The organism is Delftia sp. DS1230, assembly GCF_040112715.1.
Lineage (GTDB): Bacteria > Pseudomonadota > Gammaproteobacteria > Burkholderiales > Burkholderiaceae_C > Comamonas > Comamonas tsuruhatensis.
The window spans coordinates 4,448,748-4,505,550 of sequence record NZ_CP157763.1; the positions used below are offsets into that span (position 1 = coordinate 4,448,748).

Annotated in this window: 49 protein-coding genes (2 of these 49 only partly in view); 21 read left to right on the forward strand and 28 right to left on the reverse strand. The window is 68.4% G+C overall.

Annotation, left to right across the window (positions count from 1 at the left end; all coding sequences use genetic code 11):
• The 5 genes in view from phnX to phnD are tightly spaced (at most 54 nt apart) and all read right to left on the reverse strand, a layout consistent with a single transcriptional unit that may run on beyond the window.
• Window positions 1-217, reverse strand: partial view of a phosphonoacetaldehyde hydrolase gene (phnX, locus tag AAN986_RS20085; RefSeq protein ID WP_047218615.1) — the 5' end (the start) only. The gene continues 629 nt to the left of window position 1, outside the view; only the first 217 of its 846 coding nucleotides appear in the window; its start codon is at window positions 215-217; its stop codon lies beyond the left edge, outside the window.
• Between the two features lie 54 nt (window positions 218-271).
• Window positions 272-1,360, reverse strand: a complete 1,089-nt coding sequence (gene psrA / locus AAN986_RS20090) for an iron-containing alcohol dehydrogenase PsrA (protein WP_016450191.1) — start codon at window positions 1,358-1,360, stop codon at window positions 272-274.
• Between the two features lie 47 nt (window positions 1,361-1,407).
• The gene (gene phnE / locus AAN986_RS20095) at window positions 1,408-2,253 is read right to left on the reverse strand and encodes a phosphonate ABC transporter, permease protein PhnE (RefSeq protein WP_017406123.1); all 846 of its coding nucleotides are present in this window, start codon (window positions 2,251-2,253) and stop codon (window positions 1,408-1,410) included.
• Complete coding sequence (gene phnC / locus AAN986_RS20100) at window positions 2,253-3,131, reverse strand: phosphonate ABC transporter ATP-binding protein (RefSeq protein ID WP_047218616.1); 879 nt, start codon at window positions 3,129-3,131, stop codon at window positions 2,253-2,255. The genes phnE and phnC overlap by 1 nt, the downstream gene beginning before the upstream one ends.
• A complete protein-coding gene (phnD, locus tag AAN986_RS20105) occupies window positions 3,128-4,006 on the reverse strand; it encodes a phosphonate ABC transporter substrate-binding protein (protein ID WP_043792232.1) in 879 nt (292 codons plus the stop codon). Before phnD ends, phnC begins: the two co-directional genes overlap by 4 nt.
• A 181-nt stretch (window positions 4,007-4,187) precedes the next feature.
• On the opposite strand from phnD, the gene AAN986_RS20110 reads away from it, so the two are divergent.
• Window positions 4,188-5,039 carry a LysR substrate-binding domain-containing protein gene (locus tag AAN986_RS20110; RefSeq protein WP_013803446.1) on the forward strand — a complete coding sequence of 284 codons (852 nt, stop codon included), beginning with the start codon at window positions 4,188-4,190 and terminating at the stop codon, window positions 5,037-5,039.
• Between the two features lie 16 nt (window positions 5,040-5,055).
• Here the strand turns inward: AAN986_RS20110 and AAN986_RS20115 are convergent, their stop codons facing one another.
• Window positions 5,056-6,198 (reverse strand): PA0069 family radical SAM protein, encoded by a 1,143-nt coding sequence (locus tag AAN986_RS20115; protein ID WP_047218617.1) that lies wholly within the window; start codon window positions 6,196-6,198, stop codon window positions 5,056-5,058.
• 294 nt (window positions 6,199-6,492) lie between these two features.
• Here AAN986_RS20115 and rnk point away from each other — a divergent pair, with 294 nt between their 5' ends.
• On the forward strand, window positions 6,493-6,897 hold the full coding sequence (rnk, locus tag AAN986_RS20120; protein ID WP_026062607.1) for a nucleoside diphosphate kinase regulator: 405 nt from the start codon (window positions 6,493-6,495) through the stop codon (window positions 6,895-6,897).
• Window positions 6,898-6,970: 73 nt separating this feature from the next.
• On the opposite strand, the gene AAN986_RS20125 is transcribed toward rnk, so the two are convergent.
• Complete coding sequence (locus AAN986_RS20125) at window positions 6,971-8,128, reverse strand: acyltransferase family protein (protein ID WP_047218618.1); 1,158 nt, start codon at window positions 8,126-8,128, stop codon at window positions 6,971-6,973.
• Window positions 8,129-8,296: 168 nt separating this feature from the next.
• Here AAN986_RS20125 and AAN986_RS20130 point away from each other — a divergent pair, with 168 nt between their 5' ends.
• On the forward strand, window positions 8,297-8,893 hold the full coding sequence (locus AAN986_RS20130; protein WP_026062606.1) for a GbsR/MarR family transcriptional regulator: 597 nt from the start codon (window positions 8,297-8,299) through the stop codon (window positions 8,891-8,893).
• A 199-nt stretch (window positions 8,894-9,092) separates the two neighbouring features.
• Here AAN986_RS20130 and cydX read toward each other — a convergent pair whose 3' ends face one another.
• From cydX to AAN986_RS20195, 13 genes are all read right to left on the reverse strand, one after another.
• Entirely contained in the window at window positions 9,093-9,218 is a 126-nt protein-coding gene (cydX, locus tag AAN986_RS20135; protein ID WP_012204319.1) for a cytochrome bd-I oxidase subunit CydX, read from the reverse strand.
• A 49-nt stretch (window positions 9,219-9,267) separates the two neighbouring features.
• Window positions 9,268-10,419 carry a cytochrome d ubiquinol oxidase subunit II gene (cydB, locus tag AAN986_RS20140; protein ID WP_016450182.1) on the reverse strand — a complete coding sequence of 384 codons (1,152 nt, stop codon included), beginning with the start codon at window positions 10,417-10,419 and terminating at the stop codon, window positions 9,268-9,270.
• A gap of 18 nt (window positions 10,420-10,437) precedes the next feature.
• Window positions 10,438-12,024 carry a cytochrome ubiquinol oxidase subunit I gene (locus tag AAN986_RS20145; protein WP_047218619.1) on the reverse strand — a complete coding sequence of 529 codons (1,587 nt, stop codon included), beginning with the start codon at window positions 12,022-12,024 and terminating at the stop codon, window positions 10,438-10,440.
• 41 nt (window positions 12,025-12,065) lie between these two features.
• On the reverse strand, window positions 12,066-13,751 hold the full coding sequence (locus AAN986_RS20150; protein WP_047218620.1) for an ATP-binding cassette domain-containing protein: 1,686 nt from the start codon (window positions 13,749-13,751) through the stop codon (window positions 12,066-12,068).
• On the reverse strand, window positions 13,748-15,388 hold the full coding sequence (gene cydD / locus AAN986_RS20155) for a thiol reductant ABC exporter subunit CydD (RefSeq protein ID WP_047218621.1): 1,641 nt from the start codon (window positions 15,386-15,388) through the stop codon (window positions 13,748-13,750). The genes AAN986_RS20150 and cydD overlap by 4 nt, the downstream gene beginning before the upstream one ends.
• 292 nt (window positions 15,389-15,680) lie before the next feature.
• Complete coding sequence (locus tag AAN986_RS20160; RefSeq protein ID WP_012204314.1) at window positions 15,681-16,640, reverse strand: nitronate monooxygenase family protein; 960 nt, start codon at window positions 16,638-16,640, stop codon at window positions 15,681-15,683.
• A 60-nt stretch (window positions 16,641-16,700) separates the two neighbouring features.
• A complete protein-coding gene (locus AAN986_RS20165) occupies window positions 16,701-18,491 on the reverse strand; it encodes an acyl-CoA dehydrogenase (protein WP_043792228.1) in 1,791 nt (596 codons plus the stop codon).
• A gap of 97 nt (window positions 18,492-18,588) precedes the next feature.
• Window positions 18,589-19,731, reverse strand: a complete 1,143-nt coding sequence (locus AAN986_RS20170) for an ABC transporter substrate-binding protein (RefSeq protein WP_016450177.1) — start codon at window positions 19,729-19,731, stop codon at window positions 18,589-18,591.
• 155 nt (window positions 19,732-19,886) lie between these two features.
• Window positions 19,887-20,819, reverse strand: coding sequence for an electron transfer flavoprotein subunit alpha/FixB family protein (locus tag AAN986_RS20175; RefSeq protein ID WP_198129397.1), 933 nt, complete (start codon window positions 20,817-20,819; stop codon window positions 19,887-19,889).
• 14 nt (window positions 20,820-20,833) lie between these two features.
• Window positions 20,834-21,583 (reverse strand): electron transfer flavoprotein subunit beta/FixA family protein, encoded by a 750-nt coding sequence (locus tag AAN986_RS20180; protein WP_012204310.1) that lies wholly within the window; start codon window positions 21,581-21,583, stop codon window positions 20,834-20,836.
• A 209-nt stretch (window positions 21,584-21,792) separates the two neighbouring features.
• The gene (locus tag AAN986_RS20185) at window positions 21,793-23,082 is read right to left on the reverse strand and encodes a mechanosensitive ion channel domain-containing protein (protein WP_047218702.1); all 1,290 of its coding nucleotides are present in this window, start codon (window positions 23,080-23,082) and stop codon (window positions 21,793-21,795) included.
• Between the two features lie 92 nt (window positions 23,083-23,174).
• On the reverse strand, window positions 23,175-23,984 hold the full coding sequence (locus AAN986_RS20190; RefSeq protein WP_047218703.1) for an enoyl-CoA hydratase: 810 nt from the start codon (window positions 23,982-23,984) through the stop codon (window positions 23,175-23,177).
• Between the two features lie 17 nt (window positions 23,985-24,001).
• Window positions 24,002-24,907, reverse strand: coding sequence for a histone deacetylase family protein (locus AAN986_RS20195; RefSeq protein WP_047218704.1), 906 nt, complete (start codon window positions 24,905-24,907; stop codon window positions 24,002-24,004).
• A gap of 90 nt (window positions 24,908-24,997) precedes the next feature.
• On the opposite strand from AAN986_RS20195, the gene AAN986_RS20200 reads away from it, so the two are divergent.
• The 4 genes from AAN986_RS20200 to mltB are packed head-to-tail and all read left to right on the forward strand — an operon-like array spanning window position 24,998 to window position 30,292.
• Window positions 24,998-25,918 carry an AAA family ATPase gene (locus tag AAN986_RS20200; protein WP_013803463.1) on the forward strand — a complete coding sequence of 307 codons (921 nt, stop codon included), beginning with the start codon at window positions 24,998-25,000 and terminating at the stop codon, window positions 25,916-25,918.
• Window positions 25,918-26,952, forward strand: a complete 1,035-nt coding sequence (locus tag AAN986_RS20205; RefSeq protein WP_047218705.1) for a DUF58 domain-containing protein — start codon at window positions 25,918-25,920, stop codon at window positions 26,950-26,952. Before AAN986_RS20200 ends, AAN986_RS20205 begins: the two co-directional genes overlap by 1 nt.
• Complete coding sequence (locus AAN986_RS20210; RefSeq protein ID WP_047218706.1) at window positions 26,949-29,117, forward strand: DUF3488 and transglutaminase-like domain-containing protein; 2,169 nt, start codon at window positions 26,949-26,951, stop codon at window positions 29,115-29,117. The genes AAN986_RS20205 and AAN986_RS20210 overlap by 4 nt, the downstream gene beginning before the upstream one ends.
• Window positions 29,114-30,292, forward strand: coding sequence for a lytic murein transglycosylase B (mltB, locus tag AAN986_RS20215; RefSeq protein WP_047218743.1), 1,179 nt, complete (start codon window positions 29,114-29,116; stop codon window positions 30,290-30,292). Before AAN986_RS20210 ends, mltB begins: the two co-directional genes overlap by 4 nt.
• A 27-nt stretch (window positions 30,293-30,319) precedes the next feature.
• Here mltB and AAN986_RS20220 read toward each other — a convergent pair whose 3' ends face one another.
• Window positions 30,320-31,630, reverse strand: a complete 1,311-nt coding sequence (locus AAN986_RS20220; RefSeq protein WP_047218707.1) for a branched-chain amino acid ABC transporter substrate-binding protein — start codon at window positions 31,628-31,630, stop codon at window positions 30,320-30,322.
• 98 nt (window positions 31,631-31,728) lie between these two features.
• Between AAN986_RS20220 and AAN986_RS20225 the strand changes: the two genes are divergently transcribed.
• Entirely contained in the window at window positions 31,729-32,109 is a 381-nt protein-coding gene (locus AAN986_RS20225; RefSeq protein ID WP_047218708.1) for an Hsp20 family protein, read from the forward strand.
• 151 nt (window positions 32,110-32,260) lie between these two features.
• Here AAN986_RS20225 and tsaD read toward each other — a convergent pair whose 3' ends face one another.
• Together tsaD and AAN986_RS20235 are read right to left on the reverse strand one after the other, a co-directional pair.
• Complete coding sequence (gene tsaD / locus AAN986_RS20230) at window positions 32,261-33,301, reverse strand: tRNA (adenosine(37)-N6)-threonylcarbamoyltransferase complex transferase subunit TsaD (RefSeq protein ID WP_349335447.1); 1,041 nt, start codon at window positions 33,299-33,301, stop codon at window positions 32,261-32,263.
• Window positions 33,302-33,391: 90 nt separating this feature from the next.
• Window positions 33,392-35,086 carry an EAL domain-containing protein gene (locus tag AAN986_RS20235; RefSeq protein ID WP_047218709.1) on the reverse strand — a complete coding sequence of 565 codons (1,695 nt, stop codon included), beginning with the start codon at window positions 35,084-35,086 and terminating at the stop codon, window positions 33,392-33,394.
• Between the two features lie 295 nt (window positions 35,087-35,381).
• On the opposite strand from AAN986_RS20235, the gene AAN986_RS20240 reads away from it, so the two are divergent.
• The 4 genes from AAN986_RS20240 (at window position 35,382) to AAN986_RS20255 (ending at window position 40,024) form a co-directional block, all read left to right on the forward strand.
• Complete coding sequence (locus AAN986_RS20240) at window positions 35,382-36,647, forward strand: nitrate regulatory protein (RefSeq protein ID WP_017407366.1); 1,266 nt, start codon at window positions 35,382-35,384, stop codon at window positions 36,645-36,647.
• Between the two features lie 317 nt (window positions 36,648-36,964).
• A complete protein-coding gene (locus AAN986_RS20245) occupies window positions 36,965-38,245 on the forward strand; it encodes a CmpA/NrtA family ABC transporter substrate-binding protein (protein WP_034367671.1) in 1,281 nt (426 codons plus the stop codon).
• A 40-nt stretch (window positions 38,246-38,285) separates the two neighbouring features.
• A complete protein-coding gene (gene ntrB, locus AAN986_RS20250; protein ID WP_034367678.1) occupies window positions 38,286-39,221 on the forward strand; it encodes a nitrate ABC transporter permease in 936 nt (311 codons plus the stop codon).
• Window positions 39,218-40,024 (forward strand): ABC transporter ATP-binding protein, encoded by an 807-nt coding sequence (locus AAN986_RS20255; protein ID WP_017407363.1) that lies wholly within the window; start codon window positions 39,218-39,220, stop codon window positions 40,022-40,024. The genes ntrB and AAN986_RS20255 overlap by 4 nt, the downstream gene beginning before the upstream one ends.
• A 60-nt stretch (window positions 40,025-40,084) precedes the next feature.
• Here the strand turns inward: AAN986_RS20255 and AAN986_RS20260 are convergent, their stop codons facing one another.
• The 3 genes from AAN986_RS20260 to AAN986_RS20270 form a co-directional block, all read right to left on the reverse strand.
• Window positions 40,085-40,525, reverse strand: coding sequence for a CBS domain-containing protein (locus tag AAN986_RS20260; RefSeq protein ID WP_016449718.1), 441 nt, complete (start codon window positions 40,523-40,525; stop codon window positions 40,085-40,087).
• A 122-nt stretch (window positions 40,526-40,647) separates the two neighbouring features.
• Window positions 40,648-41,292 carry a DUF937 domain-containing protein gene (locus tag AAN986_RS20265; RefSeq protein ID WP_047218710.1) on the reverse strand — a complete coding sequence of 215 codons (645 nt, stop codon included), beginning with the start codon at window positions 41,290-41,292 and terminating at the stop codon, window positions 40,648-40,650.
• 122 nt (window positions 41,293-41,414) lie between these two features.
• Window positions 41,415-43,103, reverse strand: a complete 1,689-nt coding sequence (locus AAN986_RS20270; protein WP_016449720.1) for a PAS domain-containing methyl-accepting chemotaxis protein — start codon at window positions 43,101-43,103, stop codon at window positions 41,415-41,417.
• A gap of 414 nt (window positions 43,104-43,517) precedes the next feature.
• Between AAN986_RS20270 and AAN986_RS20275 the strand changes: the two genes are divergently transcribed.
• From AAN986_RS20275 to AAN986_RS20295, 5 genes are all read left to right on the forward strand, one after another.
• Complete coding sequence (locus AAN986_RS20275) at window positions 43,518-44,771, forward strand: FAD-dependent oxidoreductase (protein WP_082138105.1); 1,254 nt, start codon at window positions 43,518-43,520, stop codon at window positions 44,769-44,771.
• Window positions 44,772-44,821: 50 nt separating this feature from the next.
• A complete protein-coding gene (locus tag AAN986_RS20280) occupies window positions 44,822-47,659 on the forward strand; it encodes a nitrate reductase (protein ID WP_047218745.1) in 2,838 nt (945 codons plus the stop codon).
• Window positions 47,660-47,757: 98 nt separating this feature from the next.
• Complete coding sequence (ybiB, locus tag AAN986_RS20285) at window positions 47,758-48,672, forward strand: DNA-binding protein YbiB (protein WP_047218711.1); 915 nt, start codon at window positions 47,758-47,760, stop codon at window positions 48,670-48,672.
• A gap of 26 nt (window positions 48,673-48,698) precedes the next feature.
• Window positions 48,699-49,511: a uroporphyrinogen-III C-methyltransferase gene (cobA, locus tag AAN986_RS20290; RefSeq protein ID WP_013803477.1), complete on the forward strand. Its 813-nt coding sequence runs from the start codon at window positions 48,699-48,701 to the stop codon at window positions 49,509-49,511.
• 149 nt (window positions 49,512-49,660) lie between these two features.
• Complete coding sequence (locus AAN986_RS20295; protein ID WP_241150388.1) at window positions 49,661-52,702, forward strand: transporter substrate-binding domain-containing protein; 3,042 nt, start codon at window positions 49,661-49,663, stop codon at window positions 52,700-52,702.
• On the opposite strand, the gene AAN986_RS20300 is transcribed toward AAN986_RS20295, so the two are convergent.
• Window positions 52,689-53,192 (reverse strand): acyl-CoA thioesterase, encoded by a 504-nt coding sequence (locus tag AAN986_RS20300; RefSeq protein ID WP_013803479.1) that lies wholly within the window; start codon window positions 53,190-53,192, stop codon window positions 52,689-52,691. The two genes, AAN986_RS20295 and AAN986_RS20300, sit on opposite strands and share 14 nt — an antisense overlap.
• Before the next feature lie 69 nt (window positions 53,193-53,261).
• Here AAN986_RS20300 and AAN986_RS20305 point away from each other — a divergent pair, with 69 nt between their 5' ends.
• The 3 genes from AAN986_RS20305 (at window position 53,262) to AAN986_RS20315 (ending at window position 55,504) form a co-directional block, all read left to right on the forward strand.
• Window positions 53,262-54,563: an NAD(P)/FAD-dependent oxidoreductase gene (locus AAN986_RS20305; RefSeq protein ID WP_047218712.1), complete on the forward strand. Its 1,302-nt coding sequence runs from the start codon at window positions 53,262-53,264 to the stop codon at window positions 54,561-54,563.
• A 165-nt stretch (window positions 54,564-54,728) separates the two neighbouring features.
• Window positions 54,729-54,941, forward strand: coding sequence for a 30S ribosomal protein S21 (gene rpsU, locus AAN986_RS20310; protein ID WP_003052999.1), 213 nt, complete (start codon window positions 54,729-54,731; stop codon window positions 54,939-54,941).
• 116 nt (window positions 54,942-55,057) lie between these two features.
• Window positions 55,058-55,504: a GatB/YqeY domain-containing protein gene (locus AAN986_RS20315; protein ID WP_016449728.1), complete on the forward strand. Its 447-nt coding sequence runs from the start codon at window positions 55,058-55,060 to the stop codon at window positions 55,502-55,504.
• 25 nt (window positions 55,505-55,529) lie between these two features.
• Here AAN986_RS20315 and AAN986_RS20320 read toward each other — a convergent pair whose 3' ends face one another.
• Complete coding sequence (locus AAN986_RS20320; RefSeq protein WP_170962064.1) at window positions 55,530-56,444, reverse strand: LysR substrate-binding domain-containing protein; 915 nt, start codon at window positions 56,442-56,444, stop codon at window positions 55,530-55,532.
• Between the two features lie 130 nt (window positions 56,445-56,574).
• Between AAN986_RS20320 and AAN986_RS20325 the strand changes: the two genes are divergently transcribed.
• Window positions 56,575-56,803, forward strand: partial view of a tartrate dehydrogenase gene (locus AAN986_RS20325; protein ID WP_047218713.1) — the start only. Its footprint extends 860 nt past the window's final position; only the first 229 of its 1,089 coding nucleotides appear in the window; the start codon lies at window positions 56,575-56,577; its stop codon lies off the right edge, out of view.

The following is a 56,803-nucleotide window of genomic DNA, read 5'->3' on the forward strand; positions in this document are numbered from 1 at the left end:
CCTGCAGCAGCTCGTGGATGTGCTGCCACTTGGACAGTCCCATGGGACCGCGCGCCTGGGCCAGGGTGATGGTGATGCCGAAGCTGGCAAAGGCCTCGACAAAGATCTGCGTGGGTGCCAGCGAGCCGAAATCGACCAGGGTGCCGGCCCAGTCGAAGATGACGGCCTGCAGCGGCGACAGATCGGCGGCGGCGGTGGAGACGGTGGTGTGGTTCATGGTGCTTTTTGACAAGGAAAGAGGTTCAAACAGAAGGGGGCGGCACGCGCCTGTTCATTCCAGCGTGCGGATGAAATTGCGCCCGCGCGGGCCGGATGCGGCCGACTGCAGCAGCTGCTGCCACTCATCCCCAGGCACGCCGTAGTGGGCGGGATCGGTGGCCACGCCCAGGCCTTCGAGGAAGTTGCGCAGGCGCTGCACGGCCAGCTCGCCCGTGGCGGCATCGAAGATGGACAGCAGGGCCGCATCGGCCTCATCGTCAGCGCCCAGGGCCATCTCCAGCACCAGCGGCAGGCTGAACGAGCAGGCAATGCCGTGGGCCACGCCATGGCGCAGCGTGATGTCGTAGGACAGCGAATGCGCCAGCGCCGTGCGGGTGTTGGAGAAGGCCAGGCCGGCCATCAGGGCGGCCTCGGCCATGCGGCTTCGCAGCGGCAGGCTGCCCAGGTCCTGCATCAGCGCGGGCAGCGTGGCCAGGGTGCGGCGCGCGGCGCCCACGGCCAAGGTGGTGGAGACGGGATTGCGGTGCCGGTTCCAGATGGACTCCAGCGCATGCGACAGCGCATCCAGCCCCGAGGCCAGCGTGGCGCCGGCCGGCAGGCTTTGCATGAGCTGCGCGTCGATGATGGCGGCCTCGGGCCAGGTCCAGTGCTGGTGCAGCGAGTGCTTGCGGCCAGCGGCCTGGTCCCAGATCGTGGCCCAGGGCGTGACCTCGCTGCCCGTGCCGGCCGTGGTGGGAATGGCGATCAGCGCCTTGTGGCCTGCGGCCGGCAGGGCCAGCCCCTGCTCCAGGGCCTGCAGCAGCTCGCCGAAACGCCGCGTGGGCGTGGCGCACATCAGCGCCTTGGCCGAGTCGATGGCGCTGCCGCCGCCCAGGGCCACGATGCACGGGACCTCGGCGTATTCGCGGTGCACGCGGTCATACAGCGGGGCCAGCCACTGCACATCGGGATTGGGCGCAATGCCGTCCACCACGCCGCACAGCTGGCTGCCCAGCCGTTGGCGCAGTTGCTGCACCAGGCCCAGGGATTCGGCCTCGGGAAACGTCACCAGCAGGCAGTCGCGCCCGGCCAGCAGCTCGGGCAGGCGGTCCAGGCGGCCGGGGCCGGCATGGATGGCAACGGGGTTGTGATAGGTCCACACAAATCGGTCCTTTGAATGAAACGGGGGCGCCGGGAAAAGCGCAGCCCTCAATGGCGGGTGCCCTGCTGGATGCGGCTGCGCAGCCAGTGGGAGACGAGATCGGCCGCGATCACCATCACGGTGATGACCACGATGCAGGTGGCCGTCTCCTGGTAGCGGAACAGCTTGAGGCTGCCGACCAGCTCGAACCCCAGCCCGCCCGCGCCCACCATGCCCAGCACCGTGGCCGAGCGCAGGTTGACCTCGAAGCGGTAGAGCACGACCGCGATCCAGGCCGTGATGGCCTGCGGTATCACACCGAAGACGATGAGCTGCAATTGCGTGGCGCCTGCGCTGCGCAGGGCCTGCAGCGGGCCGTCGTCGATCTCTTCGATGCTCTCGGCGAAGAACTTGCCCAGCATGCCCATGCCATGCAGGGCCAGGGCCAGCACGCCGGGAAACGGCCCCAGGCCCACGGCCGAGACAAAGACCAGCGCCAGGATCAGCTCGTTGATGCTGCGCACCACGTTCAGGAACTGACGCGTGATGCGCCGCAGCCAGTGCCAGCCATGCAGGTTGCTGGCGGCGATGAAGGACAGCGGCAGCGCCAGCACCACGGACAGCAGCGTGCCCCAAATGGCGATCTGCACCGTCTCCAGCGCGGGCGCCATCAGGCGCGGCAGCATGCTCCAGTCCGGCGGCACGGAGCGCGCCACGAAGTCTGCGATCTGGGGCATGCCTGCCGCCAGTTCGCCCCAGCTCATCTGCGCGCCGCCCGCGCTCCAGTGCAGCACCCACGCGATGGCCAGGGCCGCAGCCGCATAGCCTGTCCAGCCCAGGGCGCCGTGGGGGCGCGGCGCCGTCCATTGCCAGCGGTCGCGCGGCTCGGGACTCCAGGAATTGGCGCTGGTCATCACAGTCCTCCTGCGGGCGAGCTGGCCCGCATCCACGAGGCAGGCACCGGCGCCTGCGCATGCAGGCCGGCAGGCCCTATGGCCTGCGCGCCCGATGGTGTGTCCGGCTCTGCGCCCTGCCCTGCGCCCTGCCCTGCAGTGGGCTGCGCATGGTAGATGGCCTGCAGCGCGGCCTCGTCCAGCGCCTGCGGCGATCCGTCATAGACCATGCGGCCCTGGGCCAGGCCCAGCACGCGGTCGCCGAACTCCCGCGCGTAGTCCACCTGGTGCAGGTTGCAGACCACGGCAATGCCCAGCTCGCGCGTGGCATCACGCAGGTACTGCAGCACGCTGCGCGCGGTCTTGGGGTCCAGGCTGGCCACGGGCTCGTCGGCCAGGATGACCTGGGGCTGCTGGGCCAGCGCGCGGGCAATGCCCACGCGCTGCATCTGCCCGCCCGACAGCGCCTCGGTGCGCTCCAGCGCCTTGTGGGCCAGGCCCACGCGCTCCAGGCACTGGTCGGCCAGGCGGATATCGCTTTCGCGGAACAGCTGCAGCACCGAGGCCAGGGTGCCGGTCTGGCCCAGGCGCCCGGTCAGCACGTTCTTGCGCACCGACAGGCGCGGCACCAGGTTGTGGTGCTGGAAGACCATGGCCACGTGGCGAGCCAGCTCGCGCCGGCTGTGCCTGCCGCCGCCCAGCATCAGGTCCATGCCGCCCACCTCCAGCGTGCCGCTGTCGGCGCGGGCCAGGCCGTTCATGCAGCGCAGCAGCGTGGACTTGCCGGCCCCCGACAGGCCCAGCATGACGACGAACTCGCCGGGCTGCACATCCAGGTCGATGCCATGCAGCACATGGTTGCTGCCATAGCTCTTGCGCAATTGGCGGATGCGGATCATTTCATGCTCCCGAGGTCCAGCTTCAGGGCCTTGGCCGTCTGGCGCACCACGTCGTAGGCCTTGTCATCCGTGGCCGCGAAGCCGTCGAGCACGCCCTGGTCACCCCAGGGCAGGTCCTTGACCTCGGCCAGGGCCGCAGCCACCTTCTGCTTGGTGCCTGCGTCCAGGTTCTTGCGCCAGGTCATGGGCGACTCGGGGATGGGCTGGGAGCGCCAGACGATCTGGAAGTCCTCGCGCTTGACCAGGCCCTTGTTCACGGCGGAGTCGAAGATGCGGTCGGCCACGGCCGCCGCATCCACCTTGCCGTTGGCCACGGCCATGATGCTGGCGTCGTGCGAGCCCGAGAAGATCACGCGCGAAAAGCCCTTGTCCGCATCGAAGCCCTCGGCCATCAACCCCGCCTTGGGAAATAGGTGGCCCGACGCCGAGGTCGGGTCCACAAAGGCAAAGCTGCGGCCCTTGAGATCGGCCACGCTGGCCGGGCCCTTGTCCTTGCGGGAGATCACCATGCTGTGGTAAGCGCTCTTGCCCGTCTTCTTGGTCACGGCCACGGCAAAGGCCTCGGCGCCTGCCACCTGGTTGGCCAGCACGTACGAGAACGGGCCGAGGAAGGCGATGTCGATCTTGTTGGAGCGCAGCGCCTCGATCACGCCGTTGTAGTCATTGGCCACGAAGGGCCGCACCTTCATGCCGGTGCGGGTGGCCAGCTGGTCCATGACCTGCTGGCTGGCGCGGATCATGGCCTGCGCGTCCTCCGAGGGGATCAGGCCCACGCGCAGCTCGGCGCTCTGGGCAAAGGCGGCAGTGGTAGCGGTGGAGGCCAGGGCCAGCACGGCGCCGGCATGGCGCAGCCAGGTCTTGCGGTTCATCTTCATGGGAGCGTTCCTTTGCATCAGGTCAGGCACATCGGCGGATCGGTGGATCCGTGAATCGCCGGTCAAATCGCCAGGCGGGTGGGTATGGCTGAATGCTAGGAGCGACATATTTCTGCCATGTGAAAGTTTCAGAATCGGTTTTGACAGCATCCATAGACAAAACCTTGAGATACCGACTTTCGTGAGCAACGCCCGCTACCGCGCCTTCATCGCCGTCGCCCACCATGGCAGCCTCAGCGCCGCCGCCCGCGCACTGGGCGTGAGCCAGCCCACCATCTCCACCCAGATCGCCACGCTGGAGCGCCAAAGCCAGATCGAGCTGTTCCACCGCCGCGGCTACCGCATGACGCTCACGGGCGCAGGCGCCAGACTGCTGCCCATGGCGCAGAAAATCATGGCGCTGGAGGCCGAGGCCGAATTCTTCCTGCGCGACTCGGGGCAGTTGCACCAGGGCGAGCTCAAGATCGGCGCCGTGGGGCCCTTCCATGTGATCGAAATGGTGGCCGCCTACCGCGCACGGCACCCGGGCATGCAGCTGTCCATCCGCATGGGCAACTCGCAGCAGGTGCTGGCCGACCTGGAACGCTACGACACCGACGTGGCCGTGCTCGCCGGCCTCTACGACCGCCCTGAGCTGCTGGCACGCGAGTACGCGCGCCACGCCATCGTGCTGTTCGCCCATGTGGCCCATCCCTTCGCGCGGCGCAGCGAAATCGCGCTGTCCGAACTGCAGGGCCAGCCTTTGCTGCTGCGCGAGCACGGCTCGACCACGCGCACCGCGCTGGAATCGGTGCTGCAGGCCGCCGGGGTGCAGCCGCGCACCGAGCTGGAGATCGGCAGCCGCGAAGCCATACGCGAAGCCGTGGCGCGCGGCCTGGGACTGGGCGCCGTGTCCGAAGCCGAATTCATCCCCGACCCGCGCTTTCGCCCGCTGCGCATCGCGGGCGACCCGGCCAGCACCACCACCTATGTCTATTGCATGCGCGAGCGCAGCGACAGCCTGCTGGTGAGGTCGTTTCTGGAGGCGGTTTGAGCCTGCCGGTCCGCGCTCAGAACAGACTGCGCTGCGGCAGCAGCAGCGACGGATGGTAGAGGCTGCAATCGAGCCGCAGCGGCTCGCGGTTGAATCCGTACCGACGGCAGGCCAGGGCGAAGCGCTGGCGCAGCAGCTCGGCCCAGTGGCCAGTACCTTTCATGCGCTGGCCGAACTCGGCGTTGTACACGCGGCCGGCCTCGCGCTGCTCGCCCTGGATGCCGTGCAGGTCGCGCACGCGCTCCATCACGCGGCGGGCGCGGTCGGGGTAGTGCACCTGCAGCCATTGTTCGAACAGCGGCGCCACTTCCCAGGGCAGGCGCAGCACGGCATAGAAGGCGTGGCGCGCGCCTGCGCCGGCGGCCGCCTCCAGCACCTTCTCCAGGTCTTCGTTGATGAAGGGAATCTGCGGTGCCAGGCTCACGCCCACGGGCACGCCCGCCTCGGTCAACGCGCGGATGCTGCGCAACCGGCGGTACGGCGCGGCGGCGCGCGGCTCCAGGTGGCGGGCCAGGTCGGCATCCAGCGTGGTCAGCGTGATGTGCACCGAGGCCAGGCCCTGGCGCGCCAGCGGGGCCAGCAGGTCCAGGTCACGCTCCACCCCGCTGCCCTTGGTGACGATGGAAACCGGGTGGCGCGCCTCGGCCAGCACTTCGATCAGGCGGCGCGTCAGCCCCAGCTCGCGCTCCACGGGCTGGTAGCAGTCGGTGACCGAGCCCAGCATCACGGGCGCGGCCACATGGCTGGCGCGCGACAGCTCGGCGCGCAGCAGCTCGGGCAGGTTCTGCTTGGCGATGAGCCGGGTCTCGAAGTCCAGCCCCGGCGACCAGCCCAGGTAGCTGTGCGTGGGCCGGGCATAGCAATAGATGCAGCCATGCTCGCAGCCCCGGTAGGGATTGAGCCCCATGTGAAACGGCAGGTCGGGCGACTGGTGGCGGCTCAGCGCCGAGCGGGCCTGCTCCCAGCGCAGTTCGGTGCGCAGGGGCGCGGCTTCCTCGCCTTCGGCCGGCGCCTCAAGACTGCCCCAGCCGTCATCGAAGGCCTCGCGCGGATCGGTGGTGAAGCGGTGTGCCAGTTGGCTGGCTGCGCCCCGGCCCTTGATGGGGTGCAGGGGCACCCGGGCCGTGTCGTGATGAGGCGTGGGAGGACTGGAAAGCATGAAGCAACTGTATAAAAATACAGTCATACCAACAAGCACTCCCCGCATGCCTGCGGTTGCGAAGTGGGTTTTGCCGGCTTGGCAAGTGCCCGCGCCAATCCGCACCGCACCGTGCGGGTTCGCTTGGCAGAACGCGCACGGGCCTGCACAATGGCCTTATCGCACCAACTTGGTGCTTTTCTCTTTTCTGAAGATGCCTTGGCCCGGACAACCGCGTTGCCCGGGCTTTTGTCCGTTTGGGCGCCGCTGCCCTTCACTGCAGCCACGGCGCAAGCACACAAGGGAGCCAACACCATGGAGCGCAAGCCCCACATCATTCTTTCGTCCCTGGACCTGGAACGCATCGAGGCCCTGCTGGACAAGCAGCCCGCCTTTCCCGGCCGCGAGGCGCTCGAGGCCGAGCTGGACCGTGCCGACGTGCTCGAGCCCAAGGAAATGCCGCCCAACGTGGTGACCATGAATTCCACGGTGCGCTTCACGCTGCTGGAGTCGGGCAAGACCAATACGCTGACCCTGGTCTATCCCAAGGAGATGGATGGCAGCGCCGACAAGGTGTCGGTGTTCGCGCCCGTGGGCATTGCCCTGCTGGGCCTGAGCGTGGGCGACCAGTCCCGCATGCCCGGCCCCTCGGGCCAGGTCACCGTGCGCGTGGATGCCATCGAGTTCCAGCCGGAAAGCGCAGGCGAGCTGCACCGTTGAACGCCGACCGGCGTGAAGCGAAAAAGGCAGCCCACCGGCTGCCTTTGTTGTTTGTGGACTGACGCACCGCGCCTCAGCGCAGGCCCGCCACAAATGCCGCGATCAGGCCGGTGCCCACCAGGCCCGCCTGCCAGCGCAGCGCCATGTGCCAGCTGGGAACGTGGCGCTCCACGCGCTCGTACAGCAGATGACCGGCCGCAATCGACAGCACAAAGGCCGTGCACATGCCCAGCAGGGCGGCGGGAATGGAATGTGGCCAGAAATGGCTTTCCACGGCGTTGACCAGCAGGCAGACCGAGAAGTGCACGAGAAACACCGAGTACGAAATCTTGCCCAGCCGGCGCAGCGGCGCCCAGCCTTGTGCCTGGGCAAACGCGGGGCTGCGCATGGCCGCGGCCAGGGCCAGCGCCGTGGCACCGGCCAGTGCGATGCGGTCGCGCCACTCCAGTGCCAGCGCCGCCACGACCAGGGCCACGATCAGCAGGGACCAGCTCCAGGCCGTCGAGGACTTGTCCGCATGCGCGGCCCAGTAGGCCAGCATGCCCAGGCCGTAGGCGCCAAAGAAGTACGGCGCCCACACATCCCATTGCGCATCCAGATTGAAGCCCAGCAGCGAGGCCGCCACGCCGATCACCACCAGCGCCTGCGCCACGCTCAGCGTCCAGGGCCAGCAGCGCGACAGCGCCTGGCCACCGAAGCGGCGGCGCAGCAAGGCGCCGCCCCAGCGCGTGCCGGCCAGCAGCAGCGCCGTCAGCGCAAACAGCTGGAAGTCGATGGACACGTACCAGACGCCGGCGGACAGCGACTCCTCGCCCACGATGTTCTGCAGCAGCAGCGCATGCGCCACCAGCTGCCAGAGATCGGGCTCGCCCGACACCGAGGCATGGTCGAACCAGGGCCGCACGGCCGCCGAGACGACGATGGCCACGACCAGGGCCACGGCATAGGGCACGACCAGGCGCACGAAGCGGCGCCCGATGCGCGACCACGGATCGCAGTGCTGGCCGTGGCCTTGCGGCGCCATGCTGGCTGCCGCCAGGTAGCCGCCCAGCACCAGGAAGATCTGCACGGCCATGCGCGCATATTCATAGAGCCAGTCGATGAGGTCCGGCGCGGCCGGATGGGCGATATCGGACATGGGGCCGTAGAAGGCCAGGTGGTGCCAGACGATGGCGGCACAGGCCAGGCCCTTGGTGCAGTCGATCAGCGCACTGCGGCTAGCGTGGGACATGGGGCAATCTGCAATCTGCGAACGGGTCGGGAAGCGGGAGGCGCTGGGCCCGGGCCGCCTGGCCGCAAGCCCGCAAAGGCGCCATTGTGCGCCTTTTGACCGCGTCTTGCAGAAAGCTGACGCACCGCTTTCCAAGCCGCACAGGACATGCCGGCACGCGAGGGCACAATGCATGCCATGACGCAACCCAAACCTCTTCCGGCGTTGAACCGGCAGTTCGTCTCGCACTTCGGCGAGATGGGCAGCCGCTGGGGCATCAACCGCACGGTAGGCCAGATCTACGCTCTGCTGTTTCTTTCGCCCGAGCCGCTCAATGCCGACCAGATCGCCGAGACGCTGGAGTTCTCGCGCTCCAACGTGAGCATGGGGCTCAAGGAATTGCAGGCCTGGCGCCTGGTGCAATTGCGCCACCAGCCCGGCGACCGGCGCGAGTATTTCGAGGCGCCGCAGGATGTCTGGGAAATCTTCCGCCGCCTGGCCGAGGAACGCCGCCGCCGCGAGATCGAGCCCACCCAGTCCATGCTGCGCGCCGCCATGCTGGAGGAAGTCACCACCGAAGAGGAACGCTACGCCCAGCAGCGCATGCGCGACATGTACGAGCTGATCGACCGGCTCATGAACTGGTTCGACGACGTGCAGCGCCTGTCGCCCGAGACCGCCATGCAGCTCATGGGCATGGGCACGGCCGTGACGCGGCTGCTGGACCTGAAGGACCGCATCACGGGCGGCAAGGGCCGCGCCAAGGCGGACGACACCGACGATTGAACCTGGCAAGCCTGCGTACAAAAATGAGCTCCCGAGGGAGCTCATTGTGTTTACAGCAATGCTTCATTGGCGGTAAGCGCGTGCAAAAACTGGCGTAGCCCAAAGCGAGGGACACCGAGCAAGGGCCGCCCCCGCAGCGAGGGTGTCGTCCCCCTCCCGAAGAGAGAGGGGGAAGGCGCGAAGCGCCTCAGGGGGAGCTTTATTTCTCCCGGGCCAGGAGTTCGCGGCGCGTGGCCTCGTCGTCCATCAGTTCGTACCACATCGCGTTGAGCACCGCGAAGGCGGCCGCCAGCGGCAGGCCGAGCAACCAGGCGAAGTACCACATGGTGTTGTGTCCTTTCTTGACGTTGACTGTCGTTTCTTGATTCGGTGGATCAGTACGAGTGGCCGCGGCCCTCGATGATGGCCATCGGGTCGACCTTGCCGCGCAGCACGCTGTAGACCCAGCTGGTGTAGGCCACGATGAGGGGCACGAAGATCAGCGCGCACACCAGCATGATGAACAGCGTCACATGGCTGGACGAAGAGTCCCAGACCGTGAGGCTGTGCTGCGGGTTGAGCGACGAGGGCAGGATGAACGGGAACATGGACGCCCCCACGCTGGCGATGATGCCGGCAATGCCCAGGCCGCTGGACAGCAGGGCCAGCCACTCGCGGCGCAGCCACAGGCCCAGCGCCGCCAGCAGCGGCATCAGCAGGCCGATGGCCGGCACGGCCCAGAGCACGGGCCGGGCCTGGTAGTTGGCAAACCAGGCGCCCGCCTGCAGCGCAGCCGTCTTGAACAGCGGGTTGGACGGTCCGGTGGTGTTGACCTCGCTGGTGATGCGGTAGCCGTTGAGCGCGGCCAGCCACACGCCGGCCGCCGCGAACAGCACCGTGGTGGCGACGGCCGCCACCATGCCGAGGCGGCGCGCGCGCGCGGCCACATCGCCCTCGGTCTTGAACACCAGCCAGGACGCACCATGCATGAGCAGCATGCACAGCGAGACCAAGCCGGCCAGCAGCGCAAACGGGTTGAGCAGGCCGAAGAACGTGCCCTCGTAGTAGATGCGCATGTCGGGCGCCAGGCGGAAGGGCACGCCCTGCAGCACATTGCCCAGGGCCACGCCGAAGATCAGCGCGGGCACCACGCCGGCCATGCACAGCACGGCATCCCAGCGCGCGCGCCAGGCCGGCTCCTCGCGCTTGCTGCGGAACTTGAAGGCCACGGGCCGCAGGATCAGCGCCACCAGCGCCGCGAACATGGCCAGGTAAAAGCCCGAGAACGAGACCGCGTACAGCTGCGGCCAGGCCGCAAAGATGGCGCCGCCGCCCAGGATGAGCCAGACCTGGTTGCCTTCCCAGACCGGGCCCAGAGAGTTGATGACGACGCGGCGCTCCACGTCGGTCCTGGCCGCCAGCGGCAGCAGCGCGGCAGCGCCCAGGTCAAAGCCATCGGTGACGGCAAAGGCGATGAGCAGCACGCCCAGCAGGCCCCACCACAGCAGGCGCAGGACGTCGTAGCTGATCAGTTCGTGAAGAATCATGGTGACAATCTCCCTTGGTCATTGCCCGCGGGCGAGTTTTTGCATCAGAGGGAAGTAGGTGGTCAGGTGCGGTGCGCTTTCCTCCTGCGGTCCCTTGCGGATGGCCTTCACCATGAGCTTCATCTCGATGACGAAGAGCACGGAGTAGATGGCGATGAAGCCTGCAATCGTCAGCAGCAGCGTGCCCGCGCCCAGGTTGGAGACGGCCAGCGCCGTGGGCAGCACGCCTTCGATGATCCAGGGCTGGCGGCCCACCTCGGCCACGATCCAGCCGCACTCGGCCGCGATCCAGGGCAGGGGAATGGCGATCACGGCCAGCTTGAGCATCCACGGATGGGCGTCCAGCCTGCGCCGCACCGACAGCCAGAAGAACGCGGCCGTGAGCGCGATGAAGAACATGCCCAGCCCCACCATGATGCGGAAGGCCCAGAACAGCGGCCCCACGGCCGGCACGGTGTCCCAGGCGGCCTGGGCGATCTGCGCGTCCGTGGCCTGGCGCGGGTCGTCCACGTAGCGCTTGAGCAGCAGCGCGTAGCCCAGTTGCCCGCCCTTGTCCTCGAAGACGGCCTTGGCCTCGGCCGGCACCTGGCCCGTGGGGACGGCGGCGCGGATGGCCTCCAGCGCGCCATAGGCCTCGATGCCGTTGCGGATGTACTGCTCGGTGCGCTGGACCAGGTCGTTGATGCCGGGGATCTCGGTGGTCAGCGAGCGCGTGCCGATCAGGCCCATGACCCAGGGAATGTGAACGGCGTAGTGCGTCTCCCGTGCGGCCTTGTCGGGAAAGCCGAAGGCCGTGAAGGCGGCCGGTGCGGGCTCGGTGTCCCACATGGCCTCGATGGCGGCCAGCTTCATCTTCTGGTGCTCCGACGACAGGTAGCCGCTTTCATCGCCCAGCACCACCACCGACAGCGCGGCGGCCAGGCCGAACGAGGTGGCCACCGTCATGGAGCGGCGCGCCAGCTGGATGTGCCGGCCCTTGAGCAGATACCAGGCCGAAACGCCCAGCACGAAGATGGCCGCCGTCACGTAGCCTGCCGAGACCGTGTGCACGAACTTGGCCTGGGCCACGGGGTTGGTCAGCACCGCGAAGAAGTCGGTGACCTCCATGCGCATGGTCTGCGGGTTGAACGCCGCGCCCACGGGGTTTTGCATCCAGCCGTTGGCGATCAGGATCCACAGCGCCGAGAAGTTCGAGCCCAGGGCCACGCACCAGGTGGTCACCAGATGGCCGACCTTGCTCAGGCGGTCCCAGCCGAAGAAGAACAGGCCCACGAAGGTGGCTTCCAGGAAGAAGGCCATCAGCCCCTCGATGGCCAGCGGCGCGCCGAAGATGTCGCCCACGTAGTGGCTGTAGTAGCTCCAGTTCATGCCGAACTGGAACTCCATCACGATGCCCGTGGCCACGCCCATGGCGAAGTTGATGCCGAACAACGTGCCCCAGAACTTCGTCATGTCGCGCCAGATGGTGCGGCCCGTCATCACGAAGACGGTCTCCATGATGGCGATGATCACGGCCAGGCCGATGGTCAGCGGCACGAACAGGAAGTGGTAGAGCGCCGTTACCGCGAACTGCAGCCGCGATAGATCGACGATGTCGAGGTCCATGGTGAGATCCTTTCTCTCGGGGTACTTGGTGAAATCCTTGATCAGCCGTCCTGCCGCAGGCGCGCCAGGGCCGCCTCGAACGGCGGTGTGCCGCGCAGCGCCTCGGACACCACGCGGCCCTGCTCCACCCACAGCAGCCGGTCGGCCAGTTGCGCCTCCCTCAGCTTGTGGGTGGCCAGCACCAGGGTGCGGCCCCGGGCTGCGCTGTCCAGCCGCACCAGCAGGTCGGCGGCCGTGCGTGCATCCAGGCCCTCGGTCACTTCGTCCAGCAGCCAGCAGCGCGCGGGGCTCAGCAGCAGCCGCGCCAGCGCCAGGCGCCGTGCCTGGCCGCCGGACAGGCCCAGCCCGCCCTCGCCCAGCCGCGTGTCCAGGCCCTGCGCCATGGCGCGCACATCGCCGGCCAGCCCGGCGACTTCCAGCGCCGCCCACAGCGTGTCCTCGGCGGCCTCGGGGCAGGCCAGCAAAAGGTTGTCGCGCAGGCTGTCCTCGAACAGTTCGGTGCGCTGCGTCATCCAGGTGCAGCGCCGGGCACGCACGGCGCCGGCCAGTGGCTGGAGCTCGCCGGCCATCAGGGACAGCAGCGTGGTCTTGCCCGCGCCGCTGGCGCCCAGCAGGGCGACACGCTCGCCCTCGGCGATACGGATGTCCTGGGCCAGCACGGCGGCACGGGGTGCCACGACCTGCTCCAGCTCAACCGCCAAGCCTTGCCTGGGCGCAGCCGGTTCGCAGGCGCCTTGCGCAGCGCCATCGCGCAGGGCAGGCGCCAGCCGGCGCGCGGCCAGCCAGCTGCGGCCGGCCTCCAGCGCGCCACGGCGCAATGCCGCAAAGGGCTCCATGGCCGTCAGCGCCAGCAACAGGGCCAGCGCAGCCACGGGGGCGCCCAGCAGGCCGGCCTCGGCCAGCCAGCCTACGGCCAGCAGCACACCGGCCAGGGCCAGGGCGCCGCACAGGCCTTGCACGAAGGAAGTTCGGGCCTCCAGGCCGTGGAGTGCGGCGTCGGCCTCGGCCACGCGGGCGTCCAGGGCGGCAATGCGTTCGCAATGCGCGGCCAGGGTGCCGGCCATGGCCAGCTCCGCCTGCCCGGCCATCAGGTCGGCCGTGCGGGCGCGCAGGGACTCCAGCGCCAGCGCGCGGCGCACGGCGGGCCGGCGCGCACTGCGGGCCAGCCACAGGGCGCTGCCCAGGCCCGTGGCCAGCAGCCACGCAGCCAAGGCCAGGCCCAGCCACCAGCGCATCAGTCCCAGCGCAAGGGCGGCTACCAGCGTGGCACCCGTGGCGGCCAGCAAGGGCACGAACAGGCGCAGGTACAGGCTGTCCAGCGCATCCACGTCGGCCGTCAGCCGCTGCAGCAGGCGCGCGGGCCGCAGGCGCAGGCTCAGGGCGGCGGCGGGAGTGGCCCAGCTGCGCAGCAGCCGCTCGCGCAGGGCGGCCAGCACGGCCAGGGTGGCGTCATGGGTGACCAGCCGTTCGGCATAGCGGGTGCCCGTGCGGCCCAGGGCCAGCAGGCGGATACCGGCCGAGGGCATGAAGACGTCGAAGACGATGGCCGTGGCCGGCACCAGCCCGGCCAGCGCCGTGGCCGTGATGAACCAGCCCGACAGGCCCAGCAGCGCCATGCCCATGAGCACCGTGAGCAGGGCCAGCAGCGCGCCGCCCAGCCACAGGCGGCAGGGCGCCATGCGCGCCAGGGCGGCAAGCACGGGCCGGAGGGTGGAGCGGGGCTTCATGCGGCCAGCTCCTGCGGGGCGGCATGGCCCGCCAGCTCCACCACGCGGTGCATGGCGGCGGCCAGCTCGGCATCGTGGGTGGCGACGATCAGCGTGCGCCCGCGTGCCAGTTGCAGCAGGGCATCGGTGACCTGGGCGGCCGTGGCCGGGTCCAGGTGGGCCGTGGGTTCATCGACCAGCAGCAGGCCTGCATCGCGCGACAGGGCCAGGCGCGCCAGTGCCAGGCGCACGATCTCCCCGCCCGACAGGCCGGCTCCGCCCTCGCCCAGCGTGGCGCCGGCACGGGCCTCGGCCAGCTTGCCCAGACCGGCCAGCCGCAAGGCCTGGCGTAGCTCGCCGAAGGTGAATCCCGGGCGGCCCAGCCGGAGGTTTTCGGCCACCGAGCCGGCGAACACATGGGGGCTCTGCCCCATCCAGGCCATGCGCGCGCGCAGCCGTCCGGCCGATTCGCCGTCGAGCAGCTGGCCGTCGATATGGATGCGCCCAGGCTCGGCCACCGGCAGCAGGCCGGCAATCTGCGCCAGCAGCAGCGACTTTCCGCTGCCGCTGGGGCTCCACAGCGCCACATGCTCGCCAGGCCGCACGTCCAGCGTGAGCGCCGGCAGCGTGACCGCGCCGCCTGGCGCCTGGGGCCGCACCTGCTCCAGGTGCAGGGCGCAGGCCTGGCCGGCCGCCCTGCCGGGCGCAGCCAGTGCGCCCGGCAGCGGCTGCGCATCGCGGCCCAGCTCGCCCAGGGCTTGCAGTGCGGCCTCGCCGCTGGCGCGGTCGTGCCAGACGGCAGACAGCTCACGCAGGGGATCGAAGAAGCTGGGCGCCAGCAGCAGCACGAACAGCGCCTGGCCCAGGCTCAGTGTCTGGCCCCAGCTGCCAAAGGGCAGATGGCCCAGCAGGTGAAACCCCACGTAGACGGCCACCATGGCCACGCCCAGGGCCGAGAACAGCTCCAGCACCGCGGAGGACAGAAAGGCGATGCGCAGCACGCGCATGCTGCGTTCGCGCAGGGATTCGGCATTGGCGCGCAGCCGCTGCGCCGTGGCATCCACCGCGCCCAGGGCGCGCAGGGTGGACAGGCCGCGCAGCCGGTCGAGCAGGAAGGCATTCATGCCGCCCAGCTCCACCATCTGCGCCTGGCTGGCCGCCTTGGCGCGCCAGCCGACGATGGCCATGAACAGCGGGATCAGCGGTGCGGCCACCACCAGGATCAGCGCCACCACCCAGCTCTGGCTGGCCACGGCCAGCGCAATCACCAGCGGCACGGTGCGCACGCGCCACATGGCGGTCTGGTAGCGCGACAGCCAGGGCACGATGGCCTCGGCCTGCTCGGCCATGGCGCTGGCCGCCTGGCCCGAGGCCGCGCGCTGGCGGTCCAGCGGCGAGGTGCCCGCCAGCGTGCGCAGCACCTGCGCGCGCAGCGCGCTCACCAGGCTGCGTGCCTGCAGATTGGCGCGGCGTGTGCCGCTGGCATCGCACCAGGCGCGCAACCCGCCCAGCAGTGCCACGCCGGCCGCGAGCTGCCACATTGGCCACAGCGGCTCTCTGCCCGCGCCATCGGCCATGGACTGCACGGCCAACGCCAGCAGCAGCGCCTGGGGCAGCCACAGCAGCGAGGCCAGCACCAGGCGCCCCGTACCCGCCATCGGACGACGCGCCAGCTGGTGGAACTCAGGCAATGACGGGGTACAAGGTTTGTTCATTTATTCTGTAATTTCAGTATTTACTGAAATTACGCAAAGAATTCTAAACAAACTTGCTCCAGGCAAGTCGCTCGTAGGGGGAAGCCGAGTGAAGCAGTCAAGCGTGCGCAAGGGGTTTTGCGCAAACAACTTCGAGGACCGGACCCGCACAGCGTGGGTAATACCCAAAGAAAACGGCGCCCGAAGGCGCCGTCTGGCAGAGTAGGAGAAGAGCCCGTCCTGGGCTCTGCCGACCTTACGGGGTGGACAGCAGGCGGTCGCGCGCCTGGTTGTATTCACGCTTGAGACGCTCCACCAGCTCGCCCGCACCCGTGACTTCGCGAATGGCGCCAATGCCCTGGCCGCAGCCCCAGATGTCCTTCCAGGCCTTCTTGGCGTCGCCGCCGAAGTTCATCTTGCTGGGGTCCGACTCGGGCAGGTTGTCGGGGTCCAGGCCAGCCGCGCGGATGGACGGCGCCAGGTAGTTGCCGTGCACGCCCGTGAACAGGTTGCTGTAGACGATGTCGTCGGACGTGCCGTCCACGATGGCCTGCTTGTAGGCGTCGTGCGCACGCGCCTCATGCGTGGCGATGAAGGCCGAGCCGATATAGGCGAAGTCCGCACCCATGGCCTGGGCCGCGAGGATGGCACCGCCCGAGGCGATGGAGCCCGACAGCGCCACGGGGCCGTCGAACCATTCGCGGATCTCCTGGATCAGCGCGAACGGGCTCTTGACACCCGCATGGCCTCCCGCGCCCGCCGCCACGGCAATCAGGCCGTCGGCCCCCTTTTCGATGGCCTTGTGCGCGAACTTGTTGTTGATGATGTCGTGCAGCACCACGCCGCCCCAGCTGTGCACGGCCTGGTTCACGTCCTCGCGCGCACCCAGGCTGGTGATGACGATGGGCACCTTGTACTTGGCGCACATCTGCATGTCGTGCTCGAGCCGGTCATTGCTCTTGTGCACGATCTGGTTGATGGCGAACGGCGCCGAGGGCCGGTCCGGATGGGCCTTGTCCCAGGCGGCCAGGGTCTCGGTGATCTCGGCCAGCCAGTCTTCGAGCTGCTCGGCCGGGCGCGCGTTGAGCGCGGGCATGGAACCCACGATGCCGGCCTGGCACTGGGCGATCACGAGCTTGGGGTTGCTGATGATGAACAGCGGCGAGCCGATCACTGGCAGGGCCAGTTTCTTCAGCGCCGGGGGAAGCTTGGACATGCGTTGTCTCCGTTGGTTCTCGGTATCTCTGTCTGCGTTGTGCCTTGCGGGAGCGCCGGGTCAGAAGGCGTCCATGGGCAGTGCCATCACGCTGCCTGCGCCGTGCACGATGGCATCGCGCAGGCCCGCCGCCTTGACGAGGATGTGCTCGGCATAAAAGCGCGCCGTCGCAATCTTCGCGCGCATGAAGGCCTCGTCCTGTCCCTTGTGCAACAGCTGCTCGGCCGCCAGCAGGGCGCGGCCCATCTGCCAGCCTGCGACGAGGTTGCCCGCCAGCATCAGGTAGGGAACGCTGCCGGCGTACACGGCATTGGGCTCGGCCTTGGCCTGGCCCGAGACGAAGTGCACCGCCTCCACGAAGGCCTGGCGCGCGGCGGCCAGCTGGCGGGCCACGGCCAGTGCCTCGGGCGTGCCGCTGGCGGCCAGCTCGGCCTCGGTCTTCTCGATCTGGCCCGCAATGGCCAGCGCGGTCTGGCCGCCATCGCGCGCCGTCTTGCGGCCCACCAGGTCATTGGCCTGGATGGCGGTCGTGCCTTCGTAGATGGTCAGGATCTTGGCGTCGCGGTAGTACTGGGCGGCGCCCGTCTCCTCGATGAAGCCCATGCCGCCGTGCACCTGAACGCCCAGGCTGGTGACTTCCAGGCTCATCTCGGTGCTGTAGCCCTTGACCAGGGGAACCATGAATTCATAGAAGGCCGCATTGGCCTCGCGCACCTGGGCATCGGCATGGTGGTGGGCTGCGTCGTAGGCCGCGGCGGCCGTGGCCGCCATGGCGCGGCAGCCCTCGGTGTAGGCGCGCATGGTCATGAGCATGCGGCGCACATCGGGGTGGTGGATGATGGTGGCGCTGGCCTTGACGCTGCCGTCCACGGGGCGGCTTTGCACGCGCTCGCGGGCATAGGCCACGGCATGCTGGTAGGAGCGCTCGGCCACGGCAATGCCCTGCACGCCCACGGCGTAGCGGGCCGCGTTCATCATGATGAACATGTATTCGAGGCCACGGTTTTCCTCGCCCACCAGGTAACCGATGGCGCCCCCGTTGTCGCCGTACTGCAGCACGGCCGTGGGCGAGGCCTTGATGCCCATCTTGTGCTCGATGCTCACGCAGTGCACATCGTTGCGCGCGCCCAGCGAGCCATCCTTGTTGACCAGGAACTTGGGCACCACGAACAGGCTGATGCCCTTGACGCCCTCGGGCGCCCCGGCCACGCGGGCCAGCACCAGATGGACGATGTTCTCGGCCATGTCGTGCTCGCCATAGGTGATGAAGATCTTGGTGCCGAAGACCTTGTAGCTGCCATCGGGCTGCGGCTCGGCCTTGGTGCGCACCAGGGCCAGGTCGGAGCCGGCCTGGGGCTCGGTCAGGTTCATGGTGCCGGTCCACTCGCCGGTCACCAGCTTCTCGAGATAGGTGGCCTTGAGCTCATCGCTGCCGGCCGTCAGCAGGGCCTCGATGGCGCCGTCGGTCAGCAGCGGGCACAGCGCAAAGCTCAGGTTGGCGCTGTTGAGCATTTCCACGCAGGCCGCGCCAATCGTCTTGGGCAGGCCCTGGCCGCCAAAATCCTGCGGATGCTGCAGGCCCTGCCAGCCGCCTTCGGCGTACTGGCGAAAGGCTTGCTTGAAGCCCGCCGTGGTGGTGACCACGCCGTCCTTGAGGCTGGAAGGCGCCACGTCGCCCGGCAGGTTCAGCGGCGCCACCACGCCTTCGCACAGCTTGGCGCATTCCTCCAGCACGGCCTGGGCGGTCTCGAGGCCAGCCTCCTCGAAACCGGGCAACTGTGCCACCTGGTCGATCTGCGCCAGATGCTCCATGGCGAACAGCATGTCTTTGAGGGGAGCCGAGTAAGTCATTGTTGAACCTTCCTGAACAGAGCCTGGACCGCCGGCGCGCAGCGCGCGGCGACCTGGGACAGCGGGCGCGCCGCCACGGCACTACTGCATTGCTGCGTTATTGCGTGACGCGACCCGATGCGTTGACGATGGACAAATCCACGAATTTCGAGCCCGCCTGCGAGCCCGGACGATAGGTAACCCAGTAGCCGCCCAGATCGAAGGCGTCCAGGCCGCGCAGCGAAGCGGCCAGCTTCTCGCGCGTCAGCGGCTGGGTGCGGCGCATGGCCTCCACGATGACGCGGGCGTTCACATAGCCTTCCATCATGGCGTAGCTGACCGGCACGGTCAGCGACTTGCCGGCAGCGGTGGCCGCGTCCCTGAACTCCTTGTTCAGGCGCATGGTCACCTTGTAGGGACTGGGCACGACCTGGGCAATGGACAGGCCGCTCATGAACTCCACGGGCAGGCGCTTGGCCAGTTGCTCGATATCGGCTTCCGATGTCGCGTAGATCTGGGCCGTGCCGCCCGCCATGCGGTACGCCTCGACGAAGGCCGAGGTCACGGGGCTGGAGGCCACCACCATCACGGCCTGCGCCGAAGGCTGGGCCTTTTGCAACTGGGACACGGCCTTGTCCATGGCGCCCTTGCCCGTGCTCAGCGAGGCGCTGACCACCAGCTTGGCCTTGGAAGGCGCAATCGCCTTGTCCACAAGTTCAGCCACGGCCTTGGCATCCGGGCGCTCGTCATGCAGCAGGGCCAGGCGCGTGATGCCCACGGTGGCCAGGTGCGAGGCGATCTTGGCCATTTCCTCGGGCAGGTTGGCGCGCGTGCTGAAGATCTGGGGATGGCTCAGCACCCGCGTGTCCGTGCTCTGGTAACCCACCAGGGAGATCTGGGACTGGTCGAGCAGCTTGCTGTCCAGCAGCGAAGCCATGTTGCGGTTGCCGAAATAGCCGGCCAGCACCACGGGTTTGGACTCGTCCAGCAGCTTGCGGGTCTTGTCCACGGTTTCATCGGGGTGGCCCACATCGTCCACCGTGACCAGTTGCACGGGCTGGCCCTGCACGCCGCCGGCCTTGTTGATCTGGTCGAAGTACAGGCGCATGCCCTGGGCATAGGCCCGGCCCTGCGTCGCGCCGGCTCCCGACATGGGTGCCACCTGCCCCACCACCCAGGCATTGGCCTCGGCGGCCAGCGCCATGGCGCCACAGACAAAGGCCACGGCCGTGCGGGCCAGGCGCAAGCGCATCATCTTCATTTCAATCTCCCTCTCGGTTCATGCCATTGCCAGCACCCGCTGGCGGCCAAAGCCGTTGTTGTAGTCGTTGCCGCGAACCATGACCAGCGGGCCATCCCGGCATCCGTCACGGAAAAAGAGGGGCCTTGTGCCCCTCATTTTTCAGCTTTGGTCGCTTACAGCGCCTGCACCAGCTCGGGCACGGCCTGGAACAGGTCGGCCTCCAGGCCGTAGTCGGCCACCGAGAAGATCGGTGCCTCGGGATCCTTGTTGATCGCCACGATCACCTTGGAGTCCTTCATGCCGGCCAAGTGCTGGATGGCGCCCGAGATGCCCAGGGCGATGTACAGCTGCGGAGCGACGATCTTGCCGGTCTGGCCGACCTGCAGGTCGTTGGGCGCATAGCCCGCATCCACCGCAGCGCGCGAAGCGCCGATGGCCGCGCCCAGCTTGTCGGCCAGGGGCGTGATGACTTCCTGGAACTTCTCGCTGCTGCCCAGCGCGCGGCCGCCGGAGACGATGATCTTGGCGGCCGTCAGCTCGGGGCGGTCGCTCTTGGTCACTTCACGGCCCACGAAGCTGCTCTTGCCGCTGTCGCCAGCGGCCGCCAGCTGCTCCACCTGGGCGCTGCCGCCCGTGGTGGCCGCTGCGTCAAAGCCCGTGCCGCGCACGGTGATGACCTTGATCTTGTCGCTGCTTTGCACCGTGGCAATGGCGTTGCCTGCGTAGATGGGGCGCTCGAAGGTGTCGGCGCTGTCCACCTTGGTGATGTCGCTGATCTGGGCCACGTCCAGCTTGGCGGCCACGCGCGGCGCGGCGTTCTTGCCGCTGGCGGTGGCGGGGAACAGGATATGGCTGTAGTTCGAGGCAATCGCCAGCACTTGCGCTGCGATGTTCTCGGCGAGGCTGTCCTTCAGGCTGGCGCCGTCGGCGTGGATGACCTTGGCAACGCCAGCGATCTGGGCCGCAGCCTGCGCAGCGGCGCCGGCATTCTCGCCCGCCACCAGCACATGCACGTCGCCGCCGCAGGCCAGGGCCGCAGTGACGGTGTTGAGCGTGGCGCTCTTGATGGAAGCGTTGTCGTGTTCTGCAATAACGAGGGATGTCATGTCTGCGAATTCCTTTAGATGACCTTGGCTTCGTTCTTGAGCTTGCTGACCAGGGTCGCCACATCGGGCACCTTCACGCCAGCGCCGCGCTTGGCGGGCTCGGCCACCTTGAGCGTCTTCAGGCGCGGGGCGACATCGACGCCCAGCTCTTCAGGCTTGACCGTGTCCAGCTGCTTTTTCTTGGCCTTCATGATGTTGGGCAGCGTGACGTAGCGCGGCTCGTTCAGGCGCAAGTCGGTGGTGATGACGGCCGGCAGGCTCAGGGCCAGGGTTTCCAGGCCGCCGTCCACTTCACGGGTCACGTTGACCTTGTCGCCAGCGACTTCGACCTTGGAGGCGAAGGTGGCTTGCGGCAGGTCGGCCAGGGCCGCCAGCATCTGGCCGGTCTGGTTGGCGTCGTCGTCGATGGCCTGCTTGCCCAGGATGATCAGGCCGGGCTGCTCCTTGTCCACCAGGGCCTTGAGCAGCTTGGCGACGGCCAGGGGCTGCAGCTCCTCGGTGGTCTCCACCAGGATGCCGCGGTCGGCACCGATGGCCATGGCCGTGCGCAGGGTTTCCTGGCACTGGGCCACGCCGCAGGAGACGGCGATGACTTCGGTGGCCACGCCCTTTTCCTTGAGGCGAACGGCTTCTTCGACGGCGATTTCGTCAAAGGGGTTCATGCTCATCTTGACGTTGGCGATGTCCACGCCCGTGCCGTCCGACTTCACGCGGACCTTCACGTTGTAGTCCACCACGCGCTTGACCGGGACCAAAACCTTCATTGCAGCGGCTCCTGATTGATTGATAGATTGACGTTTACGTAAACCGAAATCATTGTATGCGGCGCTGCAGCAGCTGAGGCAGGTTTCCCTGACGGCCGAGGGCCGCATGCGCGCTCACAAAAAAGAACGATCGTGCCATTTTAAGCACGACCATTGAGATTTCCTGCAGGGGAACAGCCTGAACTCAGGGTATGCACCTAGGAATAATCCTAGCTGCTTTTCTCTGCTGCCTGGGCCGCCACGCCCCCGCGTTCGGTGATCTGCACCACCTGCCTGGGGACCGGCAGGCTCACGCCTGCGGCACGCAGGCCGCGCAGTACGGCGAGGTTGACCTCGGAGCGCACATTTCCCTGGCCATTTTGCGGGTCGTTGATGTAGTAGCTGAGACTGAACTGCAGGCCCTGCTCCACAAAGTCGACCAGAGCCACCGAAGGCGCGGGCGTCTTGAGCACGCGCGGCTGCGCGGCTGCGGCTTCGAGCAGGATGCCGCGCACCTGCTCCACATCGCTGTCCATGCCCACGACGATGTTGGTGGACAGGCCGAACTTGACGTCGAATCCGGTGAGGTTCTCCACACGCTGGGTGATCAGCGTCTCGTTGGGCACGATGGATTCGCGGCCGTTGAGCGCGCGGATGATGGTGTAGCGCGTGCGGATGTCGGTGATGCGGCCCTCGAAGCCGTCCACGCGCACGTTGTCGCCGATGCGCAGCGCACGCTCGATCAGCACCAGAAAGCCGCTGACGTAGTTGGAGGCGATCTTCTGCATGCCGAAACCCAGGCCCACGCCGATGGCGCCGCCCATGACGGACAGCGCCGTCAGGTCCACGCCCACCATGGACAGCGACACCAGCAGGCCCACCAGGATCAGCACGCTGCGCGTGATGTTCATGGCCACCTTGCGCATGGACAGGTCGCTGACCCACTGGTTGATGACCTTCTGCTCGAACAGCGTGGACAGCCAGAGCACGGCCACCATCATCAGGCCCGCCGACAGCGTGCCCTCGATCAGGTTGAGCAGGCTGACCGGCGTCTTGCCGATGTTGAACTGCAGGGCCTCCAGCTCCTCCATGACCTGCGGCAGCAGGCCGATGCTGTGCAGCACGGCTGCGCCCCAGGCCAGCCAGGAGAAGATGCGCTCGATCAGGCGCACCACGGTGGAGTGGGGGAAGGTCCGGCTGAGCACCCGCGCCACGAAGCGGATCACCGACAGGGACACCAGCAGCGACACGGCCACACGCAACCAGAACACCGTGGAAAAGCGCGCCAGGATCTCCTGGCTGGTAAAGACCAGCACCAGCGCCAGCAGCGGGAACAGGGCGCCATCGAGCGCATGGCGGCCTATCCATACGGAGGGCTTTCCATCGTTGAGATGGCCGTAGCGCGCATGCAGGCCGCGCATGGCGCCGTAGGCCAGCAGCAGGCAGGCGATGAGCACGGAGAACTCCAGCCAGGCGCTGGAGCTTTGGAAGTCGTTGATGAGCTTGTCGAAGATGTCCATGGGTCAGGGCCGTTCCGCCGCAAGGGCGCAGGCCGCCATCATCGCGCAGATCCAGGACAGGCCGACCGGACCGGGGCCTACATGCAGGTCGGTCAGCGGCCCGTCTTCCAGGCCGGTTCGCGCTTGGAGGCGAAGGCCTGGGCGCCCTCCTGGGCGTCGGCATCCATCATGTTGGCGGCCATGGTCTGGCCAGCCAGCTGGTAGGCCGCCTCGATGCCCATCTCGCGCTGCCGGTAGACCAGCGCCTTGCCCATGGCCACGGCCGCACGGGGCTTGCTGACGATGGACTGCACGAAGTGCTCGACGGCATCGTCCAGCGCCTCCTCGGCCACCACGCGGTTGACCAGGCCCTGCTCCAGCGCCTGCTGGGCGTCGATGAAGTCGCCCGTGAGCAGCATCTCCATGGCCTGCTTGGCCGGCACGTTGCGCACCAGCGGCACGCTGGGGGTGGCGCAGAACAGGCCATAGTGGATGCCGCTGGTGGCAAAGCGTGCCGCCTGCGCAGCAACGGCCAGATCGCACTGGGCCACGAGCTGGCAGCCCGCCGCCGTGGCAATGCCGTGCACGCGCGCGATCACGGGAACGGGCAGCCGGTGGATGGACAGCATCATGCGGCTGCACTGGGCGAACAGCTTCTGGTAGTAGTCCAGCTGCGGATGGGCCGCCATGTCCTTGAGGTTGTGCCCCGCGCAAAAGGCCTTTCCGGCCGCAGCCAGCACGACCACGCGCACGGACTCGTCGCGCGCCACGTCGTCCAGCTCCTGCTGCAGCTGCGTGAGCATCTGCTCGCCCAGGGCATTGAAGCGCTGCGGGTCGTTGAGCGTGAGGCGCACGACGCCGCGCGCGTCGCGCTGCACGTCGAGCAGAGGGCTGGCTTCAGAAGGAGGGGTGCTCGCGTTCATGGTGCTCCAGATCCGGTTCAGAGGTCGGCCAGCACGCGCACGTGCGCTTCCACGCTGCGCGCAAGCGGCCCCATCACGTAGCCGCCTTCCAGGCAGGAGACGATGCGCCCCTTGGAAAAGCGCCGCGCAATGTCCTTGATGCGCGAGGTGATCCAGGTGAAGTCCTGCTCGGTCATGCCCAGCTGGCCCATGTCGTCCTCGCGGTGGGCGTCGAAGCCGGCGCTGATGAAGATCAGCTCGGGCTTGAAGGCCTCCAGTCGCGGGATCCACATCATCTCGACGATCTCGCGGATGTCCATGCCCTTGGTATAGGCGGCCACCGGCACGTTGACCATGTTGGCGGCCGGGTGCTGGTCGCCGCTGAAGGGATAGAAGGGGTGCTGGAAGATGCCGCACATGAGCACACGGTCGTCGCCGGAGAGGATGTCCTCCGTGCCATTGCCGTGGTGCACGTCGAAATCGATCACGGCCACGCGCTTGAGGTGGTGGCGGCTGAGCGCGTACTTCACGCCCACGGCCACGTTGTTGAAGAAGCAAAAGCCCATGGCCTGGTGGCGCGTGGCATGGTGGCCCGGCGGGCGCACGGCGCAAAAGGCGTTCTCCAGCTCGCCGGCCATCACCGCATCGGTGGCCGCCAGCGTGGCGCCGGCCGCATGCAGGGCGGCCGAGAAGGTGTGGCTGTTGATGGAGGTGTCGGTATCGATCTGGGAGTACTCGGGGCCGCCGGCCTGCTGCTCCTCGACCAGGCGCTGTGTCAGGCCCTGCAGCGCGGCCACATGCATGCGGTCATGGGCCAGTTCGATGTCGGCCAGCGAGGCCTGGGGGGCCTCGTGCCGCTCCAGCGCATCGGCCACGCCGGTCACCAGCAGCCGGTCCTCGATGGCATCGAGCCGGGCCGGGCATTCCGGGTGCCCCGGCCCCATCTCATGCCGCCAGCACTCCCTATGGGTGAAATAACCCGTCTTGCCCACAGTGATGTCTCCGCGATGTTTTTTTTAGGATAACGTCGCGCCATGCAAGCAACACACAAGATCAAGGCGCTTCTGGATCAGCTTAACACGGTGGTTGTAGGGAAACCGGCTCAGGTCCGCGACAGTGTGGCCTGCCTGCTGGCCGGGGGACACCTGCTGCTGGAAGACGTTCCCGGCGTGGGCAAAACCACGCTGGCGCATGCGCTGGCACACAGCTTCGGGCTGCAGTTCTCGCGCGTGCAGTTCACGGCCGACCTCATGCCCAGCGACCTCACCGGCGTGTCCATCTACGAGCGCGCCAGCGAGACCTTTGTCTTCCACCCGGGCCCCGTTTTCGCCCAGGTGCTGCTGGCCGACGAAATCAACCGCGCCAGCCCCAAGACGCAGAGCGCCCTGCTCGAAGCCATGGAGGAGCGGCAGGTCTCGGCCGAGGGCCGCACGCACCGCCTGCCCGAGCCCTTCTTCGTGATCGCCACCCAGAACCCGCAGGAACAGCTGGGCACCTTCCCGCTGCCCGAAAGCCAGCTGGACCGCTTCCTGATGCGCATCAGCCTGGGCTATCCCGACCGCGCGGCCGAGCGTTCCCTGCTGTCCGGCAATGGCCGGCGCGCCCAGGCCGACGCGCTGGCACCGCTGCTGACCACGCAGGAGCTGCAGGACCTGCAGGCAGCCGTGCTCCAGGTGCATGCCAGCGATGCCCTGCTCGACTATGTGCAGGACCTGCTTGAGGCCACGCGCTCGGGCCAGTGGTTCGTGCAGGGCCTGTCGCCTCGCGCGGGCATTGCGCTGCTGCGCGCGGCCCGGGCCGTGGCCCTGATGGAAGGGCGCGACTACGTGGCGCCCGACGATGTGCAGGCCATCCTGCCGCAGACGGCGGCCCACCGCCTGGTGCCCATAGGCTCCTCCGGCCGGGGCGCCGTGGAGCAGGTGCGCGCCATGCTGGACGCCGTGGCGCTGCGCTGATGCCGGCCGCCCCCGCGTCTTCGCCCGGCGCCCCCCAGCCGGGGGCATCGCTGCGCCAGCGCTGGTCTCCGGCGCGGCGCGTGCGCCAGTGGTGGCATGCCCGCCTGCCCCGCACGGACAGCCTGAAGCTGACCCAGCGCAATGTCTACATCATGCCGTCGCGTGCAGGTTGGGCCCTGGCGCTGACGCTGTGCGTGCTGCTGGTGGCCGCCATCAACTACCAGCTCAACCTGGGTTATCTGCTGACGTTCCTGCTGGCCGGCAGCGCGGCTGCGGGCATGGTGGTCGGCCACGGCAATCTGCGCGGCCTGGCGCTGCATCTGCTGCCGCCGACTGGCAGCTTTGCCGGCCAGCCCTGCCGCTTCGACGTGGTGCTGCACAACACGCGCCGCAGCACGCGTTGGGGCATAGGCCTGGCCGTGCAGGGCGATACGGCGGCCACCGACTGGACCTGGATCGATGTCCCGGCACAGGGCAGCACCACGGCGCAACTGGCTTTCACGCCACTGCGCCGAGGCCTGCAATCGCTGCCCACGATCACGGCGGCCACACGCTACCCGCTGGGCACCTTCCGCGTCTGGGCGCTGTGGCGCGCGCAGACCCAGGCCTGGATCTACCCGGCGCCCGAACACAATCCTCCGCCCCTGCCTGCGGCCAGTGCCGATGCCGGCGGCCGCAGCGCGGCCTCCACGCGCCACGGCGACGAGTTCGATGGCGTGCGAGCCTACCGGCGCGGTGATGCGCTCAAGCTGGTGGTCTGGAAAAAGGCCGCCCAGGCCTTTGCCACGGGCAGTGACCAGCTGGTGAGCCGCGACCGCCCGCTGTCCCAGCAGCACCGCCTGTGGCTGGACGCCAAGGCCACCGGCCTGGCCGACCCCGAGGCCCGCCTCAGCCGCCTGACCGCCTGGGTGCTGGTCGCACGCCAGCAGGACCTGACCTGGGGCCTGCGCCTGCCCGACGGCCGCGAGATCGCCCCCGACCAGGGCGCGGCCCACGCCACGCTCTGCCTGGAAGCCCTGGCGGCCTGCCCATGAATCGCACGTCCATGCCCTCCTCCTTCCAAGCCATTGCGCAGCCCGCGGCCACCTGGCGCCAGCGCCTGGCCGCCCTGCCGCGCGATGCGCGCGACACCCTGTTCCTGCTGGCCGTGGTCGCCTGGGTGCTGATGCCCCAGGCCGCCCACACGCCCTGGTGGACCATGGTCTTCGTGGCCGGCCTGCTGCTGTGGCGCGGCCTGCTGGCCTGGGGCGGCCAGCCCCTGCCCGGCCGCTGGGTGCTGGGTGGATTGCTGCTGCTGGCCGTGGGCGCCACCTGGGTCTCGCACGGCACCTTTATCGGGCGCGATGCGGGCGTGACCCTGATCGTGCTGCTGCTGGCGCTCAAGACGCTGGAGCTGCGCGCCCGGCGCGATGCCATGGTGGTGTTCTTCCTGGGCTTCTTCGCGCTGCTGGCCAACTTCTTCTACTCGCAGTCCCTGCTGCTGGCCCTGGCCATGGTGCTGGGCCTGCTGGGCCTGCTCACGGCCCTGGTCAATGCCCACATGACCGCCGGCCGCCCGCCGCTGACGCAGGCGCTGCGCACGGCAGCCCTGCTGGCGCTGTGGGGTACGCCAGTGATGGTGGCGCTGTTCCTGTTCTTCCCGCGCATGGCGCCGCTGTGGGGTGTGCCCAGCAACGACCTGGCCGGCCGCAGCGGCCTGTCGGAAAACATGCGCGTGGGCTCCATGGCCTCGCTGGTGCTGGACGAAAACGTGGCCCTGCGCCTGCGCTTCGATACGCCCGATGGTGCTCCTCCGCCTGCCAACACCCTTTATTTCCGGGGGCCCGTTCTGTCGCGCTTTGACGGACAGGAATGGCAGATGGACACGGAGGCCGTTCTGGAGGACGCGCAGTTGCGCGTCTCCGGCGAGGGCGTGAGCTACCAGATGACCATAGAGCCCAGCCGCCGCCCCTGGCTGACCATGCTCGACGCCACGCCCCAGCCCCCCGAACTGCCCCAGGGCATGGGCACCGCCCGCATGACGCCCCAGCTGCAATGGCTGACCTGGCGCCCCATCACCGACGTGGTGCGCATCAGCGCCCAAAGCCATGTGCAGTTCAGCTACGGGCCGCTGCAGCCCACGCGCGCCCTGCGCCGCTACACCCAGCTGCCCGAAGGCAGCAACCCGCGCACACTGGCGCTGGCCCGGCAGATGCGCTCCGACCCGCAACTGGCCAACGCCCCGCCACGCGCCTGGGTACAGGCCGCGCTGGCGCGCCTGCGCACGGGCGGCTACACCTACACGCTGGACCCCGGCGTGGTGGACAGCGTGCACACGGCCGATGATTTCTGGTTCGACAGCAAAGAGGGATTCTGCGAGCACATCGCCTCGGCCTTCGCCGTGCTGATGCGCGGCATGGGCGTGCCTGCCCGCATCGTCACCGGCTACCAGGGCGGCGAGCGCAACCCTGTCGATGGCTACTGGACCGTGCGCAACGCCGACGCCCACGCCTGGACCGAGGTCTGGCTGGAGGACGAGGGCTGGGTGCGCATCGACCCCACCGGCGCCGTGGCCCCGTCGCGCGTGGGCGAGTTCCAGCGCCTGCGCGCGCCCCAGGGTGCCATTGCGGGCGCCGTGGGCAACTTCGTGGGCGTGGGCATGCTGCAGCAGATGCGCGCCGTGTGGGAGGCCGTCAACAACGGCTGGAACCAGTGGGTGCTCAACTACACGCAAAGCCGCCAGCTGGACCTGCTCAAGAACCTGGGCGTGCAGTCGCCATCGTGGGTGGACATGCTGCGCCTGCTGGGCGCGCTGGCCGGCGTGGCTGCGCTGGCCTGGCTGGCCTGGATGGCCCGCGCCCAGCGCAGCAGCCGCGATGAATGGCTGCGCCTGATGGACAGGACCCGCGCCCGGCTGCGCCGCATCGGCCTGGATGCCGAAGCCAGCCTGCCCCCGCGCGCGCTGGCAGCCCAGGTCATGGACCGCTGGGGCCAGGACGACGCCACGGCCGCCAAGGCCCTGCACGACTGGCTTCTGGACATGGAACGCCAGCGCTACGCACGCGCCCCCCAATCCGTCCCCCTATACGCACACAAATCCGCACCCGATACCCCCGGCCTGCCCGCCCTGCGACGCCAATGGCGGGCGCTGGACTGGCCACGCACTCCGCAGCCACGGCCACAAGCCGCCGCTGCCGGCCCCACGACAAGCACACCATGACCAAGCAACGACTGATCCCCTCCGCCCTGCTGCTGCTTGCGGCCGCCGCCCTGCCCTGCGGCGCGCTGGCCAGCAAGCCGGCGCCCGCCCAGACCGGCGCAGCCAAGACTGCCGCCAAGTCCACGGCCAAACCTTCCACGAAAAAGCGCGCGGCCGCTGCTGCCGCCGCCACGGCGGCAGGCGGCGCCGCCGTGGCCAGGACCGTGCATGGCAGCACGCCCTACGGCGAACGGCCTGATGCCATGCAAATGGCCGCCGACATTGCGATGCGCCATGACCTGCCGGTGGACTGGGTGCGCGACACCATCTCCCAGGCGCGCTTTCTGCCCCAGGTTCCCCGCCTGATGACGCCGGCTGCCCAGGGCACGGCCAAGAACTGGGGCGTCTACCGCAGCCGCTTTGTCGAGCCCGTGCGCATACGCGCCGGAACACGCTTTTGGCAGGCCAATGCCGCCGCGCTGGCGCGTGCCGAAAAGCAGTACGGCGTGCCGGCCGAAATCATCGTCGGCATCATCGGCGTGGAGACCATCTACGGCCAGCAGATGGGCAACTTCCGCGTGATCGACGCCCTGGCCACGCTGAGCTTCGACTTCCCCGCAGCCCACCCCCGCGCGCAGGCACGCACCGAGTACTTCCGCGGCGAGCTGGAGCAGTTCCTGCGCTTCACGCACCGCGCCGCAACGGACCCGTTCTCGCTGCGCGGCAGCTACGCGGGCGCCATGGGCATGGGCCAGTTCATGCCCAGCAGCTGGGTGAAGTGGGCGGTAGACTTCGACGGCGACGACCGCATCGACCTGTTCGGCAGCGCGGCCGACGCCATCGGCTCGGTGGCCAACTACTTTGTCGCGCATGGCTGGAAAAGCGGCATGCCCACCCACTACCCTGTGATCATGCAGGCCCAGGGCGCCGACCTGGCCGCCCTGCTGGCGCCCGACATCCTGCCCCAGTTCACGGCCGACGAGATGGCTGCGCGCGGCGTGCAACTGCCGGGCAGCGGCGCGGCCCATCAAGGGCCGCTGGCCCTGGTCAAGCTGGAAAACGGCGCGCAGGGCCAGCCGCTGTACATCGCGGGCACGGAGAACTTCTATGCCATCACGCGCTACAACTGGTCCAGCTACTACGCGCTGTCCGTGATCGAACTGGGCCAGGAAGTCGCGGCGGCCATGGGCCGCTGATCCGGGCCATACAAACCGTCGAGGCCGTCAGGGCCGGCGCATGCGGCACATCGCAGGCTGCTCGGCACGCGCCGCCTCGATCTCTCGCACCACGCGGAAGCCGTAGCCCGAGCCCTCCACATCGAAGGGCACGCCGGGCGCGCCCAGCCTGTCCATGACGCCGACCACCAGCGCCTGCTGGAACTGGTGGTCGGCCGCGCGCATGCGGCCCTTGCGCCCGGCCAGCGCCACCTCGGCGCCTTCCAGCGCCTGCGCCACGGCCACCGTGTCGGTGCTGCCCGCACGCGCCATGGACTGGGCCAGGGCCTCGATCATCAGTTGCATGCGCATGTGCACATAGTCATCGGCAGGCCTGGGAAAGCGCTCGCGGAATGACTTGTAGAAGGCCTGGCTGTCGGGGCCCGGCACGTTGGGCAGCCAGTCGGCCACGGCCAGCACCTTGCCCACGCCGGCCTCGCCCAGGGCGGCTGGCGCGCCCAGCGCATTGCCGTAGAAGGTGTAGAAGCGGCCGTCAAAACCCGCCTCCCGCGCGGCCTTGACCAGCAGCATCAGATCGTTGCCCCAGTTGCCCGTGATCACCGCCCGGGCGCCACTGGCCTTGATCTTGGCGGCATAGGGCGCAAAGTCCTTGACGCGGCCCACGGGGTGCAGCTCGTCGCCCACGATGGCCACATCGGGCCGCTGCGCGGCCAGCTGGCGCCGTGCCTCGCGCAGCACGGCCTGGCCAAAGCTGTAGTCCTGCCCGATCAGGTAGGCGCTGCGCACGGCCGCGTCCTCGCGCAGCACCTGCATCAGCGCGGCCATGCGCATGTCGGCATGGGCGTCGAAGCGAAAGTGCCAGAAGCTGCAGCGCTCGTTGGTGAGCGCAGGATCGACGGCCGAGTAGTTCAGGTACAGCACGCGCCGGGCCGGATCGCGCTCGTTGTGCTTGGCAATGGCATCGACCAGCACGGCGGCCACGGCCGAAGAATTGCCCTGCATGACCACGCGCGCACCGCCGTCGATGGCTGCGCGCAGCGCGGACAGCGCCTCCTCGTTCTGGCCCTTGCTGTCATGGCGTTCGATGGCCAGGGGCCGGGCGCCGCCCTGCGCGGCCGGCAGTGGCACACCCCCGCGCGCATTCACGCGCTCGGTGGCCCACAACAGGTTGCGGAACACGGCCTCGCCCGTATTGGCGAAGGGGCCGGACAGGCTTTCGATCAGCGCCAGCCGTATGGGCTCGCCAAGCGGCGGGGGCACGGGCTGTCCGCGTTCGTTTGCGGCCAGGGCCGCCAGCACGGGCGCAGCAAATAGCGCCATGGCACCGCTTTTCAAGACCTTGCGGCGCAATTTATTCATGGCTTTTTCCCTCTTGAAATACGTTCAACGCCGCTCAACTACGCTCCATGCGGCGACAACTTCGATGAAGCCGCGCAGTTTATAGGAGCCACTTCACCATGATCTTCTCGCCTGTTCTCCGCCGCAACGCCTTCAACCCCCAAGCCGCCGATCTGGCCCTGCAACGCTTCCTGCAAGGCACCCTGGGCAACGCCGCCCACTCTCCCTCGTCGGTGCAGGTGCAGCGCGATGAAAAGGCCACGACGCTGCAGCTGGATGTGCCCGGCCTGTCCCGCGAGCAGCTGCAGCTGAGCATCGAAGGCGCCGTGGTCCGTCTGTCCAGCGTCGAGGGTGCGCCCCGCCAGGTGCAGCGCGCCTGGGAGCTGGACCATGAGATCGACACGGCCGCCAGCAGCGCCAAGCTGGAAAACGGCGTGCTCACGCTGTCCCTGGCCCGCCTGGAACCCCAGAGCAAGGCCACCATGCTGAGCATCCAGTAAGTCCGGTCACGGCCAGCGCGTTTGTGCACCCGGGCTGTCAACCATCCTTTCTTCCATCCTCTTGGCAAGGTGACAGCCCGTTTCCAGAGCCCGGCCCGCGCCGGGCTTTTTTTGCACCCGCCGTGCAGGCCGGGCACGCGGCCCCGGACCATCAGGCCAGCGAATCGAGCGGCCAGCGCGGCTTGACGTCGAACGCGTAGTGCCTGTTCGCCATTTCGCGGCCTGCCTGCAGGCGCATGGCGGCGGCCATGGCGATCATGGCGCCGTTGTCGGTGCACAGGTGCAGCTCGGGGTAGTGCACGCGCAGCTTGCGCTTGGCACAGGCCGCATCCAGCTGGGCGCGCAGCAGACGGTTGGCGCCCACGCCGCCGGCCACGACCACGCGCTTCATGCCGGTCTGCTGCAGCGCCGCCAGCGTCTTCTTGACCAGCACCTCGACGATGGCCGCCTGCGTGCTGGCGGCCAGGTCGGCCTTGCGCGCCTCAAGGTCATCGCCCAGCTTCTTCGCCTGGGTCAGCACGGCCGTCTTCAGGCCGGCGAACGAGAAGTCCAGGTCGCCCGAATGCAGCAGCGGCCGGGGCAGCTTGAAGGCCTGCGCGTCCCCGCCCTCGGCCAGGCGCGAGAGCACGGGGCCGCCCGGATAGGGCAGGCCCATGAGCTTGGCCGATTTGTCGAAGGCCTCGCCGGCCGCGTCGTCGATGGTCTCGCCCAGGATGGCGTAGCTGCCCACGCCGTCCACGCGCATCAGCTGCGTGTGGCCGCCCGAGACCAGCAGGGCCACGAAGGGGAATTCGGGGGGATCGGCGCTCAGGAAGGGCGACAGCAGGTGGCCTTCCAGGTGGTGCAAGCCCAGCACGGGCTTGTCCAGCGCCGCAGCCATGGCGCAGGCCACGCCCGCGCCCACCAGCAGCGCGCCGGCCAGGCCGGGGCCGCGCGTGAAGGCGATCACATCGACCTGGTCCAGCGTGCGGCCGGACTCGCCCAGCACGCTTTCGGTCAGCGGCAGCACGCGGCGGATGTGGTCGCGGCTGGCCAGCTCCGGCACCACGCCGCCATAGGCGCGGTGCATGTCGATCTGGCTATGCAGCGCATGGGACAGCAGCCTGGGCACGCCCGTGCCATCGGGGGCCTCGACCAGGGCCACGCCGGTTTCATCGCAGGAGGATTCGATCCCCAGAATCAGCAAACTCATGGGACTGAAGTGTAGAACCTGCGGGCGCGGCGCACGGCCGCCCGCGTCAATGGCCCCTGGCCGGCGGGCAGTTGCGGGGCCGGCGGGCCGCTACAGGTTGTCCAGGTATGACGAGCGCGAGAACTGCACGGGCTCGATGCCGTCGGAGGTCCAGATTTCGCTGGCGATCAGCGCCTGGGCGTTCATGGGGCGAGCGAAGTAAAAGCCCTGCAGCTCGTCGCAGCCCAGCGTCTGAAGCACTTCGCGCTGCTGCTGGTCGGTCACGCCTTCGGCCACCACGCGCAGCTCCAGCGCATGGGCCAGGCGCACGATGGCATCGACCACGGCCCGCGCGTCGCTCTTGATGGCCACGTCCCGCACGAAGCTGCGGTCGATCTTGACCTCGTCGGCGCCCAGCTGGCGCAGCAGGGCCAGGCTGGAGTAGCCGGTGCCGAAGTCGTCGATGGAAATCTGCACGCCCATGCCCGTCAACTCGGCAATCACGGCCATGGTGGTCTTGTCGTCCTCCATGGCCACGGACTCGGTGATCTCGAAGACCAGCTGCTCGGGCCGAATGCGGTGCCGCTCGATCGCTTCGCCGATGTACTGCGCCAGCCGTGTCTGAAAGAGCTGATAGCCCGAGATATTGATGGAGACGCGCATGAAGCGCCGCTGGCGCGTCCACTGGGCAGTCTGGCGGCAGGCCTCGTCGATGACCCAGTCGCCGATCTCGCTGATCAGGCCGAAGCGCTCGGCCAGCGGAATGAACACGCGGGGGCTGATGAGGCCGAATCGGGGATGGTTCCATCGAACCAGCGCCTCCACGCTGCGGATGCGGCCCGTGCGGGCATCGATCTTGGGCTGGTAGAACAGCACCAGCTGCTGGCTTGCCACGGCGCGGCGCAGGGCTTGCTGCAGGTCGAACTGCACGGCCACATCCTTGCGCATGCTTTCCTTGAAGATGGCGCAGGAATTCCCGCCGGCGCGCTTGGCCGTGTACATGGCGAGGTCGGCCGCCGCCATGAGCTTTTCCTTCTGGCCATGATCGGGATAGATGGCCACGCCGACGGAGCTGCCGATGGAGATGGACTTTCCCGGCAGATCGAAGGGCTGGCCCAAAACCTTCTGCACCCGGCCGGCCATGGCCACGGCATCGTCCTCCGATGCCAGGCAGCCCAGCAGCAGCACGAACTCATCGCCCCCCACGCGCGCCAGCGTGTCCGACTTGCGCGTCATACGGTTCAGGCGCACGGCCACCTGGCACAGCAGCGCGTCACCTGCGGCATGGCCCTCCACGTCGTTGATGGGCTTGAATCCGTCCAGATCGATGTACAGCAGGCCCACGCGCACCGGCCCGCCGGGCCCTGGCTGCTCCACCGAGCTGTCGGCGCGCGCAATCGCCCGGCCAAGCCGGTACTCGAGCAGCGCCCGGTTGGCCGTGCCGGTCAGCGGGTCCCTGAAGGCGATGCGCTTGAGCTTCACATTGGCGCGCAGCAGCTTTTCATTGGTCTGCTGCAGCGATTGCGTCAGGCGCTGAGCCTTCTCGCGCAGGCGCACATGGACCACCAGCGAAACCAGCAGGAATATCAGAACGGGAATGGCGCCCCACAGGCCGAAAGCGCTCCACCCCGCGGCCCAGCTTCCCTGGCCATCGGATGGCGCCGACGCGGCCAGGAGCTCGCCCCCCGCCAGTGCCCGGCACTGCGCCAGGCCCAGCAGCAGCGCAGCCAGGAACGGGCCACGCCGGCGCACAGCAGTCCGCCCCAACACCGCCTGGGTCATGAACCGCCAGCGCACGGGGGACATCCGATCTTCTCGTGATATTGCAAGCTCATGCTGATTCAGCCTCGCTGCCGCATTGCGCAGCCCGATCTTGTGGATGGCTATGCCATGGTTGTCGTGTGTGCCGGAAAGCCGGGCTTTTTCCTGCAGGGCACCCGGCAAATATTCGACACATTCGCGCGTCCAAATTTGTATCGACGATTTCAAAACGTTAGAAAAATTCTATCAAACCCTGCGCCTTGCTTCTACTTCTCCTTTTGCGCCACGGCAGGCCCGGCATGGGAATTGCATCAATGCAGGCAGACAGGACCCGTCCCCCATGAAAACCGCTCTCAACTTTCTTGTGGCCGCGCGCCAGTGCGAAATCGGCGAACTGGAGCAACTGCAGCGCACCAGCGCACTGGTGGATCTGCTCAGCCGCCTCATCCATGCGCTGCAAAAGGAGCGCGGCCTGTCCAACGTCTTTCTGGCCAGCGCGGGCGCGCATGGCGGCGAGGCACGGCTGGCGCAGATGGCCGAGTGCGACCGGATTGCCGCGGCGGCGCTTGACGGCTTCGACCGGCTGGACATGCAGCCCGGCCAAACAGACTCCACGGGACACCCCGGCCATGGCGCGCGGCTGTTCAGCCGCATCGCCCATGTGCTGCAGTGCCTGGACGCCCTGCCTGCGCTGCGCGAGCGCGTCGCCAGCCACGACCTGTCGCCGGAGGCGGCCACCGCCATCTACATCGAGCTGGTGGCAGGCCTGCTGGCCGTGGTGTTCGAGGCGGCCGACAGCGCGCCCGAGCCCGGCATCTCGCGCCTGCTGGTGGCCTTGTTCAACTTCATGCAGGGCAAGGAATTCGCGGGCCAGGAGCGTGCCACGGGCGTGGCCGCCTTTGGTGCGGGCGTCAGCGATGCGCCGCGCCAGCAGCACTGGCTGCACCTGATCGCCTCGCAGGAGCGCTGCTTTCAGGTCTTTGCGGAGTTCGCGCCGCCCCATTCCCTGGCCCTGTGGCAAGAAAGCAGCGCGGCCGACGCCACGCTGGCCGTGATCGAACGCCTGCGCCGCGTGGGCTGCACGGCCGCGCCGGGCACTCCCCTGGCGCCGGAGATGGCCGAGCCCTGGTTCGACAGCTGCTCGCGGCGCATGGATGCGCTGCACACCGTCGAGGCCCGCCTGACGGCCGAGCTGCAGCAGCAGTGCCAGCGCTGCATTGTCGATGCGCGCGCCGCCCTGCAGACGCTGCTGCAGGCGCCGCAGGCAATGGAGATCACGCCCGTCTCCGCCACGCTGGCGCTGGGCGGGCTGCAGCCCCCGGCCGCGCGTCTGGGCCCGCAGCTGGACCGATCCGTGATGGACCTGGTGCAGGACCAGTCCCAGCGGCTGCAGGCCATGCAGGCCGAGCTGGAGACCGTGCGCGCCACGCTCACGGAACGCAAGCTGCTGGAGCGCGCCAAGGGCCTGTTGATGACACGGCGCCAGCTCAGCGAAGGCGAGGCCCACAAGCTGCTGCGCCAGACCGCCATGAACCAGAACCGCCGCCTGGCCGAAGTGGCGCAGGCCGTGCTTTCCATGGCCGATCTGCTGCCGCCCGCCCCATGAACCCGGGCCGCTGCGCGCCATGTTGCAGCGCAGCACCGACTTGGTGCAGTGCTGCGGCAAGTCGCGCACCAGAAGGTGGCCCGGCGCGGACGGCAAGGCAGGTGGAGTGCATGGTCCCCCTTGAACGCCGCCTGGCACGGTTTCTGCATTGACTCTGGCAAATCCCGGCCAAAGGCGGCCGGGAACCCGGTCTTGATTCAGGGCCCCAGGACAACGGCGTCACTCTCCCCGCGCAGCGCGGCCGGAGAGGACGCCGTTTTGCTTGGGACATGCCGGTTTGCAAGTGTTCTATTCCCGACGATCGAAGGAGTTCCGCCATGGCGTCCACGCCCCAGCCCACCACAGGCCCTCTCACCTCCGGCCCGGCACTGCCCCGGCGCGATTTTCTGCGCCAGGCCGGCACGCTGGCAGGCGGCGCGGCGCTCTACACCCAGCTGGGCCACCACGGCGCCTGGGCGGCCGGCTCGGATGCGCCCGAGAAAAAGGAAGTGCGCATTGGCTTCATTCCGCTGACCGATTGCGCCAGCGTGGTCATGGCCTCGGTGCTGGGGATCGACCAGAAGTACGGCGTCAGGATCATTCCCTCCAAGGAAGCGAGCTGGGCCAGCGTGCGCGACAAGCTGGCCAATGGCGAACTGGACTTTGCCCATGTGCTGTACGGCCTGGTCTACGGCATGCACCTGGGCGTGGGCGGCGCCAGGAAGGACATGGCCGTGCTGATGACGCTCAACCACAACGGCCAGGCCATCACGCTGTCCAAGAAGCTGGCCGACAAGGGCGCCGTCAACGGCGCAGGCCTGGCCAAGCTGATGGCCAGCGAAAAGCGCGAATACACCTTTGCCCAGACCTTTCCCACGGGCACGCATGCCATGTGGCTGTACTACTGGCTGGCGGCCAACGGCATCCACCCGCTCAAGGATGCCAAGGTCATCACCGTGCCGCCGCCGCAGATGGTGGCCAACATGCGCGTGGGCAACATGGACGGCTTTTGCGTGGGCGAGCCCTGGAACCACCGCGCCATCATGGACGGCATCGGCGTCACGGCCACCACCTCCCAGGCCATCTGGCAGGACCATCCCGAGAAGGTGCTGGGCACCACGGCCGAATTTGCCCGCCAGAACCCCAACACGGCACGCGCCGTGACGGCCGCCATCATCGAGGCCGGCCGCTGGATCGACGAGAGCCTGGCCAACAAGACCCGCATGGCCGACACCATTGCCGGCAAGGCCTATGTGAACACCGGCGTGGACGCCATCAACCAGCGCATCCTGGGCCGCTACCAGGACGGCATGGGCAAGACCTGGGACGACCCCCACCACATGAAGTTCTATGGCGACGGCAGCGTGGGCTATCCCTATCTGTCCGACGGCATGTGGTTCCTCACCCAGCACAAGCGCTGGGGCCTGCTCAAGGAGCACCCCGACTACCTGGGCGTGGCCCGCTCCATCAACCGCCTGGACATCTACCAGCAGGCCGCCACCGCCGCCAAGGCCCCGCTGCCCAAGGGCGAGATGCGCAGCAGCAAGCTGATGGACGGCACGGTCTGGGACGGCAAGGACCCGCGCAAGTATGCGGACAGCTTCGCCATCAAGGCCTGAGAGATCCCCTTTGAAGACCCATCCCACCGAGGAACACACCATGGTCAGCGCCGTCTTCCACTTCCCGGCAGAGTCCTCCACCGCCGCCGCCCCGCCTGCGCCGGTTTCCCCCACCGCTGCATCCCCGGTCCCGGCCATGCAGGCTGCACCGGCAACGCCCAGGACTCCCGCCCCTGCGCGCGACTGGGCGGCGCTGTCGCGCGCCTTCTGGCTGGCCGTGCTGCCGCCGCTGTGCGGCCTAGGCCTGCTCGTGGGCGTGTGGTCCCTGGTGGCCGCAGGCTCGGGCCAGAGCATTCCGGGGCCCCTGGCGACCTGGCAGCAGGCGGTGGAGATTTTCAGCGACCCGTTCTACCGCAACGGCCCCAATGACCAGGGCGTGGGCTGGAACGTGCTCGCTTCGCTGCAGCGCGTGGCCGTGGGCTTCGGCCTGGCGGCCCTGGTCGGCATTCCGGCCGGCTTCGTGATCGGGCGCTTCAACTTCCTGTCGCGCATGTTCAACCCGCTGATCAGCCTGCTGCGCCCGGTGTCGCCACTGGCCTGGCTGCCCATCGGCCTGCTGGTCTTCAAGGGCGCCAACCCGGCGGCCATCTGGACCATCTTCATCTGCTCGATCTGGCCCATGCTCATCAACACCGCCGTGGGCGTGCAGCGCGTGCCCCAGGACTACATGAACGTGGCGCGCGTGCTCAACCTCAGCGAATGGAAGATCGCCACCACCATCCTGTTCCCGGCCGTGCTGCCCTACATGCTGACCGGCGTGCGCCTGGCCGTGGGCACGGCCTGGCTGGTCATCGTCGCGGCCGAGATGCTCACCGGCGGCGTGGGCATCGGCTTCTGGGTCTGGGACGAGTGGAACAACCTCAACGTCAAGAACATCATCATCGCGATCTTCGTGATCGGCATCGTGGGCCTGCTGCTGGAGATGGCCCTGGTCAAGCTGGCAACGGCATTTACGTTCGAAGAGGTGAAGGCATGAATGCATCGTCCAAGTTCATCGAGATCCAGGGCGTGGAGCAGAGCTTCAAGACCGCCAAGGGCCTGTTTCCGGCGCTGCGCAATATCGACCTGACCATTGCGCGAGGCGAGTTCGTCTCGCTGATCGGCCACTCGGGCTGCGGCAAGTCCACCCTGCTGAACCTGATCGCGGGCCTGACCACGCCCACCACGGGCGTGCTGCTGTGCGCCAACAAGGAGATCAAGGGCCCCGGACCCGAGCGCGCCGTGGTCTTCCAGAACCACTCGCTGCTGCCCTGGCTGACCTGCGAGGGCAACATCCACCTGGCCGTGGAGCGCGTCTATGGCCGCACGGAAAGCCGCGCCCAGCTCAAGGCCCGCACCCTGGCCGCGCTGGAACTGGTGGGCCTGGCCCATGCCGCGCACAAGCGGCCCGGCGAGATATCGGGCGGCATGAAGCAGCGCGTGGGCATTGCGCGCGCGCTGTCGATGGAGCCGCAGGTGCTGCTGATGGACGAGCCCTTCGGCGCGCTCGATGCGCTCACGCGCGCCAAGCTGCAGGACGAGCTGCTGGAGATCGTGGCGCGCACGCAAAGCACCGTGGTCATGGTCACGCACGATGTGGACGAGGCCGTGCTGCTGTCCGACAAGATCGTGATGATGACCAACGGCCCGGCCGCCACCATCGGCGAGGTGCTGCAGGTCGGCCTGGCCCGCCCGCGCAACCGCGTGGCGCTGGCCGAGGACGACCTCTACCGCCAGTGCCGCAAGGCCGTGATCGATTTCCTCTACACCCGCCAGGGGCATGTGGAAAAGGCGGCCTGAACCTTCACAGGTCCTGCCGCCTTCGAGACCCTGCCCATGGCGGGCAGGCCGAGCCCCGGCTCAGTGCCGGCCCGAGATGTAGTGCTCCAGCTGCTCGATGATGAACTTCTGCTCGGAGATGATGTCCTTGACCAGGTCTCCGATGGAGATCAGGCCCAGCAGCTTGCCGCCTTCGTCCACCACGGGCAGGTGGCGCAGCCGGTTCTCGGTCATCACCGCCATGCACTCCTGCGTGGTCTGGGTGGGGCCGACGAACAGCACGTCGCGCGTCATCACGTCGCGCACCAGGGTGGCGCCGGAGGTGCGCCCCAGCAGCGCGATCTTGCGCGCGTAGTCGCGCTCGGTGACGATGCCGGCGATCTCGCTGCCCTCCATCACGAGCAGGGCGCCAATGCCCTTGTCGGCCATGAGCCGCAGCGCGTCGAGCACGGAATCGGTAGGCGCGATGCTGTACACCGCGCTGGTGGCCTTGGACTTGAGAATGTCTGCAACTGCTGTCATGGGTGCCTTTCAGTCGTTCGCCAATTCGGTTCTAGTGTCATCCGAACTGCGCCCAAAAAGCAACAGGGCCAGCGCGTGTATGCACACGCACCGGCCCTGCCCGATTCAGTGAATGCGGCCCTTCAGCGGCGGCCGCCCAGCAGGCTGCCACCAATCTTCATCAGATCGCTGAGACCTACCTGGCCGTCGCCATCCTGATCGAGCAGGCTTCCCAGCAAACCACCACCCAGGCCGCCCTGCTGCTGCGCCTGCGCATGCTCGCGGCCCAGCACCTGGCCCAGGCCGCCGGCATCCATGCCGCCTGCGCTCACGCGCTGTGCAAGAAAGGACATGACGATGGGGGCCAGCAGCTGCAGCAGCTGGGCCGCGCCGCCGCTGCCCAGGCCCGTGGCCTGGCCCAGGCCGTCCTGCGCGCGCTGCTGGTTGCCGCCCAGGATATGGCCCAGGATGGCTGCGCCGTCGAGCCCGCCGCCCGCATTGCCGCCTGCGCCGCCGCCCAGCAGCGAGCCCAGCAGGCCTCCCAGATCCAGCCCGCCGGCGCCACCGCTGGCCGCGCCGTGGTCGCGCTGCAGCGCGCCGAAGAGATTGGCCGCGCCCTGCGAATCGGCCGCATTGCGGCCCAGCGAGCCCAGCAGCACGGGAAGGGCCGCGCCCACGGCACTTTCGGTCTGAGCGGGGCTGGCGCCGATCTGGTCTGCCATCTGCTGCATGGGCGCGCCCTGCAGTTGGGCCATCAGTTCGGCGGCCAGGGAAGAGCTGGAGTTCATGGTCGTTCCTTCATCCGGTCGCCCGGTCAACACAAAGTCACATGGTAGCGCCGGCCGGTGCAGCGGGCATGACGGCGCAGCGCCCCAAGTGTCAACGATGTTTTCCAGCGCCCGGATCGCGCTCAGCCCGTGGTCAGCGCCGGCTGCGGCTGGGTGCGCGGCGGCCGCAGCGGCGGCAGCGGCGCCTGCGCCTTCATGGACCGGCGCAGCGCCACTGCGTCGGCCACGGCCGCCGGTGCCCGGGCCGTGGCGTCCAGCCGGAAGACCTGCACGGTCTCCGACACGGTCTGCGCCTGGGCCTGCAAGGCCATGGCCGATGCCGCGTTCTGCTCCACCAGCGCCGCGTTCTGCTGCGTGATGTTGTCCAGATGCGCCACGGCCGCGTTGACCTGCGAGATGCCGCTGAGCTGCTCGTTGGAGGCGCTGTGGATTTCGCCGATCAGCAGGTTCACGCGCCGCACCAGGTCCAGCGATTCGGTCATGGTTTTCTGCGCGACCTCGGTGCGCTGATTGCCATCCAGCACCTTGGCGGCGGAGTCGTCTATGAGTTCGCGGATCTCCTTGGCCGCTGCCTGCGTGCGCTGCGAGAGACTGCGCACTTCGGCCGCCACCACCGCAAAGCCCCGGCCCTGGTCGCCCGCGCGCGCGGCCTCCACGGCGGCGTTCAGCGCCAGGATGTTGGTCTGGAAGGCGATGGAGTCGATGAGCTGCGTGATCTCGCCGATGCGCCCCGACGCGGCCTGGATCTGCTTCATGGTGGCCGCCACGCCGTCGACGGCGCCGCTGCTGCGCTCGGCCACCTCGCTGGCCTGGGTGGCCAGGTCCGTGGCCTGGCGCGCCGACTCGGCCGTGTGCTTGACCGTGCCCGTGATCTCCTCCATCGAGGCCGCCGTCTGCTGCAGGTTGCCGGCCTGGGTTTCCGTGCGCGCGGACAGGTCCTGGTTGCCCTGCGCGATTTCCCGCGTGGAGATCTGCATCTTGTCGCTTTCCTCGCGCGCATCGCGCACGATGGACAGCAGGTTCACATTGAGCTGGCTCAGCGCCTTCTGCAGATCGCCCACCACGTCCTTGCGCGTGATGCGTATGGTCTGCGTCAGGTCGCCGGCCGCCAGGCGGTTGGCCTGCAGCACCATCTGCGCCAGCGGCGCCACGGTCAGCCGGTACGCCCAGGCCCCGGCCAGCCCCGTGAAGATGCAGACCGCCAGCCAGGCCAGCGCGGACCATGCATCCAGCGTGTGCCCTCCCGCCATCGCCGCGCCAAAGGCTGCCGCCACCACCAGGAAGAAGATCAGCACCAGCTTGCCTGCCAGGCCCAGGCTCAGCGCGCTGGCAAGGCGTCCGCGCAGGTTGTTGCGCACCAGATGGCCGGCGCGCAGCACGTGGACCTTGCGCCCTGCGTCCTTTTCGGCGCGCATGGTGGCGTAGAGGCGCTCGGCCGCATCCGTCTGCTCGCGCGTGGCCTCGGTGCGCACCGACATGTAGCCCGAGGGACGGTCGCCTTCCATCAGCGGCGTGACATTGGCCATGACCCAGTAGAAGTCGCCGTTCTTGCGCCGGTTCTTCACGGGCGCCGACCAGGGCAGTCCGGCCGAGATGGTGGCCCACATGTCGCGGAAGGCTTCCTCGGGCATGTCGGGGTGGCGGATCATGTTGTGGGGCTGGCCCAGCAGTTCTTCGCGCTCGTAGCCGCTGACCTCGATGAACATCGGGTTGCAGTAGAGGATGCGCCCCTTCAGGTCCGTGGTGGACACCAGGGTCTGGCCCTTGGGAAATGCGTATTCACGCGTGCTGACTGGCAGATTCACTCTCATAGGCGTGGTCCCTTGAAGAAGAAAAATCCTTCACGTCATTGCGGCCCTGGCTTACTGCAGGACCCGGTGGCTTGTTGTACCCCGATTCGTCGCATTTGAAACAAATCGCCACAAAACCTCCATTCGATTCAGACATCTGATTGCGCGCTCTCGATAGCGGGCGCACCGCCTTGAGGCATGCGACGCACCACCATGGCTCGGCCGCCGGGCGGCAGCCCCGAGGACAGGGCCCGCGCAGGGCTGCGCGCCCTGGCATGCCGCTTGCTTCATCCCGTGCGTGGCCATTGCAGGCCATGGGGGCAAGGCGCAACGAGGTGCCGCTGCCCCAGGGACAAAGGCGTCAACCCGCGCGCAGGCAGCAGCCGCGCAGTGGGGATGACGCCTTTTTGCTTTTCGAACCGATGCGGGGGCGCAATGAAGAAATCCAGGCTGGTGATGGTGGGCAACGGCATGGCCGGCGTGCGCACGCTGGAAGAGCTGCTCAGGATCGCGCCCGACCTCTACGAGATCACCGTGTTCGGCGCCGAGCCGCACCCCAACTACAACCGCATCATGCTGTCGCCCGTGCTGGCGGGCGAGCAGCAGCTGGACGAAATCATCCTCAACGACTGGTCCTGGTATGCCCGGCACGGCATCACCTTGCATGCAGGCTGCCGCGTGCATGCGGTGGACCGGGCGCGCCGCGTGGTGCACGCCGTGGACGCGGCCGGACAGCCGGTGAGCGCCGGGTACGACCGCCTGATCCTGGCCACGGGATCGCGCCCCTTCATGCTGCCCGTGCCCGGGCGCGAGCTGGAAGGCGTGCTGGGCTACCGCGACATTGCCGACACCCAGGCCATGATCGCGGCGGCCGCCAGCCACCGCCAGGCGGTGGTCATCGGCGGCGGACTGCTGGGCCTGGAGGCCGCCAACGGACTCATGAAGCGCGGCATGGAGGTCACCGTGGTGCATGCGGGTGAGCGCCTGCTGGACCGCCAGCTCGACGAGACCGCCGCCGCCTTGCTGCAGGCCTCGCTGGCCGAGCGCGGCATGCGCTTTCTGATGCAGGCCCAGACCCGCGCGCTGACGGGCGACGGCCAGGGCCGCGTGGCCTGCGTGCACCTGCAGGACGGGCGCGATGCGCCGGCCTCGCTCGTGGTCATGGCCGTGGGCATCCGACCCGAGACCGCGCTGGCCGAGCAGATGCACCTGCACGTGCAGCGCGGCATCGTGGTCAGCGACACGCTGCAGACCGTGACCGACCCGCGCATCTATGCCGTGGGCGAATGCGCGGCGCACCGGGGCGTGGCCTACGGGCTGGTGGCGCCGCTGTTCGAGCAGGGCAAGGTGCTGGCCAACCACCTGGCCGAAATCGGCATCGGCCGCTATCCGGGCTCGCAGACCTCGGCCAAGCTCAAGGTCACGGGCATTCATCTGTTCAGCGCAGGCGACTTTCGCGGCGACGACGGCACGGAGGAAATCGTGCTCAGCGACCCCGGCGCGGGCGTGTACCGCAAGCTGGTGCTGCGCGGCGACAGACTGGTCGGCGCCTGCCTGTATGGCGACACCGAGGACGGTGGCTGGTACTTCCGCCTGTTGCGCGATGGCGTGGCAGTGCAGGAACTGCGCGACCGCCTCATGTTCGGCGAAAGTCAAGCCAGCCAGGCCGACCCGGCCAGCGGCCCATGACGGCGCCCGCCCCCGTGCCCTGCCCTTCCCTCATCCACCCCAGGCCCACCATGCAAGAAACCCGATCCACCTGCCCCTACTGCGGCACAGGCTGCGGCGTCATCATCGAAAGCGATGGTGCGCGCATCACGGGCGTGCGTGGCGATCCGGCGCACCCCGCCAACCACGGCCGCCTGTGCACCAAGGGCAGCACGCTGCATCTGACGGCCTCGCCCGCCCTGGCGCGGCAGACCCGGCTGCTGCAGCCCGCCCTGCGCACCACGCGCGGGGCGGCGCCCCGGGACATCAGCTGGGATGCCGCGCTGGACCTGGCAGCCGGCAGGCTGGCCTCCATCGCGCAGGAGCACGGCCCCGACGCCGTGGGCCTGTATGTGAGCGGCCAGTTGCTGACCGAGGACTACTACGTCTTCAACAAGCTGGCCAAGGGCCTGATCGGCACCAACAACATCGACACCAACTCGCGCCTGTGCATGAGCAGCGCCGTGGCGGGCTACAAGGCCACGCTGGGCGCCGACGCGCCGCCGGCCTGCTACGAGGACGTGGACCATGCGGACTGCCTGTTCATCGTGGGCAGCAACGCGGCATGGGCCCATCCCGTGCTCACGCGGCGCATCGAGCAGGCGCGTGCTGCGCGGCCGCAGATGAAGATCATCGTGGCCGACCCACGCCGCACCGACACGGCCGGCATGGCCGACCTCTTCCTGCCGCTGCGCCCCGGCAGCGACACCCTGCTGTTCCACGGCATGCTGCACATCATGGAGCTGGAAGGCTGGCTGGACCGGGCCTACATCGCGCGCCACACCAGCGGCTTTGCCGACCTGCAGGCCCTGGTGCGGGAGGCCACGCCCGAGCGCGTGAGCGAGGTCTGCGGCCTGCCCCGCCACGACCTTTTCCAGGCCGCGCAGTGGTTCGCGCTGGGAGGAGATGCGCGGGACGGCGCCGCCCGTGGCGCAACGCTCAGCCTGTACTGCCAGGGCCTGAACCAGAGCAGCAACGGCACGGCCAAGAACGCCGCGCTGATCGGCCTGCACCTGGCCACGGGCCAGATCGGGCGCGCAGGCGCAGGGCCGTTCTCGCTCACGGGCCAGCCCAATGCCATGGGCGGGCGCGAGGTGGGCGGGCTGGCCAATCTGCTGTCGGCCCACCGCGACCTGGCCAACCCCGCCCACCGCGCCGAAGTGGCCGCCCTGTGGGGCGTGGACGCCGTGCCGCCCCGCCCTGGCAAGACCGCCGTGGAGATGTTCGAGGCCGCCGCCGAGGGCGAGATCCGCGCGCTGTGGATAGCCTGCACCAACCCTGCGCAAAGCATGCCCGACCAGGCCCTGGTGCGGCGCGCGCTGCAGCGGGCCGAATTCGTCATCGTGCAGGAGGCCTTTGCCACCACCGCCACCTGCGCCTACGCCGACCTGCTGCTGCCTGCCACCACCTGGGGCGAGAAGATCGGCACGGTGACCAACAGCGAAAGGCGCATCTCGCGCGTGCGCCCCGCCGTGGCCGCACCCGGCGCCGCACGCCATGACTGGCGCATTGCCGTGGACTGCGCGCGGCGCATGGAGGCACGGCTGCGCCCGGGCCGGCCCAGCCTCTTTCCCTACGACACCGAAGACGCCGCTGCCGGCGCCCAGGCCATCTGGAACGAGCACCGCGAGAGCACGCGCGGGCGTGACCTGGACATCACCGGCCTGTCCTGGGATCTGCTGGACGCGCAAGGCCCCCAGCAATGGCCGCTGCCCGAAGGCGCAGCCCAGGGCCGCGCACGGCTCTACGAAGACGGCCGCTTTCCCACGCCCGATGGCCGCGCACGCTTTGCCCTGCTGCCCTGGCAGCCGCTGGCCGAGCCACCCGATGCGCACTACCCCTTCAGCCTGACCACGGGCCGGCTGCGCGACCAGTGGCACGGCATGAGCCGCACGGGCCAGTTGGGCCGTTTGTTCGGCCATGCGGCCGAGCCCTGCCTGCAAATGCACCCGCAGGACATGGCCGAGCGCGGCCTGCGCGCGGGCGACCTGGTGCAGATGAGCAGCCGGCGCGGCACCCTGCTGGTGCCGGTGCAGCCCGATGACACGCTGACGCCCTCCCAGCTCTTCATGGCCATGCACTGGGGCGGCGAGTACCTGGGCGGCACTTCAATGGGCGGCATCAACGCCCTGACCACACCGGCCTTGTGCCCCGGCTCCAAGCAGCCCGAACTCAAGCACACGGCCGTGAAGCTGCAAAAGGCCGAACTGCCCTGGACCCTGCTGGCCATGGCCTGGCTGCCCGAGGACCGGGTGCTGGCCGTGCGCGAGCAGTTGTCCGCCCTCATGCCGCACTTCGGCTTTGCCAGCTGCGTGCCCTTCGGCAATGCCGTCCCGCTGCAGGACGCCGCCCGGGCCCGGCACGGCGTGCTGCTGCGCGCCGCCGCGCATGAGGCGCCGGGCGAGGCCGTCCTCGCACGGATCGAATCCCTGTTGGGCCTGGATGCCGCCGACACCCTGCGCTACACCGACCGCCGCCGCCAGCACAGCCGCGCGCTGCGACTGGACCGCCACAGCCTGTCCACCACGGTCGAGGCCCTGCTACTGGCGGGCGACACGCGCGCGGGCAGCTGGCTGTCCACCCTGCTGCAGGACCAGATGCCGGCACAGGACTATGGCCGCCTGCTGCTCATGCCCTCGGGCTCGGCGCCGCTGGCCATCCAGCCGCGTGCGCGCCAGGTCTGTACCTGCTTCGATGTGGACGAGACCACCATCGCAGGCGCGCTTGCGCGCTGCGAGGGCAGCGACGACGCGCGCCTGGCAGCGCTGCAGGGCCAGTTGCGCTGCGGCACCAATTGCGGCTCCTGCCTGCCCGAGCTCAAGCGCCTGGTGCGCCACATACCCCTGGCGGAGAGCCAGGAGTCCGCATGAAAGAGGCGATTGAACAACGGGTTTGCATATATAGCGAAAAGTAATGAAACCTGCGGGAAAATATGCCCCCACAGGATTCCACCCACGATTGCAACGCCATGGGCATCAGCCAATACATCAAGGAAATAGGCCGCGGCGCACGCGGAGCCAAGGCGCTGGAGCGCCCGCAGGCGGCCGACCTGTTCGGCCAGGTGCTGGACGGCGGCGTCAGCGACCTGGAGATCGGGGCCTTTTGCATCGCCATGCGCATCAAGGGCGAGACCGTCGAGGAGATGAGCGGCTTCCTGGACGCCGTGCATGCGCGCGTCGCCCGTTTTCCCGCCTCGGCCAATGGCCGCCCCGTGATCGTGCTGCCCAGCTACAACGGCGCGCGCCGCCTGCCCGTGCTCACCCCCCTGCTGGCCCTGCTGCTGTCACGCGAAGGCCTGCCCGTGCTGCTGCACGGCATGCGCACCGAGGCGCGCCGCATCCTGGCCAGCGATGTGCTGCAGGCCCTGGGCATTGCGCCGCTGCCATCTCCCCAGGCCCTGGCCGGCGGCCAGGTGGCCCATATCCATACCGAACATCTGCACCCGGCCCTGGCGCGCCTGCTGTCCGTGCGCGAGGTCATCGGCCTGCGCAACCCGGGCCACAGCGTGGTCAAGCTGCTGGCGCCCTGCGACGGCCCCTCCCTGCTGGTGACGGCCTACACCCATCCCGAGTACCTGCCCATGCTGCACGGCACCTTCGGGACACTGGGCATGAATGTCCTGCTCTCGCGCGGGCTGGAAGGCGAGGTCGCGGCCGACCCGCGCCGGCTGCCGCGCTACGACGGCTTTGTGGCAGGCGCCCACCAGCTGCTGGCCGAGCAGCAAAGCGGCACCGCCTCCGACGTGCCGGGCCTGCCCGCCGAGATCGACGTGGACACCACGGCGCGCTACACCGAAGACGTGCTCGCGGGCCGGCTGCCCGTGCCGCCCGCGCTCACACGCCAGGTGGAACACATCGTCCACCTGGCCGATCAGATTCGCTGAATACCCCAGAAAAACGGAGCCCCGCCATGACGACCCCGTCCCACACCCCCGCGAACACCGCCCGGCGCGGCACCTGCACCCTGGTCGGCGCCGGCCCCGGCGACCCGGAGCTGCTGACCATCAAGGCCCTCAAGGCCATACAGGCTGCCACCGTGCTGCTGGTCGATGACCTGGTCAGCGACGCCATCGTGGCCCATGCCGCGCCCACGGCGCGCATCGTCTACGTGGGCAAGCGCGGCGGCTGCAAGAGCACGCCCCAGGCCTTCATCGAAAAGCTCATGCTGAGCGCCGTGCAGGAGGGCGAGACCGTGGTGCGCCTGAAGGGCGGCGACCCCTTCATCTTCGGGCGCGGCGGCGAAGAGGTGGAGCACCTGCGCGAAGCGGGCGTCGAGGTCCAGGTCATCAACGGCATCACCGCTGGCCTGGCCGGGCTCACCAGCCTGGGCGCCCCGCTCACGCACCGCGACCGGGCGCACGGCGTGGTCTTCATCACGGGCCACGCCAAGCCCGGCGACAGCGGCACCGATTGGCGCCAGCTGGCCGCCACCGCGCGCGATGCACGGCTCACCCTGGTGATCTACATGGGCGTGAGCAGCGTGGAGCACATCCGCGCCGAGCTGCTCAATGGCCTGCCCGCAGCCACGCCCGTGGCCGTGATCCAGCACGCCAGCCTGCCACAACAGCGCCACGCGCTGACCACGCTGGGCGCGCTGGTGGAGTGCATTGCCGACACGGGCCTGGGCAGCCCCAGCGTCATCGTCGTTGGCGATGTGGTCCATGGCGTACGGGCAATGGCCGAACCTCAGACGCAGCTCACCGCTGCGGTTGCAGCCGCCTGAGTGCGAGATTGCTGCAATCAAAAATCTATCGATTCATAAAAGTCATTAGTTTTCATTAAAAATCCCCTGTTGGCTGCCGAAACGGCGTTTAGACCGTTTTGGCAGACCGTCAGCTCCGCCAGGCGGCGGTAGCGCCATCGGGGGATTCCATGAAAACACCAGGCCTTACTTTCACTTCCACAGCTGCGCAGATACGGCTGTCCGCATGGCGGCGCACGTGGTCGCCGCTGCTGGCCGGCTGCGCGCTGGGCATGGCCCTGCTCATGCCCGGCCTGGCTGCAGGCGCCGACATGGTGCTGGCCACGCGCGTCACGGCCGTTGCAAAGCCCTGGCTCACGCCCGCGCACCGCCAGTGGCTGCAGGCGCGCGGGCCGCTGTCCGTGGGCATTTCCCTGCCCGACCATCCTCCCCTGGAAATGATCGATGGCGAGCGCTTCCAGGGCATCACGGCCGACCACCTGGGCCTGCTGTTTCCCACGCCGGTGCGCTTCAAGACCTATGGATCGCGCGTGGCCGTGCTAGATGCGCTGCGGCGCGGCGAGATCGACCTGGCCTGCGAGGGCACCGAGCTGGAGGCCGAACGCGCCGACCTGGCCCTGAGCGTGCCCTACCTGCCCAGCCAGCCCGTGCTGGTGTCGCTCTCGCATGCGCCCTTCGACGCGGAGCGCCGGGGCGCGCGGCTGGCCATGACGCCCAACCAGCTGCTGCGCTCCCAGGTTGCGGCCGCCTATCCTCTCAGCGAGCTGCTGACCTATGAAACACCCCGCCGCGCGCTGGAGGCGCTGAGCCTGGGCGAGATCGACGGCTTCGTCGGCGACACGGTCACGGTGCACTACCTGATCCAGGCCAACTACCTGCTCAACCTGCGCGTGCAGGGCTTTGCCCCCATAGAGAGCCGAGGCTTCGGCATGCTGGTGCGGCATAACGATACGCAGTTGAAGGCCTATCTGGACCAGGCCCTGCCCACCATCACCTTGCAGCATGGCGACGACATTCTGCACAGCTGGAGCGGCAGCCGCCGTCCGCTGCTGGGAAGCGACCGCGTGGCCCTGACACCCTCGGAAAAGCAGTGGCTGGATGCCCATCCCCGCATTCCCGTGGTGCTCAACAGCTCCCTGGGATCGCTGGGAAAGCTGAATGCCGACCGCCAGGCCGAGGGCATAGGACCCGACTACCTGGACCTGATCAGCCACCGCGCCGGCCTGCAGTTCGACTACGTGACCGCACGCAACTACACCGAACTCGAGGCCATTCTGGGCTCGGGCAAGGCCCTGCTCACCCCCGTCTACACCTCGCCGCCGATTGCATCGCCCGATATCAAGCTGCTGCCGCCCTACCTGCGCAGCGCGGTGGTGGTGATGGCCCGGCCCGAGGCGAATGCGGGCACACAGCGTGACAAGGGCATACACCACCTGCAGGGACTGGAGGGCAAGCGCGTGGCCATGGTGGCTGGCTTCTTCCTGGAAGACACGGTGCGCCGCGAGCATCCGCGCATACGGCTGCAGCTGTATCCCGACCTGGCCCAGGCCCTGGCCAGCGTGGCAGCCGATGACAGCGATGCCTTCGTCGGCAACGACTACGCAGCGCGCTATGCCAACGCCCAGCAATTGGGCAACCAGTTGCAGCTCACCGGCATCCTGGAGGACTACACCCGCCCCGTGAGCCTGGCCGTGCATGCCGCCGAGCCCGAGCTTCTGAGCATTCTGGAGAAGGCCCAGCTGTCCATCTCACCCGAAGAAATGGCCGAAATCGTGCGCCTGTGGGCACCGCGCGATAGCGGCAGCGGCACGCGCTTTTGGCGCGAGCACCGCCAGCGCCTGCTGCTGCTGCTGGCAGCGCTGGCGCTGGCCACGGCCACCTCCCTGGTCTGGGGCTTTTACCTGAGCCGCCAGATGCGCAGGACGCGCCGTGCCGAGCGGCGCGCCGAGGCCGCCAACCGGGCCAAAAGCCTGTTCCTGTCCACCACCAGCCACGAGATACGCACGCCGCTGAGCGCCATCATCGGCCTGCTGGAGCTGGCGCAGGACCGCGAAAAACTCGGCCTGCCCCACCGCGATACGCTGGCCGCGGCCCACAAGGCCTCCCAGGGCATGCTGCTGCTTCTGGGCAATGTGCTGGACCTGCACCGCATCGAGTCGGGCCACATCGACTCCACGCCCCAGCCCGTGGCGCTGCGGCCGCTGATCGAAGACATGGCCCCGCTGCTGCAGGGCCTGGCGCACGGCAAGCGGCTGTCGCTGCGCACCCAGGTTGGCAAGGGCGTGGACCACAGCGTGACGGCCGACCCGCTGCACCTCAAGCAGGTGCTGTTCAACCTGCTGAGCAATGCCATCAAATTCACCGAACGCGGCAGCGTCACCCTGCGCGCGCAAGGCACCCGCCGCCATGACCGCCTGCTGCTGCAGATGGAGGTGGAGGACACCGGCATCGGCATTGCGCCGCAGGACCAGGCCCGGCTGTTCAAGCCCTTTTCGCAGGTGCCGGGCGCCCATCAGGACCAGGCCTTCGGCAGCGGCCTGGGCCTGAGCATCACGCGCCGCCTGCTGGAGCACATGGGGGGGACCATCACCCTGGAGAGCGTGCCGGGCCGGGGCTCACGCTTCACGGTCAGGTTGAGCCTGCCGCTGGTGGAGCCGGACGACAGGCCGTCGGCCGAAGAGGTATTGCCCCGGATCATGCCCGCGCCCCTGGAGCTGCGTGCAAAGGCCGATACAGGCACCGAGCCCCTGCCCGAAGTCCCAGCCGAGCCTGAACTCAGAATCCTGGCCGTGGAAGACTATCTGTTCAATCGCGAGCTGCTCAAGAGCCAGTTCACCGCGCTGGGCCACGGCATCTCGCTGGCCGGCGATGGACAGGAGGCCTGGGCGCGTTGCCTGGTCGAGTCCTTTGATCTCATCATCACCGACGGCCGCATGCCGATCATGGACGGCTTCGAGTTCATCCGGCGCCTGCGTCGGCGGGAAGCCGAAAACCAGCTGCGCCGCTGCCGCGTGATTGCGCTGACCGCCAGTCCCGAGGCCTCCGAAGCGCTGCGCTACCTGCAGGCCGGTGCCGACGAGGTGCTGTCCAAGCCGGCCTCCATGGAAGACCTCAGGCGCGTCATTGAGCAGGTGCGGGACGAGTTGCAGGGCAGCGCGCCCGGCACCTGGCATCGGCCACCCGCCGCACCCTCCACGCTCAGCCCGGCTTGACCGAACTGCTGGCCGTCACGCGGCTTTGCTCGAAGCGCTGGGCCAGCTCGCGGCGCAGGTCCTTGCGGATCAGCGCGGCCTGCCAGCGGCGCTTTTCCTCGTCGGTGGCCGGCACCAGCGTGGGCACGGGCGCAGGCTGCTTGTTCTCGTCCACCGCCACCATGGTGAAAAAGCAGCTGTTGACATGGCGCACCACCTGGGTGCGGATGTCCTCGGCCACCACCTTGATGCCGATCTCCATCGACGACTTGCCCGTGTGGTTGACGCTGGCCAGGAAGGTCACCAGCTCGCCCACATGGATGGGCTGCAGGAACATCACCTGGTCCACGCTCAGCGTGACCACATAGCGGCCCGCGTAGCGGCTGGCGCAGGCATAGGCCACCTGGTCGAGCTGCTTGAGAACGGCGCCGCCATGGACGTTGCCCGAAAAGTTCGCCATGTCGGGCGACATGAGCACGGTCATGCTCAGCTGGTGCGATGGGAAATTCATCGCTGGATTTTAGGAAAAAGCGCCATTGCGCGAGAATGAGCGCCCTTTTGCCCCCCGAGTGACGTTTTTGTGACCTCTTCCCTCTCTTTCGACGCCATCGTCATCGGCGCCGGCGCGGCCGGTCTGTTCTGTGCGGCCCAGGCCGGACAGCGTGGCCTGTCGGTGCTGCTCCTGGACCACGCGGAGAAGGTGGCCGAGAAGATCCGCATCTCGGGCGGCGGCCGTTGCAACTTCACCAACCGCGATCTGGACGTGCGTGCGCCGCACAAGCACTTCGTGGGCGGCAACCCGCAGTTCTGCCGCTCGGCCCTGTCGCGCTACACGCCGTCCGACTTCATCGCGCTGATGGACAGGCACGGCATTGCCCACCATGAAAAGCACAAGGGCCAGCTGTTCGCCGACCGCTCGGCCGAGGACATCATCGCCATGCTGCTGGCCGAATGCCAGGCCGGCGGCGTGCAGCGCTGGCAGCCCTGCAAGGTCGATTCCGTCGCGCATGCGGAAGGCCAGTACCGCCTGCAGACCAGCCGTGGCGCCGTGCAGGCGCCCAGCCTGGTCATCGCCACGGGCGGGCTGTCCATTCCCAAGATCGGCGCCACCGACTTCGGCTACCGCCTGGCCCAGCAATTCGGCCTGCCCCTGGTCGAACGCACGCCGGGCCTGGTGCCGCTGACCTTCGATGGCGACGCCTGGGCCCCCTACGCCCAGCTCGCGGGCCTGGCCCTGCCCGTGGAGATCAGCACCAGGATCAGTGACCCCCACGCTCCGCCGCTCCGCGGGTCGCTGCCCCCCGAGGGGGCCGCTTCTGCCTTGGGGCGGCCCGGCGGCAAAAGGAAAGAACGCATGGCCTTCATGGAAGACCTGCTGTTCACGCACCGGGGCCTTTCGGGCCCGGCCGTGCTGCAGATATCGAGCTACTGGAAGCCCGGCACGCCCCTGAGCATCAACCTCGCGCCCGAGGTGGACCTGCAGGGCGAGCTGCTCAGGGCCAAGTCGCGCTCGCGCAAGCTCATCGCCAATGAACTGGCGCAGTGGCTGCCCTCGCGACTGGCCGATGCCTGGGTGCAGCAGGATGCTGCCTGGCAGCGCCCCATCGCCGAAGCCTCCGACAAGGCCCTGAACCAGCTGGCCGAGCGCCTGTCACGCTGGGAGATCGTGCCCACGGGCACGGAAGGCTACAAGAAGGCGGAAGTGACGCTGGGCGGCGTGGACACGCGGGCGCTCTCGCAGCAGACCATGGAATGCAAGACCCAGCCGGGCCTGTACTGCATTGGCGAAGTGGTGGATATCACCGGCTGGCTCGGGGGATACAACTTCCAATGGGCCTGGGCCAGTGGGCACGCCTGTGCGCAGGCCTTGCCTTCTGCCTGATTTGTCAGACCGCTTTCGTCTCGCGTATAATCGCCCGCTTTGCTGGCAATCGCCCCGTCGGCCAATACTAGTTAACTTTGGACGGGGACCAACCGCTGAACATGGCTCTCAGGCCCGATCTTCCCGGGAACCCGCTGTCAGCACAGATATCTGGAAATCTAGCTAATGACCACCATCCGCGTAAAAGAAAACGAGCCCTATGAAGTTGCCCTGCGCCGCTTCAAGCGCACCATCGAAAAGCTCGGCCTGCTGACCGACCTGCGCGCTCGCGAGTTCTACGAGAAGCCCACTGCCGAACGCAAGCGCAAGAAGGCTGCCGCCGTCAAGCGTCACTACAAGCGCGTTCGCAGCATGCAGCTGCCCAAGAAGCTGTACTGATCAGCCCTTGACCAGCCGGCTCTCGTCAGCCGCAAAACCCGCGCTCGGGACGCCAGGCGCGGGTTTTTTGTTTTTTGTTCCGTGTTTTCCGACGCCATCACCTCAGGAGAAAAGCCATGAGCCTCAAGGCCCAGATCACCGAAGACATGAAGACCGCCATGCGCGCCAAGGACAGCGAGCGCCTGGGCACCATCCGCCTGCTGCAGGCAGCGATGAAGCAAAAGGAAGTCGATGAGCGCATCGAGCTGGACGACGCCGCCGTCATCGCCATCGTGGACAAGCTGATCAAGCAGCGCAAGGACAGCATCGCCGCCTTCGAGGGCGCGGGCCGCCAGGACCTGGCCGACAAGGAAAAGGCCGAGATGGCCGTGCTGACCGCCTACCTGCCCGAGCGCATGTCGGCCGAGGAAGTGGCCACCGCCGTCAAGGCCATCGTGGCCGAACTGGGCGCATCCGGCCCCGGCGACATGGGCAAGGTCATGGGCGCGGTCAAGGCGCAACTGGCAGGCAAGGCCGACATGGGCCAGGTGTCCGCTGCCGTCAAGGCCGCCCTGGCAGGTTGAGCCTGCTGCGGCAGCCGCGCCCTTTTCAGGACGCTGCTGCCGCCCATTCCTGCTGAAAGTGCTCCTGCAGGAATTCGACACAGACACGCACCTTGGCCGACAGCTGCAGCCGCGTCGGATAGACCGCCCAGACATTGGCCTCCTGCCGCCATTCGGGCAGCAGCTGCACCAGGCGCCCGGCCTGCAGATGGGCGCCCACATCCCATAGCGAGCGCAGCGCAATGCCGCGCCCGTCCACGGCCCACTGCACCACCATCTCCCCGTTGTTGGCCGACAGCGGCCCCGTGACCTTCACCGATTGCTCGGCGGCGCCCGCGCGCAGCCGCCACACGCCAAAGGCCTGGTCGCGCTCCTTGATGGCCAGGCAGTCGTGGGCCGACAGCTCGGCCGGCGTGCGCGGCGTGCCACGGCGCGCCAGGTAGGCAGGCGCCGCGCACAGCACGCGGTGGTTGTCGGCCAGCCGCCGCGCAATCAGGTGGGGAGCGATCTCGTCGCCCACGCGCACATCCAGATCGAAGCCCTCCCCCGCCACATCCACCAGCCGGTCGAACACATCCAGCCGCACCTGCAGCCCCGGATGGCGCTCCACCAGCCGGGACAGCGCCGGCGCGATCACATGCCGCCCGAAGCCGAAGCTGCTGCTCACGCGCAGCAGGCCGCGCGGCTCGCTGCGCGTGATGGCCACCTCCTGCATCAGCTGGTCCATGTCGTCGAGGATGCGCTGCGCCCAGTGGAATACGCGCTCGCCCTCCTCGGTCACGGCCACGCGGCGCGTGGTGCGGTGCAGCAGCTTCACGCCCAACTCCTGCTCCAGCAGGCGGATGCGCTTGCTCACATAGGCGGGCGATGCACCCAATTCCTCGGCCGCAGCGGCAAAGCCGGATTTGCGGGCGACCACGGTGAAGACACGCAGGTCTTCGGGAGCCGGTTGTTTATTCACGATCTGTAAACAATGGAACCACAGTTGGCCGATTGTATTTAGCCCTGGCGCAGCCAACAATGCCATGCATGCGGCCAGGCTGTCAGCGGCGCCGCTACATATCCATCCATTCGATCCAAGGACAGACACCATGCAAGACACATTCAAGATCGCCGTCATCGCCGGTGACGGCATTGGCAAGGAAGTCATGCCCGAAGGCCTGCGCACGCTGGAGGCCGCCGCCAGCCGCTTTGCGATCAAGCTCGAATTCCACCATTTCGACTGGGCCCACTGCGACTACTACCTGGCCCACGGAAAAATGATGCCCGACGACTGGAAGGCGCAGCTCTCCGGCATGGACGCCATCTTCTTCGGCGCCG

Coding starts and splice junctions, on each gene's coding strand:
- phnE (WP_017406123.1), bottom strand. CDS start 2,253: ATGACCAGCGCCAATTCCTGGAGTCCCGAGCCGCGCGACCGCTGGCAA.
- phnC (WP_047218616.1), bottom strand. CDS start 3,131: ATGATCCGCATCCGCCAATTGCGCAAGAGCTATGGCAGCAACCATGTG.
- phnD (WP_043792232.1), bottom strand. CDS start 4,006: ATGAAGATGAACCGCAAGACCTGGCTGCGCCATGCCGGCGCCGTGCTG.
- AAN986_RS20115 (WP_047218617.1), bottom strand. CDS start 6,198: ATGCTTTCCAGTCCTCCCACGCCTCATCACGACACGGCCCGGGTGCCC.
- rnk (WP_026062607.1), top strand. CDS start 6,493: ATGGAGCGCAAGCCCCACATCATTCTTTCGTCCCTGGACCTGGAACGC.
- AAN986_RS20125 (WP_047218618.1), bottom strand. CDS start 8,128: ATGTCCCACGCTAGCCGCAGTGCGCTGATCGACTGCACCAAGGGCCTG.
- AAN986_RS20130 (WP_026062606.1), top strand. CDS start 8,297: ATGCATGCCATGACGCAACCCAAACCTCTTCCGGCGTTGAACCGGCAG.
- cydX (WP_012204319.1), bottom strand. CDS start 9,218: ATGTGGTACTTCGCCTGGTTGCTCGGCCTGCCGCTGGCGGCCGCCTTC.
- cydB (WP_016450182.1), bottom strand. CDS start 10,419: ATGATTCTTCACGAACTGATCAGCTACGACGTCCTGCGCCTGCTGTGG.
- AAN986_RS20145 (WP_047218619.1), bottom strand. CDS start 12,024: ATGGACCTCGACATCGTCGATCTATCGCGGCTGCAGTTCGCGGTAACG.
- AAN986_RS20150 (WP_047218620.1), bottom strand. CDS start 13,751: ATGAAGCCCCGCTCCACCCTCCGGCCCGTGCTTGCCGCCCTGGCGCGC.
- cydD (WP_047218621.1), bottom strand. CDS start 15,388: ATGGCGGGTACGGGGCGCCTGGTGCTGGCCTCGCTGCTGTGGCTGCCC.
- AAN986_RS20160 (WP_012204314.1), bottom strand. CDS start 16,640: ATGTCCAAGCTTCCCCCGGCGCTGAAGAAACTGGCCCTGCCAGTGATC.
- AAN986_RS20165 (WP_043792228.1), bottom strand. CDS start 18,491: ATGACTTACTCGGCTCCCCTCAAAGACATGCTGTTCGCCATGGAGCAT.
- AAN986_RS20170 (WP_016450177.1), bottom strand. CDS start 19,731: ATGAAGATGATGCGCTTGCGCCTGGCCCGCACGGCCGTGGCCTTTGTC.
- AAN986_RS20175 (WP_198129397.1), bottom strand. CDS start 20,819: ATGACATCCCTCGTTATTGCAGAACACGACAACGCTTCCATCAAGAGC.
- AAN986_RS20180 (WP_012204310.1), bottom strand. CDS start 21,583: ATGAAGGTTTTGGTCCCGGTCAAGCGCGTGGTGGACTACAACGTGAAG.
- AAN986_RS20185 (WP_047218702.1), bottom strand. CDS start 23,082: ATGGACATCTTCGACAAGCTCATCAACGACTTCCAAAGCTCCAGCGCC.
- AAN986_RS20190 (WP_047218703.1), bottom strand. CDS start 23,984: ATGAACGCGAGCACCCCTCCTTCTGAAGCCAGCCCTCTGCTCGACGTG.
- AAN986_RS20195 (WP_047218704.1), bottom strand. CDS start 24,907: ATGGGGCCGGGGCACCCGGAATGCCCGGCCCGGCTCGATGCCATCGAG.
- AAN986_RS20200 (WP_013803463.1), top strand. CDS start 24,998: ATGCAAGCAACACACAAGATCAAGGCGCTTCTGGATCAGCTTAACACG.
- AAN986_RS20205 (WP_047218705.1), top strand. CDS start 25,918: ATGCCGGCCGCCCCCGCGTCTTCGCCCGGCGCCCCCCAGCCGGGGGCA.
- AAN986_RS20210 (WP_047218706.1), top strand. CDS start 26,949: ATGAATCGCACGTCCATGCCCTCCTCCTTCCAAGCCATTGCGCAGCCC.
- mltB (WP_047218743.1), top strand. CDS start 29,114: ATGACCAAGCAACGACTGATCCCCTCCGCCCTGCTGCTGCTTGCGGCC.
- AAN986_RS20220 (WP_047218707.1), bottom strand. CDS start 31,630: ATGAATAAATTGCGCCGCAAGGTCTTGAAAAGCGGTGCCATGGCGCTA.
- AAN986_RS20225 (WP_047218708.1), top strand. CDS start 31,729: ATGATCTTCTCGCCTGTTCTCCGCCGCAACGCCTTCAACCCCCAAGCC.
- tsaD (WP_349335447.1), bottom strand. CDS start 33,301: ATGAGTTTGCTGATTCTGGGGATCGAATCCTCCTGCGATGAAACCGGC.
- AAN986_RS20235 (WP_047218709.1), bottom strand. CDS start 35,086: ATGTCCCCCGTGCGCTGGCGGTTCATGACCCAGGCGGTGTTGGGGCGG.
- AAN986_RS20240 (WP_017407366.1), top strand. CDS start 35,382: ATGAAAACCGCTCTCAACTTTCTTGTGGCCGCGCGCCAGTGCGAAATC.
- AAN986_RS20245 (WP_034367671.1), top strand. CDS start 36,965: ATGGCGTCCACGCCCCAGCCCACCACAGGCCCTCTCACCTCCGGCCCG.
- ntrB (WP_034367678.1), top strand. CDS start 38,286: ATGGTCAGCGCCGTCTTCCACTTCCCGGCAGAGTCCTCCACCGCCGCC.
- AAN986_RS20255 (WP_017407363.1), top strand. CDS start 39,218: ATGAATGCATCGTCCAAGTTCATCGAGATCCAGGGCGTGGAGCAGAGC.
- AAN986_RS20260 (WP_016449718.1), bottom strand. CDS start 40,525: ATGACAGCAGTTGCAGACATTCTCAAGTCCAAGGCCACCAGCGCGGTG.
- AAN986_RS20265 (WP_047218710.1), bottom strand. CDS start 41,292: ATGAACTCCAGCTCTTCCCTGGCCGCCGAACTGATGGCCCAACTGCAG.
- AAN986_RS20270 (WP_016449720.1), bottom strand. CDS start 43,103: ATGAGAGTGAATCTGCCAGTCAGCACGCGTGAATACGCATTTCCCAAG.
- AAN986_RS20275 (WP_082138105.1), top strand. CDS start 43,518: ATGAAGAAATCCAGGCTGGTGATGGTGGGCAACGGCATGGCCGGCGTG.
- AAN986_RS20280 (WP_047218745.1), top strand. CDS start 44,822: ATGCAAGAAACCCGATCCACCTGCCCCTACTGCGGCACAGGCTGCGGC.
- ybiB (WP_047218711.1), top strand. CDS start 47,758: ATGGGCATCAGCCAATACATCAAGGAAATAGGCCGCGGCGCACGCGGA.
- cobA (WP_013803477.1), top strand. CDS start 48,699: ATGACGACCCCGTCCCACACCCCCGCGAACACCGCCCGGCGCGGCACC.
- AAN986_RS20295 (WP_241150388.1), top strand. CDS start 49,661: ATGAAAACACCAGGCCTTACTTTCACTTCCACAGCTGCGCAGATACGG.
- AAN986_RS20300 (WP_013803479.1), bottom strand. CDS start 53,192: ATGAATTTCCCATCGCACCAGCTGAGCATGACCGTGCTCATGTCGCCC.
- rpsU (WP_003052999.1), top strand. CDS start 54,729: ATGACCACCATCCGCGTAAAAGAAAACGAGCCCTATGAAGTTGCCCTG.
- AAN986_RS20315 (WP_016449728.1), top strand. CDS start 55,058: ATGAGCCTCAAGGCCCAGATCACCGAAGACATGAAGACCGCCATGCGC.